Raw genomic sequence first — 57,671 nt, 5'->3', positions numbered from 1 at the left:
GAGGTCGCCGGACTTGACCGCGGCGGCGAAGGTCTTCGCCAGCGGCAGGGTGGCGTCGGCCTGTGCCTGCGCGTACTTGCGGTACGCGGCGACCGCCGAGTCGAGGCGCGGGTCGCGCTTGGCCACGGTCCCGCCGGTGGCCTTGACCTCCTGCCGGATACCGTCGCCCTTCATGCCGGGCTTGCAGGCGATCGTGTAGTCGCCGGCCTTCACCTCGGCGGTGACCTTCTGCTTGGTGCCGGGGCCGATGTTCTCGCGCTCGGTGACGATCCGGTCGTCCGGGAACAGGACGTAGACCTCGGTGACCTTGGAGCCCTTGTTCTCGATGGCGAGCTCCACGTGGCCGGCCGGGAACGCCTTCTTGGAGACCTCGCACTTGCTGTCGGTCGCGGTCACGTCGATCACGCGGTCGCTGTCGCCCGAGCTTCCCTTCTCCGTGCACCCCGTGACGGCGGTCAGAGCCGCCACAGCGGTGAAGGTGAGGACGGACAGTCGGGCGGCACGCATACGAGCTCCTGAGGGTTGGTGAGGCTCGCCTAACTTATCTGAGGCTTATCTATCTATGGCTCAAAATGAACGTCAAGTAAAGGTCAAAGGAGAGTCAAAGGTTCCGCTCCTGAGCCACGTGGAGGTGCCGGGCCTGGGCGGATGCTTCAATTCCTCCGTGAGTGACTACGACGTGCTGCGCGTCTTCTGCGCGCCGAACGGCGGCTACGGCAATGAGCTGGGCGTCGTCCGCGAGGGGTCCGTGATGCCGGACCGGGACGAACGGCAGGCGTTCGCCGCGAAGCTCGGGTTCAGCGAGACCGTGTTCGTCGACGATCCCGAGCGAGGGGTCATCGACATCTACACGCCCTCCGTGCGGCTGGCGTTCGCCGGGTATCCGTGCGTCGGGGCGGCCTGGTTGCTCGACGTGCCCGAACTCGTCACACCCGCCGGGGTCGTCGGTACCCGGCTGGACGGGGAGTTCAGCTGGATCGAGGCGCGGGCCGAGTGGGCGGCGCCGCGGACCTTCCGCCAGTACGGCACCGCCGCCGAGGTGGACGATCTCGCCGTACCGGCTGCCGGCGAGTGGGTTTACGCCTGGGCCTGGGAGGACGAGGCCGCCGGGCGGGTCCGGGCCCGTGGCTTTCCCGGCCGGGGTGACGGTGTCGAGGAGGACGAGGCCACCGGTGCCGCGGCTCTCCAGCTCACCGCCGAACTCGGCCGCGCCCTGAACATCGTCCAGGGCGCCGGCTCCCAGATCCTCACGGCTCCGCAGCCGGGGGGATGGGTGGAGGTGGGAGGCCGGGTCTTCCTGGAGCGCTGAGGCTCAGCCGACGCTACGGCAGCGTCAGGATCTCCGCCCCCGTCTCCGTCACCACCAGCGTGTGCTCGAACTGTGCCGTGCGCTTGCGGTCCTTCGTGACGACCGTCCACCCGTCGTCCCACATGTCGTACTCGTGCGTCCCGAGCGTCAGCATCGGCTCGATCGTGAACGTCATGCCGGGCTGGATGACCGTCGTCGCGTGCGGGCTGTCGTAGTGCGGGATGATCAGGCCGCTGTGGAAGGAGGAGTTGATGCCGTGGCCCGTGAAGTCCCGGACGACTCCGTAGCCGAAGCGCTTGGCGTACGACTCGATGACCCGGCCGATGATGTTGATCTGGCGGCCCGGCCTGACCGCCTTGATCGCGCGGGCCAGGGACTCCCGGGTGCGCTCGACCAGCAGCCGGCTCTCCTCGTCGACGTCACCCACCAGGTACGTCGCGTTGTTGTCGCCGTGCACCCCGCCGATGTACGCCGTCACGTCGAGGTTGATGATGTCGCCGTCCCGGAGCACGGTGGAGTCCGGAATGCCGTGGCAGATCACCTCGTTGAGGCTGGTGCACAGGGACTTCGGGAAGCCCCGGTAGCCGAGCGTCGACGGGTAGGCGCCGTGGTCGCACATGTACTCGTGCGCCACCTTGTCCAGTTCGTCGGTGGTCACCCCGGGGGCGATCAGCTTCGCGGCCTCCGCCATCGCCCGGGCCGCGATACGGCCGGCGATCCGCATCGCCTCGACGGTCTCCGGAGTCTGCACCTCCGGACCCTTGTACGGCGTCGGCGCGGGCTTGCCGACGTACTCGGGGCGACGGATGTTTCCGGGCACGGAACGGATGGGGGAGAGTTCCCCGGGCACGAGCAGCGACTGGCCAGACATGCCGACGAGTCTATCCAGCGGCGATGGGGGAACATGTCGTTGGCGAGAGGAGCAGGTCATGCCCTTGTTCAAGAAGCGTGCGGTCGGCAAGCCGGGCGAGTGGTACTACTGCCTGGAGCACAAGAAGGTCGAGGAAGGGCCCCAGTGCCCGGCCAAGGACCGCTTCGGGCCGTACGCGAGCCGGAAGGAAGCGGAGCAGGCGATGGAGACGGCACGCGAGCGCAACCTCGAGTGGGAGAACGACCCCAGGTGGCACGACTCGTCCACGCCTGCCGAGGACGGCTGATCACGCCTCCATGGGGGCCGGCGCGGCCGCCTCGCGTTGCTTGCGCAGCCGCGTCGCGTGCTCGTTCGTACGGACGTCGTACGACATCAGCCTCGGCAGGCACAGGGCCAGCAGGCCCACGGCGCCCGCGCACAGCAGGCCGCCCGACCAGACCGACGTCCGCACACCCCACCACGAGGCGAAACCGCCGGCCCTGACCTGGCCGACGGTCGGTCCCACCGAGTACGACAGCAGTTCGATCCCGGCGAGCCGCCCCCGCAGCTCGTCCGGGATCGTCTGGTTCCACATGGCCCCGCGGAAGATCCCGCTGACCATGTCGCAGCCGCCGGCCACCGTCAGGAACAGCAGCACCAGCCACACGTCGTCCATGATCCCGGCCGCCGCGATCGCCAGGCCCCAGAGGGCGGCCGACAGCACCACCATCCGGCCGTGCCGGTGGATCCGTGAGGTCCATCCGCTCGTGAGGCTCACCAGCAGGGAGCCGAGCGGGACACTCGCGTACATCAGGCCCAGCGACCAGTCCGCGTCCAGTTCGTCCGCGAGGAACGGCAGCAGGGCCAGCGGCATCGCCAGGAACATCGCGGCGAGGTCGACGGCGTAGGTGCCGAGGAGTTCCTTGCGGCTCCAGGCGTACCGCGCGCCCTCCGCGATGGCCTTCAGCGACGGCTTGGCCGCCTCGTGGGAGGCGGGGGAGGCCGCGATCCGTACGACGAGGACGACGGAGACGGCGAAGGTCAGCACGTCCGCGCCGTAGGCCCAGCCGAGGCCCGCGTAGGCCACCACCACGCCCGCCAGCGCCGGGCCCGCGACCCCGCCGACCGTCCAGCGGAAGGAGTTCAGCGAGGCCGCCGCCGGGAGGTGGTCGTGGGCCACGATCCGGGGCCAGAGGGAGTCGAGCGCGGGGCGCTGCACCGAGACCAGGGCGGAGGACAGGGCGGCGACGACGTACAGCGGCCAGACGGCGGGGTGCGGCAGCAGGGCGTTGAGCAGCAGGGCCACGCTCAGCAGGCCCTGCCCGGCCTCGGTCCACACGATCAGCTTCCGCTTGTCCCACGCGTCCGCGAGCGCGCCGCCGTACAGCCCGAAGACGAGGAGGGGGATCAGCTCCACGGCCCCGATCGCGCCCACCGCCGCGGCCGAACCGGTCAGGTCCTTCAGCTGCACCGGCAGCGCCACAAAGGTCAGGAAGCTGCCGAAGTTCGAGATCAGCCCCGCGTACCACAGCCGCCGGAAGTCCCGGGAGGCCCGCCAGGGGGCGAGGTCGGGGAGCATGGCGCGAAGGCCGGAGGGAGGTTCGGGGGCGTCGTCGGTCACGACCGGTCATGGTCGGGGGCGGCCTCCCCGTCCGGCAACTGCTTTTCGCGGCTACCAGCGGGCGGGAGGCGGCGCGGTCAGATGGTCGGCCAGTCGCGACAGCCGGTCCCGGAACCGCCGCCGGCCCCTGGGGGCGGGGACGGCGTTCTCTCCGGCCGCCGCGCTCACCAGGTGCTGCACGGTGTCCAGGTCGAGGTCCGTGCCCTCCGGTACGGCCAGCGACTCGTGGGCCATCGCGGCGAGTTCGCCCTCGCCGGGGCCGAGGGAGAGGATCGTCGCCCCGGCCCGTCGGGCGTCGTGCACATGCCCCAGAAGCGGGGCGCCCGGCCGGTCCGGGGACACCACCAGCAGGGTCTCGCCACGCCGGGCCGCCGCGAGCCGGCCCGGTCCGACCGACAGGTGCGCGGGGTCGGTGGGGCGCGCGTCGTGGCGTACGAGAGTGGGGGCCAGCTCCGGTGTGCCCGACCAGGCGGCCTCGTCGACCAGATGGGCCGCCAGGTGCCACGGTTCGTACTCCGGCGTGCCGACCAGGAGCAGCCCGCCGCCGTGCGAGACCACCGACCCCCGCAGTACGCCCGCGAAGCGTCGCGTGGCCCCCAACCACTCGGTCCCGGCGAGCACTTCGCGCAGCAGCGCGACCCGTACGGCGTCCATGGGGTCGCATCCTGCCGCAAACGGACGACCCTGACCGGCGGTTCACCCCGAATTCGCCCGAACCGGGCAGAGCGACACCGAGGACGGCGGCCGCGCCCTGCGCACACCTCCGGCATCACCTTCCGGCGGTGCCCGTGACGCGGCTCACCCGCCCGGCCGGGGCGAGCGGGGCGGACGTAAAGTCGGGCCCATGACCTCTACCGACAGTGCTGCACAGAAGGCTCCCGCCAAGGACCCCTGGGACCTTCCCGACGTCTCCGGACTCGTCGTCGGCGTGCTCGGCGGGACCGGGCCGCAGGGCAAGGGCCTCGCCTACCGGCTCGCCCGCGCCGGGCAGAAGGTGATCATCGGCTCCCGGGCCGCCGACCGCGCACAGACCGCCGCCGACGAACTCGGGCACGGTGTCGAGGGCGCCGACAACGCCGAGACCGCGCGTCGCAGCGACATCGTGATCGTCGCCGTGCCGTGGGACGGCCACGGCAAGACGCTGGAGTCGCTGCGTGAGGAACTCGTCGGCAAGCTCGTCGTCGACTGCGTCAACCCGCTCGGTTTCGACAAGAAGGGCGCCTACGCGCTGAAGCCGGAGGAGGGCAGCGCCGCGGAACAGGCGGCGGCTCTTCTCCCGGACTCGCGGGTCACCGCCGCCTTCCACCATCTGTCGGCGGTGCTGCTCCAGGACCCGGAGGTCGAGGAGATCGACACCGACGTCATGGTGCTCGGCGAGGAGCGGGCGGACGTGGAGATCGTGCAGGCGCTGGCCGGCCGTATCCCCGGCATGCGCGGCATCTTCGCGGGCCGGCTGCGCAACGCCCACCAGGTGGAGTCGCTGGTCGCCAACCTGATCTCGGTCAACCGGCGGTACAAGGCGCACGCGGGGCTGCGGGTCACGGACGTGTGAGCCGATGGGGGACACTGGTCGGCGTAGCACAGCAGTGTCCCCCCGACAGGAGCCCATGGAAATGCCCCGCCTCGCCCTCTACGCCCTCGCCGTCTGCCTCCTCGCCGTCGCGGCGGCGGTCGTCTCGTTCACCCAGGGCAGCTGGCTGGGGATCGTGTGGGTGCTGCTGGCGGGGCTCTCGTCCAACATGTGCTGGTACTACGTCAAGCGCGGCAAGGCCGACGCCTACCAGAAGCGGTAGAGGCTCCAGCCGATCGACGCCTCCGCCTCGCTGACCCCGAGTCCGCTCAGGACCGTGTGGACCACGTCGAAGAACACGCCGTTGACCTGCGGCACCCACAGCAGGGCGAACACGAACAGCAGGCCGAACTGGGCGAAGGGCTCGATCTGGCGCTTGACGTCGTGCGAGAGCCAGGGCTCGATGACGCCGTAGCCGTCCAGGCCCGGGACGGGCAGGAAGTTCAGGATCGCGGCGGAGACCTGGAGCAGGGCGAGGAAGGCCAGCGCGAAGCGGAACTCCAGCGGTACGCCGTCGAGGGCGTCCAGCCAGAACGGGGCCGTGCAGGCGATCGCGAACAGGACGTTCGTGAGAGGGCCCGCCGCGGAGATCAGGCTGTGCCGCCAGCGGCCGCGGATCCTGTCGCGTTCGATGAACACCGCGCCGCCGGGCAGGCCGATGCCGCCCATGATGACGAAGATGACGGGGAGCACGATGCTGAGCAGGGCATGGGTGTACTTCAGCGGGTTCAGCGTGAGGTAGCCCTTGGCGCCGATCGAGATGTCGCCGCTGTGCAGGGCGGTACGTGCGTGTGCGTACTCGTGCAGACAGAGGGACACGATCCAGGCGCCGGTCACGAACAGGAAGACGGCGATCTCCGTCCGCTCGGCGAATCCGGTCCAGGTGGCCCAGCCGGTCACCGCCGTGACGGCGACGATCCCGAGGAAGACGGGGCTGACCCTCCGGTCGCTGTGGCGGGTGGTGGCGGTGGTCATGGGGCTCCCTGGACTGGACACGCGCGCGGTGGGACGGCCCGACGGTACCGGGCACAGGTGAAAACGTCTTGGGGTGGGGCGGAGGTTCCGTGGAAGGGTGGGGACATGGGGCTGTGGCACGTGTTCTACGCGGACTGGCAGATGGAGTGTTGCGGTACGCCGTTCTCGGTGGGGGAGGAGGTGCGCTGGCCGCTGCTGTTCCATGCCGCCGACGACGTCCTCGGAGGCGGCTGGCAGGACCAGCTCACCGGGCTCGCCGGCCCGGTGGAACAGGGCGCCGAGCGGGTGCTGCGGGACAGGAACGGCCTGGTCGTCGGGGTCGGGGAGAGCGCTGCGGCACCGGGCGGCTCGGACCGGCTCGTCGGACTGCTCACGGTCGAGACACACGGGGGCCGACTGCCCGAGGTTCGCGGGCGGGTGCGGTGCGTGCAGGTCGTGACACAGGAGTACGGCGAGACGGAGCCGGGTTCGAGGACCTGGGAGCCGGTGCCGGGGCGCCGGTCGCTGCGGTCGGTGGACGCGAGCCCGAAGTGGTTCGCCGGCGGCGGGGGCGCGCGGTCCGAGGCGGGGCTCGTGGTCACCCTGGAGGTCCCGGACACGGACTCGGAGCTGTCGCACACCGTCCGCAGGACCCGTGGCATTCCGCCCGGCTCGCCGCCCGGCACGGAGACCGAGGGCCTGCCGGCCGGCGAGCTGGCCGAGCTGCTGGCGGGGCTGAGCAGGGCGGGAGTCCGCGGTGGTGGGGGCGCGGGCCGCGCTCACCGCAACTCCCTTGGGGTACGGGGCTGTATCGATGTGCCGCTACCGCCGCACGGGCGCGACCAGCCACGATCCACCCGCGGCCGCCCGACAACCCGACCCGGCCCATCCATCCATCCGACGGCGACCGATCCGTCAAGACCGTTCCTGGACAGCGAGCGGGAGTGAGTCCACGCACTGGCACGCCCACGGAACCCCGTGACCGGCCCCGACCACACCGGAGACAATGGACCCGTGCGCTATCGCATCCTCGGCACCACCCAGGCACTCCGGCCCGACGGCACGTCCGTCCCGCTCGGCGGCACGCGTCTGCGCGCGCTGCTGACCGTGCTCGCTCTGCGGCCCGGCCGTACCGTCCCCGTGAGCCTCCTCGTGGACGAGGTGTGGGGTGACGACCCGCCGGCCGACGCCACGGGCGCGCTGCAGGCGCTGGTCGGGCGGCTCAGGCGCGCGCTCGGGGCGGACGCCGTCGCCTCGGTGGCGGGCGGCTACCGGCTGACGGCGGGGCCGGACGACATCGACCTGCACCGTTTCGAGCGGCTCGCCGGTGACGGCATACGGGCGTTGGCCGACGGTGACCCCGCGAAGGCGGCCGTGGTCCTGGACGACGCCCTCGCTCTGTGGCGGGGTCCGGCCCTGGCCGATCTGCCCGACCGTACGGCCGAGGCGGCGCGCGCGGAGGCCCGCCGTCTGGACGCCCTGCGCGCCCGCCACACCGCCGCGCTCGCCCTCGGCCACGCCGACCAGTCCCTCCCCGAACTGACCGCCCTCTGCGACACCCATCCCCTCGACGAACCCCTCCAGTCCCTCCGTCTGCGCGCCCTGCGCGACACGGGCCGCACGGCGGAGGCACTGGCCGCGTACGAGTCCGTACGGCAACTGCTCGCGGACCAGTTGGGAGCGGACCCGGGGCCCGAACTGCGGACGCTGCACGCCGAGTTGCTGCGGCCGGAGCCGTCCACCGCGGGCGGCCAGGGCGGCCAGGGTGGAAAAGACGGCCGGGTCTCCGGCGTCGGCTTCGGGCGGAGCAGGGCGACCGGGTTCGGTCCGGTGGACGATCGCGGATCCGCCGCCGACCCCGCTCCTCCGGCCGCGGCCCCCACCCCGCCCTCCGGCAACCTCCGTGCCCGTCTCACCTCTTTCGTCGGCCGGGAAGCCGACATCGAGGCCATCCGCGAGGACCTCGCGGCCGCGCGGCTCGTCACGCTGCTCGGGCCGGGCGGGGCCGGGAAGACGCGGCTTTCGCAGGAGGCCGCCGAGGCCGTGGGGGACGTGGTGCGGGACGGGGTGTGGCTGGCCGAGCTCGCGCCGGTCGACGACCCGGACGCCGTGCCCGAGGCCGTGCTCACCGCCGTCGGTGCCCGCGAGACCGTGTTGTACGGCGCCGGTGCCGAGGCGATGCGTGCCGCCGGGAGCGAGCGGCTCGACGACCCCGTCGAGCGGCTCGCCGAGCACTGCGGCCGGCGCAGCATGCTGCTGATCCTCGACAACTGCGAGCACCTGGTCGACGCGGCCGCCCGTCTGACGGAGACGCTCCTGGAGCGCTGCCCCGGGCTGACCGTCCTGGCCACCAGCCGTGAACCGCTCGGCGTACCGGGGGAGTTGCTGCGGCCCGTGGAGCCCCTGCCCGAGCCGGTCGCGCTGCGGCTGCTCGCCGACCGGGGGGCCGCGGCCCGGCCCGGATTCCGGGTCGACGCCGACGAGGGGACCGCGGCGGCCTGCGCGGAGATCTGCCGGCGCCTCGACGGGCTGCCCCTCGGTATCGAGCTCGCCGCCGCCCGGCTACGGATGCTGACGCCACGTCAGATAGCCGACCGGCTCGACGACCGCTTCCGGCTGCTCACCTCCGGCAGTCGTACCGTGCTGCCCCGCCAGCAGACCCTGCGGGCCGTCGTCGACTGGTCGTGGGACCTGCTCGGCGGCGAGGAACGGGACGTCCTGCGGCGGCTGTCGGTGTTCGCCGGCGGCTGTGATCTCGCCGCCGCCGAGGCCGTGTGCGGGCCCGCCGCACTGGACGCGCTCGGCTCGCTCGTCGACAAGTCCCTTGTGGTGGCCGCTCCTTCGGGGGACGGCGAGATGCGCTACCGGCTCCTGGAGACCGTCGCCGAATACGCCGGCGAGCGGCTCGACGAGACGGACGGCTCGCGCGCCGAGGCCGAGCGCGCGCATCTGGCGTACTATCGCGAACTCGCGCGCACCACCGACCCGTTGTTGCGCGGTCCCCGCCAACTCGTCGCCATCGAGCGCCTGGAGCGTGAGTACGAGAACCTCCGCACCGCCCTGCGCCGGGCCGTCGCCGACCGCGACGAGCAGGAGGGGCTGTGCCTGGTGCTGTCGCTGGCCTGGTACTGGCAGATGCGTGACCTGCGCATCGAGGCCCGCAACTGGTCCCGCGAGGTCCAGGGCCTCGGCCCCGACCCCTTCACCGAGCCGGTCCGCCCAGCCGCGCCGGTGTGGGAGCGCTGTACGGACACTCCGCCGCCATGGACCGGCGAGGTTCTGGAAGAGGCCCGGCGCGGTGCGCACCTCGTCCATCTCGCCTGCATGGACACCGAGTTGGACGCCTGGCAGACCCAGCACGCGCAGGCGAAGCTGCGGGCCATCGCCGCCACCTACGAGCCCGGCATGGCACAGACCTGCCGTATGCCGGGTTCCCTGTGGTTCTTCGCCATCATGCTCACCGGGGACATGGAGCGGCTGCGGAAGGTCATCCAGGCGACCGTCGACACCTGCCGGGCCACCCCGGGCTACGAGTGGGAGCTCGCCGCGGCCCTCCAGTGGCGGGCCAACCTGCTCGCCAACCGCTCCGACTGGGCCGGCGACGCCATCCAGGACGCCGAGGAGGCACTGGAGATCTACGAGCGGCTCGGCGATCTGTGGGGCACCGCCGAGGCGCTCTCCGCACGTGCCGAAGCCCATGAGCGCAAGGGTGAATGGCGTGCGGCCGCGGCCGACTACGAGCGGGCGATCGAGCGGGCCGAACAACTCGGCGCCCGGGCCCAGAAGTCCGTGCTCAACGCCCGGCTGGGCAGCGTGCTGCTGGAGACCGGGGAGGCCGAGCGCGGCGAACTGCTGCTGCGTGAGGTGATCGCCGACCAGGACGGCGCCCGCAACGAGGCGATGCCGGCCGCCCGGATGTTCCTCGCCGGCCGGCTCGGCCTGACCGGCCGGATTCCCGAGGCGCGCGAACAACTCCGGCTGCTGCGCCAGCAGTTCGGCATCGCTCACTTCGTCATCTTCGACGCCTTCATCCTGGGCTCGGAGGCCTGGCTGGAGGCCGTGGACGGCTGCTACGAGAAGTGTCTGACCCTGGCGCGCCGGGCGCTGGAGAAGTCCGAGGACCCGCTCGCCCAGACCATCGCCCCGCACATGCGCACCATGTACCTGCACACCGCCGGGCTCGCCCTCGCCGGGGCCGACGGTGGCGCCCGCGCCCGCGACGGCGCCCGCTGCCTCGGGGTCGGGGACGCGCTGCTGCCGCCCAGCCACTTCCCGACGTCCGTCGAGCGCGTCGTGCGCGGCAGGGCCGAGCAGGAACTGCGCGCGGTGCTCGGCGACGCGGCCTACGAGTCGGCGTACGCCGAGGGCGACGGCCTCTCCCCGCAGGAGGCCGCCGCCCTGGTGTGACGCGCACCGACGCCGTACGTCAGTTCTTCGTGCGGAACTTGTGGATGGCGTACGGTGCCGCCACCGCCGTGATCGCCGCCGACCAGCCGAGCGTGACCCAGAGGTCGTGCGCGACGGGGCCGCCCACCATCAGTCCACGGGCCGCGTCGGCGAGCGCGGACAGCGGGTTGTAGTCGGTGAAGTGCTGGAGCCAGCCCGGCATCGAGTTCGTCGGCGCGAAGATCGACGAGCCGAACTGGAGCGGGAACAGCACCAGGAAGCCCATCGCCTGCACGGACTGCGCGTTCTTCAGGATCACGCCCAGGGTGAGGAACACCCACATGATCGAGGAGGCGAACACGGCGGACAGACCGACCGCCGCGAACAGCCCGCCCCAGTGGTGGATGTCGAAGCCCACCAGGACGGCGACGATCATCAGCACGGTGGTCGCGAACAGCATCCGCAGCAGTTCCACCGAGATCTTCGCGAACAGGACCGAGCCGCGCCCGATGGGCAGGGACCGAAAACGGTCCATGACACCGGAGTTGAAGTCCTGGCTGAAGCCGGTGCCGACGCCCTGGGACAGGGTCATGCTCATCATCGCGATCATGCCCGGGATGACGTACTGGACGTAGCCGTCCTGTCCGCCGCCCAGGGCCTGCCCGATCGAGCCGCCGAAGACGTAGACGAACAGCAGGGTGAAGACGACCGGCATCAGGATGGCGTCGAACATCGACTCCGGGTCCTGCCGGATCCACAGCAGGTTGCGGCGGACGAGGGCGCCGGTGTGCCGGAGGTGCCCGCGCAGCGGTATCCGGGCGTCGGCGTCGATCGTGGTGGCGGTTGCGGCGCTCATACGGCGACCTCCTCGCGGGTGTCGGTGGGGACGGTGTCCTGCGGGGCACTGGCGCGGTGGCCGGTGAGGGACAGGAACACCTCGTCCAGGCTGGGCAGTTCGGTGGTGATGGAGGAGAGGGTGATGCCACGCGCGGTGACCGCGCCGACCACGGCGGTCAGCTGCTCGTCGCTGAGGATCGGGACGATGACGGTGCCGCTGTCGGTGTCCAGGGTGCTGGTGGCGAGCCCGGTGATGCCGAGCTCGTCGATCCAGCCGGCGAGCGGCTGCAGCTGCAGCGGATCGACGGGCCGTACCCGCAGCGAGCGTCCGCCGACCTTGGCCTTGAGCTCCTCGATGGCGCCGTCGGCGATGACCTTGCCGTGGTCCACCACGGTCAGCTCGGAGGCGAGCTGCTCGGCCTCCTCCATGTACTGGGTGGTCAGCAGGACGGTGACGCCGTCCCCGACCATCCGCTTGACCTCGTCCCACACCTCGTTGCGGGTGCGCGGGTCGAGACCGGTGGTCGGCTCGTCCAGGAAGAGCACCTGGGGCCGGCCGATCATCGAGGCGGCGAGGTCGAGCCGGCGCCGCATACCGCCGGAGTAGGTGCTCGCCGGCCGCTTCGCCGCGTCCGTGAGCGAGAAGCGCTCCAGCAGTTCGTCGGCCCGGGTGCGGGCCTCCTTGCGGGGCAGGTCGAGCAGCCGCCCGATCATGTAGAGGTTCTCCCAGCCCGGCAGTTTCTCGTCCACCGAGGCGTACTGCCCGGTGAGCCCGATGACCCGCCGCAGCTGACGGGGCTGCCGTACGGCGTCGTACCCGGCGACGGTGGCCTGCCCGGCGTCCGGGGAGAGGAGGGTGGACAGAATGCGTACGAGGGTGGTCTTGCCGGCGCCGTTCGGCCCGAGCACACCCATCACGGTGCCCTCGCGCACGTCCAGGTCGACGCCGTCCAGCGCCTTGGTCTCGCCGTAGTGCTTGACCAGCCCCCGCACGGAAACGGCGGAGTCCCCGCTCTTGGGGTTCTTGTCGATTCGCGTCATACCGAGGACGGTGCCAGCCCCCACCGACAAACCACCGACAGGCCGCCTACACGGACCTACAGGTTGCCGACAGAGCAAAAAAGAGGGGCACCCGGCGTTCACCCGGGCGCCCCTTCTCGTCGTACGACCGCTCAGTACCGTACGGCTTCCGCCTGCTCCGGCAGATGGGTCGCGACCACACGCTCCCGCCCGGGCGACACGTCCACGCGCCGCCGGTCCACGACCGCGGCTACCGCGGCGACCCCGAGGCCGAGCACGGCCAGGGCCGCCCCCGTCAGTGCCGGGGACGTCGCACCGAGACCCGCGGCCAGGGCGAGGCCGCCGATCCAGGCGCCGCCCGCGTTGGCCAGGTTGAAGGCGGCCTGGTTGGCGGAGGAGGCCAGGGAGGGGGCCGCAGAGGCCTTCTCCATGACCATCAGCTGGAGCGGGGAGCCGGTCACGAAGGCCGCCGTGCCCAGCAGCACGACCGCCGCCGCCGCGCTCCACGGCGTCGACATCAGCACCGGGAACAGGGCCAGGACCACGACCAGCGAGGTCAGACCGCCGAACAGGGTGCCGCGCAGCGAGTGGTCGGCGAGCCGTCCGCCGAGCAGATTGCCCGCCGTCGCGCCCACGCCGAACAGCGCGAGCAGCAGCGTCACGCTGGAGTCGGCATAACCGGCGGAGTCCGTGAGCATCGGCGTGATGTAGCTGTACGCGGCGAACAGCGCGCCGAAGCCCGCGACCGTCGTGCCGAGCGCGAGCCAGACCGGCACCGACTTCAGTGCGACCAGTTCGCGGCGCAGGCCCACCGCGGGGGCGTGCGCGTGGTCGTGCGGGATGAGGAGCGCCAGGGAGGCTATCGCCGCCAGGCCGATCGCGCTGACGCCGAGGAAGGTCGCCCGCCAGCCCAGGTGCTGGCCCATGAGCGTGGCGACGGGTACGCCCGCGATGTTGGCGAGGGTCAGGCCGAGGAACATCAGGGACACCGAGCGGGCCTTGCGCTCCGGCGCCACCATGCCGGTGGCGACGACCGCGCCCACCCCGAAGAAGGCACCGTGCGGCAGACCGCTCAGGAAGCGGGCCGCGAGCAGCCAGTGTTCGCCGGGGGCGAGGGCGGAGAGCGCGTTGCCGGCCACGAACAGGCCCATCAGGCCGATGAGGACCGTGCGGCGGGACATCCGGGCGGTGACGGCGGCGAGCAGCGGGGCGCCGATCACCACGCCCAGCGCGTACGCCGAGACCAGATGACCGGCGGTCGGGATCGAGATTCCAAGGTCGCTTGCGACGTCGGGCAGCAGGCCCATCATCACGAATTCGGTGGTGCCGAGACCAAAAGCGCCGACGGCCAGTGCGAGCAGGGCCAAGGGCATGAAGAGCCGAGCCTTTCAGGGGAGAGCGGAGTTCCGTACCAGTTTATGTTCAAGTACGGAACAAATGCTCCCGGGCCCGGTATTCCAGGGGCTTCCGGCCGGGTTACGACGAGGTGGCGAGGTTCACACGAGCCGCCACCGGCAGATGGTCGCTGCCGGTGGCGGGCAGCGCCCACGAGCTCACCGGCTCCACGCCCTGCACCATGATCTGGTCGATCCGTGCCATCGGGAACGACGCCGGCCAGCTGAACCCGAAGCCGCTGCCCGCCGCGCCCTGCGTGGAGCGCATCTGGGAGGTGACGGCGTTGAGCGCGCGGTCGTTCATCGTGCCGTTGAGGTCGCCGAGCAGGATCTTGCGGGGGAGCTTCTCGTCGGCGATGGCCTCGCCCAGCGCGTCGGCGCTCTTGTCGCGCTGCCGGGCGGTGAACCCGGCCTCCATCTTCACCCGCACGGACGGCAGATGGGCGACGTAGACCGCCACCTGCCCGTCCGGGGCGGCCACCGTGGCCCGCATGGCCCGGGTCCAGCCCAGCTTGATGTCGACGGCCTTCACGCCGGTCAGCGGGTACTTGCTCCACAGTCCCACGGTGCCCTCGACCGCGTGGTACTTGTACGTCGACTTCAGCGCCTTCTCGTACACCGGCACCGCCGAGACCGTCAGCTCCTCCAGGGCGACCACGTCCGCACCGGAGGCGGCCACGTCCCGGGCGGTGCCGGACGGATCGGGGTTGTCGGCGTTGACGTTGTGGGTGGCCACCGTGAGGTCGCCGCCGGTGGCGGACTTGTCGGAGAGCAGCCCGCCGAAGAGGTTCAGCCATACGGCCGCCGGGAGCAGTACCGCGATCAGCGCGGTCGCGGACCTGCGGAGGAAGCCGGACAGGAGCAGCACCGGGACGAACAGGCCCAGCCACGGCAGGAAGGTCTCGATGAGACTGCCGAGGTTGCCGATGGCATTCGGGATCTGCGCGTGCAGCAGCATCACCAGGGCGATGAGCACCGCGAGGGCGGTCAGGACGGCACCGCGGCGCCAGATCCCCCGGTCACCGCGCCAGCCGGAGCCCAGCCGTCCGAGCAGGCGCCGGAACCGGACTCTCCGGCGCTCGGGTCCCGAGCCGCCTTCCGCCGTTTCCGTCACGTACGCCTGCTGCGCCATACCGTCGCCTCACTACCTGCCGTGCACGCCGTTCGCCCTGTTGCCGTGGGGTCTCAGACACCCCATAAGACCCTAGGGGATGATCGGCTTTCATCTCGTCGTCCCATGACGACCGTACGGGGGCGATGACGTACAAGTCGCCTTCCCGAGTTCCCTGTCCCGGCGGGGAAAGCGCCGTCTGTGACGAAACGCGCACATGGGCGCCGCGGGGTCCGGACGGACTCTAGGAACTGACGGGGCGTAGGCCTTCGAGGACGGTGTCGACGATCTGTTCCGAGAGGCCCTCCGGCAGCGCGGCGTTGGGCTGCATGATGGTGCGGAAGAGCATGGGACCGATGAACAGGTCGTTGACCAGCTCGACGTCGATGTCCGTGCGGAGTTCGCCGTTGGCCTGCCCCCGGCGCAGGATGGCGACCTGCTTGAGGCGCCGGGGCGCGATGACGATCGCGTGGTAGGCGTCCCACACCTTCGGGCTGCTCTTCATCTGGGCGAAGACACTGTGCAGCAGCGCCGAGGAACGGGTCATCAGCCCGCGCTGTCGCAACTGCTCGAGCAGCGCCACGAGATCGTCGCGCATCGAGGTGCCGGGCAGTTCCGCGTCCGGGGGCTCGGCGGTGCGCACGACGTCGACGAAGAGCTCCTCCTTGCCGTTCCAGCGGCGGTAGATGGTGGCCTTGCCGACGCCTGCGGTACGGGCGATGCGCTCGATGGACAGTTCGGCGAGCGGCACGCCGTCCTCGAGCAGCTTGATGACGGCCTCAATGATGGACCGCTCCACGGCCTCACTGCGGGGCCGGCCCCGTACGGGCCCCGTCTGCCTGCGCTGACTCTCGGCGAGGCCGCTCACGTCGCTTGGTCCTCTCTGTGGGATGAGGATGATTCTCCCTGCCCTGCGGCGGCGCGGAGGGGCCGGGTTCGGCCACCGGCCCGCGCCGCTGTCCGGCCCGTCACCTTCCTCGGGCCGCGGGCCCTGGGGCGTTGCGCCGGTCGCCGCGACCGGTGTCCGGCTTCCTGACTCCCGGCTTCCGCCCGGTCGGCGTCGTCTCGTCCAGTGCCTGCCGTCCGGTCTCCGCCCGGTTGGGGCCGGCTTCGCCGCCGGGCCCGGGTGGCTGCTGTCCGGTCTCCGTCCGACCGGGTTGCCGTGTTCGGTGGTTGCGGTTCGGCTTTCGGTCGGGTCGGGGCCGGTTCGCCTGGGTGGCTGCTGTCTTCGGCGCCGGGCCCCGGTGGCCGCCGTCCTGCCTCGGCCCGGCCCGGTCACCTCGCTCGGCTCACTCGCTCGCGGGTACCAACTCCTCTTCCTCTCGTCCGTGCTGAGGTTCTGTCGGCCGACCCGGCAGGAACAGGGCCACCACGAGGGCGCCGACCAGGGCCACGCCCGCTCCGCACAGCGCGGTGACGTGCATGGCGTGCAGGAAGGCGTCGTTGGCCGGGCCGACCAGGGCGTCGCCTCGGGGGCCGAGCTTCGCGGCGACGCCGAGGGTGGCCTCGATGGACTCGCCCGCGGTGTGCCGTACGCCTGCCGGAACCAGTCCGAGATGGGACTCGATGCTGTTGCGGTAGGCCGTGGAGAGCACCGAGCCGAGGACGGCGATGCCGAGTGCGCCGCCGACCTGCCGGAAGGTGTTGCTGAGCGCGGACGCGGAGCCGGCCTTCTCGCGCGGCAGGGCCTGCATGATGACGACGCTGGTCGGCGTCATGATGTGCGCCATGCCGGTGCCCATGAGGAAGAAGATCACCTCAAGGAGCCAGATCGGCGTGTCCGCCTCCAGCCCGGCGAACGCGACCAGCATCGCGGCGATCAGCAACATGCCCCCCGTGGTCGTCGCCCGGTTGCCGAAGCGGTCGACGACGAGCCGGGCGCGCGCGGCGCGAAGATCAGCTGCGCGGCGGCCAGCGGCAGCATCAGCAGACCGGTCTGCAGCGGCGAGTAGCCCCGCACGCTCTGGGTGTAGAAGACCGAGAAGAAGGTCACGCCCATCAGCGCGAAGAACACCAGCCCTATGGCGCCGATCGCGGCCGAGAAGACCTTGTTCTTGAAGTAGGTGACATCGATCGACGGATGGTCGCTGCGCTTCTCGAACACCACGAAGACGACGAGCACGGCGAGACCGGCGCCGATGGTGGCCAGCACGGTCGCGTCCGTGAAGTCGGCGAGCTGACCGCCCTTGATGATGCCGTAGACGAGCAGGACCAGGCCGATGACCGACAGCACGACACCGACGGGGTCGAGCCGGCCGGGGTTCGGGTCACGGGAGTCGGGCACCAGCCACAGCATCAGCCCGAGGGCGAGCACCACGATCGGCACGTTGATGAGGAAGACGGAGCCCCACCAGAAGTGGTCGAGGAGCACACCGCCGGTGATCGGCCCGATGGCGATGGCGAGTCCGACGCCACCCGCCCAGATGCCGATGGCCTTGGGCTGCTCCTCGCGCTCGAAGACGTTCATCAGGACGGCGAGCGTGGCCGGCATGACGAAGGCCGCGCCGAGGCCCATCAGCGCGCGGAAGGTGATCAGCTGGACCGGCGATCCGGAGAAGGCGGCGAGGGCGGAGCCGGCGCCGAACACGACCAGGCCGCCCAGCAGCACCTTCTTGCGGCCGAGCCGGTCGCCGAGCAGGCCCGCGGTGAACAGGAGACCCGCGAAGACCAGGGTGTAGGCGTTGATCGCCCACTCCAGCTCGCTCTGGGTGGCGCCCAGGCCGGTCGGCGCGGGAGTCGAGATCGTCTTGATCGCGACGTTCAGGATCGAGTTGTCGAGCACCACGATCAGCAGGCTCAGCATCAGCACGCCGAGAATCGCCCAGCGGCGCCGGTGCACCGCTTCCGGTACCCGTGAGTGAGGGACTGCGGTAGTCATGCGATCGAGCGTAGCGCCATTACGATACGGGACCGTCTCGTATCGTAAGTCTTTGCCGAGATCTTACGTGCCTGAACGGTCACATCCACCACCCCTGGCCCTGCCCGGCACGAGGTGCCACCATGGAGGTGATCCGGGGACGCCGTGAGGGCGCCTCGAGATGACGTAAGGAGCCGTTGCAATGACGCAGCTTTCGGCTGCCCACAACAAGCCCTCCGACGGCAGCAAGGCGCTGTACGGGGGGAAGGGCACCCGCCGCATCACTGTTCGGGACATCGCCCTCGCCAAGGAGCGCGGCGAGAAGTGGCCCATGCTCACCGCCTACGACGCGATGACCGCGTCCGTCTTCGACGAGGCCGGCATCCCGGTCATGCTCGTCGGTGACTCGGCGGGCAACTGCCATCTCGGGTACGAGACCACCGTGCCCGTCACGATGGACGAGATGACCATGCTGTCGGCGGCCGTCGTACGGGGCACCTCGCGCGCGCTGATCGTCGGTGACCTGCCCTTCGGTTCATACCAGGAGGGACCGGTGCAGGCGCTGCGCTCGGCGACCCGGCTGGTCAAGGAGGCCGGCGTCGGCGCCGTGAAGCTCGAGGGCGGCGAGCGCTCCCACGAGCAGATCCGGCTGCTCGTGGAGTCCGGCATCCCGGTCATGGCCCACATCGGTCTGACCCCCCAGTCCGTCAACGCCATGGGCTACCGCGTCCAGGGCCGCGGCGAGGAGGCCGCCCAGCAGCTGCTGCGCGACGCGAAGGCCGTCCAGGACGCGGGCGCGTTCGCCGTCGTCCTGGAGCTGGTCCCGGCGGAGCTCGCGGCCGAGGTCACCCGGGTCCTGCACATCCCGACGGTCGGTATCGGCGCGGGCCCCGAGACCGACGCGCAGGTCCTCGTCTGGACCGACATGCTGGGCCTCACCGGCGGCCGTGTGCCGAAGTTCGTGAAGCAGTACGCCAACCTGCGCGAGGTCATGGGCAACGCCGTGAAGGCCTTCGCGGAGGACGTCGTCGGCGGCACGTTCCCGCTGGAGGAGCACTCCGTCCACTAGAGCCACAGCGGCACCACAGCGCCCCGCCGATCTTCCCCCGTCGGCGGGGCGCTCCGCGTCCAGGACAGGAACTGACCTGTTGCGCTCCTGACGTCGTGGTCGTCGACAGCCGACAGCCGACAGCCGCGAAGGAGCCGACATGCCCGAGCGGACCAGCGCCGCGCCCGAGGGCTACACCACCGTCGCGCCCGGGGTCGTCACCGACGACACGGCTCGATCGGCCACGGCGAGATCCGGATCGGCGACATCCTGGCCTTCGACCGGCGCGCGGACTGGCCTGTCATGCCTGGCCTGTTGCGGGCGTTCGTCCAGGACGCGGACGCGACGTTCTCCCGGGCGGTCGCGGCCGGCGCCGGGGTCGTCACGTCCCTGGCGGACAGCGCCTTCGGGCAGCGCACGGTCAGGACGGACTGAACTCCGGAGCCGCCCAATTCCACCGGCCTGGATGACCGGGCGGGAGAGTGGGTGCAGCGGCGCACGGGTCAGGACGGACGGCTGTACTCCGGAGCTGCCCAACTTCACCGGCCTGGATGACCGGGCGGGGGAGTGGGTGCAGCGGCGCACGGGTCAGGACAGACGGCTGAACTCCGGAGCTGCCCGACTCCACCGGCCTGGATGACCGGGCGGGGGAGTGGGCGCAGCGGCGCACCGGTCAGGACGGACGGCTGAACTTCAGGCTCGCCCGCCCCCACCGGCCTGGTCGAACCGCTCCAGATCCCGCAGCCAGGCCCCCGCCGAACTGTCCGACGGCGCCCGCCAGTCACCGCGGGGCGACAGCGAACCGCCGGCCGAGACCTTCGGCCCGTTGGGCATCGCCGACCGCTTGAACTGCGCGAACGCGAAGAAGCGCTTGCAGAACACCTCCAGCCACCGCCGGATCTCGGGCAGGTCGTACGTCCCGCGCTTGGCCTCGGGGAAGCCCGGAGGCCAGGCACCGGCATCGACGTCGTGCCAGGCGTGCCAGGCGAGGAAGGCGATCTTCGACGGCCGGAAGCCGTAGCGCAGCACATGGAAGAGCGTGAAGTCGTGCAGCGCGTACGGGCCGATCTTGGACTCGGTCGACTGCATCTCCTCACCCGGTACGAGCTCCGGGCTGATCTCGGTGTCGAGGATCGCGGCGAGGATGTCGCCGGTCTCCGCGTCGAACTGTTCACTGCTGATGACCCAGCGGATCAGATGCTGGATCAGCGTCTTCGGCACACCGGAGTTGACGTTGTAGTGGCTCATCTGGTCGCCCACGCCGTACGTGGACCAGCCGAGCGCCAGCTCGGAGAGGTCGCCGGTGCCGAGCACGATGCCACCGCGCTGGTTGGCCAGCCGGAACAGGTAGTCGGTGCGCAGGCCCGCCTGGACGTTCTCGAAGGTGACGTCGTAGACCGGCTCGCCGGAGGCGAAGGGGTGGCCCATCTCCTGGAGCATCAGCCGTGCGGTCGGCGTGATGTCCAGCTCGGCCGCGGTGACGCCGAGGGCCCGCATCAGCTTGTGGGCGTTGCCCTTGGTGTGGTCGCTGGTGGCGAAACCGGGCAGCGTCCAGGCCAGGATGTCGCTGCGCGGGCGGCCCGCGCGGTCCATCGCGCGGGCGGCGACGATCAGCGCGTGCGTGGAGTCGAGGCCGCCGGACACCCCGATGACGACCTTCGGGCCGCCGATCGCCGCGAGCCGCTGCTGGAGGCCCGCGACCTGGATGTTGTAGGCCTCGTAGCAGTCCTGGGCGAGCCGTTCGGCGTCGGCCGGCACGAACGGGAAGCGCTCCAGGCGGCGCTTGAGGCCCAGGTCGCCCGACGGCGGGTCGAGCTCGAACGACACCGTCCGGAAGTCACCGGTCCGCCCCCGATGAGTACGCCGGTTCTCGTCGAACGTGCCCATCCGCATCCGCTCCTGCCGCAGCAGGTCCAGGTCCACGTCGGCCACCGCGTACTCGTCGCCGAGCGGGAACCGTGTCGTCTCGGCCAGCAGCACGCCGTTCTCGTAGACCATGGCCTGGCCGTCCCAGGACAGGTCGGTGGTCGACTCGCCGAGACCGGCCGCCGCGTACACGTAGGCGGCGAGGCAGCGGGAGGACGCGGAGCGGCACAGCAGCTTGCGGTCCTCGGCCCGCCCGACCGTGATCGGGCTGCCGGAGAGGTTGACCAGGACGGTCGCACCGGCGAGGGCCGCCTCCGCGCTGGGCGGCACCGGCACCCACATGTCCTCGCAGATCTCCGCGTGCAGCACGAGTCCGGGGACGTCCTCGGCGGCGAACAGCAGGTCCACGCCGAACGGCACGCTCCCGCCGCCGAGCCGGATCGACCCGCCGCGCTCGTCGGCGCCGTCGCCGATCTGCCGACGCTCGTAGAACTCCCGGTAGTTCGGCGGGTACGACTTCGGTACGACACCGAGGACCCGGCCGCGGTGCACGATCACCGCGCAGTTGTAGACCCGGTTGCGGTGGCGCAGCGGAGCGCCGACGACCAGCACCGGGAGCAGGTCGGCCGACCCGGCCACCACCTCCGCGAGCGCCGCCTCGACCTCGTCGAGCAGCGCGTCCTGGAGCAGCAGGTCCTCGATGGAGTAGCCGCACAGCCCCATCTCCGGGAAGACGGCGACGGCGACCCCCTCGTCGCCGCACTGGCGCGCGTGCCGCAGAACCGCTTCGGCGTTGGCGGGCGGATCCGCGATGACGGTGTGACCCGTACACGCCGCGACGCGTGCGAACCCGTGCTGATAGATCGACCAGAAGTTCAAGGCAGACACGCGATCAGTGTAATCGTCAGAGCGACGCGATAGGGGAGGGGGCCTCCGCGGTGCAGGACGGTCTGCTCGAAGCCATGTCTGGGTGATGGCCGGGCAATGATCCTTGGATGCCCCTTGCCGGATTGTCATGACCTTGCCTTCAATGAGCGGCATGACCGGCATGAGCGGCACGCGAGACGACGGCCCGGGCCGTGCGGCGGGATGGGGCTGGTTCCTGGCCTGGCTCCTGGTGGGAGCGTGCGGAGGCGTCGGCCTCGCGGCGATCCTGACGGTGGGCGCGGCCTTCGTCGTACTCGCCGCGGTGGCCGCGGTGTTCCTGCTCCGCAGGGGACCTGGACGTGCTGTCGTGGGCGGCGTCTCGGGAGTGGCTCTGCCGCTGTTCTACCTCGCGTACCTGAACCGGGGCGGTCCGGGGCAGGTGTGCCACGCGGTGCCGGGCGGGCAGGCCTGCACCGACGAGTACACGCCTGTTCCGTTCCTCGTCGCCGGGGCGCTCGTGCTGGTGGCGGGTTGCGTGATCCACGTGATGAGCGGCCGCCGCGGGCGGGCGGGCCGCGTGTCGGGAAACTAGCCGGGCGGGACATGCGCGAGGGCCCGGCCCCGAAGGTTCTCACCTTCGGGACCGGGCCCCTGTGGACGCGCGTCCGGATCAGTTCCGGCCGAACGACTGCACGTAACCGTTCGCGGGCGTGCCCACGCCGGTGACGTCGTCGTATCCCTTCACCGCGGACAGCGAGCTGTCCTTGCCGAGGCTGCGGACCGAGACGGTCAGACCACCGCTGGCGTCATAGCCGTTGACGAAGTCGGTGCGGGCCACCGCGAGTCCGGACCCCGTGGGGTTGTCCGTGACGTCGTGGAAGGCCTTCGAGCCGTACTTCGCGTAGATCGACGGGTTGGCGAACCCGATCGCCTTGCCGCCCCGCGCCTGCTGGGCGAGCGCCTGCACGGCCGCGATCACCGGCGAGGCCAGCGACGTGCCGCCGATGCGGTACTCGCTGTACTGCTGCGAGCCGTCGGGGAAGGTCTGCGTCTGCCCCACCAGGAAACCGGTGTTCGGGTCGGCGATCGCGGAGATGTCCGGAACGACACGGTTGCCCGCGGCGTTGTTGGCCGTGGCGAGCGCGTCCGGGACGACACCCTTCTGGTAGAAGGGCTCGGCGACCGTCTTGCTGGTGCCGCCGCCCGCACCGGAGGTGAACGCGCCGGGGAAGTTGGTCCAGCTCTTGCCGTCCGCGGACAGCAGGGCCTTCTCGGTGCCCCAGCCGGTTTCCCACAGGTACTTGTCGCCCTTGCCGACGGCGAGGGAGGTACCGCCGACCGCCGTCACCCACGCCGAGTTGGCCGGGGTGTCGACCTGCTTCGTCCCGGTGTTGGCGACCTCGTCGCCGTTGTCACCGGAGGAGAAGTAGAAGCCGATGCCCTCGACCGCGCCGAACTGGAAGACCTGGTCGTAGGCGGCCGCGAGATCCGGCGTCTGGTTGGCCTCGATGTCGCCCCACGAGTTGGAGACGATGTCGGCCAGGTGGTTGTCGACGACCTTGCTGAGCGAGTCGAGCAGATCGTCGTCGTAGCAGGACGCGGCACCCACGTACGTGATGTTCGCGTCCGGCGCGACCGCGTGCACGGCCTCGACGTCGAGGGTCTCCTCGCCGTACCAGCCGGCCGCCCCGCACTCCTCGGTCTTGGTGTAGTTCTTGGGCAGGACCTGCTTCAGCTGGCCGCTGGTGTAGGCGGCGTCGCCGTTCTTCTTCGCGTAAGTGGCCGCGTCGAAGGCGATGGTCGGGGAGGCGTAGGCGTCGGTGATGGCGACGCGCACTCCCTTGCCGGTGTACGTGCCCGCGCCGTAGGCGGCGCGCAGCTGCTTGCCCGTGTAGCCCTTGATCGCGTACGGGACCTTCGAGCCGTAGGCCGCGGGCAGCGTGCTCGCGGTGTTCGAGCCGTAGTACGAGGAGAACGGCCCGGCGTTCTTGAACACGGCGTCCGGCGGCGGCAGTTGGTCCTTGCTGCTCGCCTTGTGCGGCGCGTTGTCCAGGCCCGTGACGGTCAGGACGGCACCGTCGAGGGCGGCCGGCGCGGAGGCGGCCTTGGCCGGGGCGTGGTAGGTCTTCGAGCCCTTGGTGTAGTTGTGCAGCTGGGTCCCGAAGGCCTTCTCGACGGCGGCCACGTCACCGCTGACGGCGACGTAGTGCTCGGTCACGTCCGTGACCTTCAGTCCGGCGGACGTCAGCCAGGACTTGACGGCTGCGACCTGGGCGGCGGTGGCGCCGAAACGCTGCTTCGCCTGCTGTGCGCTCAGGTACTTGCCGTACGACGCCGAGCTCGGGTCGGCCACGGCCTTCGCGTAGGCGGCGAGCCCGGTGGCGTTCTTGCCGGCCAGGTAGACCCGGGCGGAGACCTTGGAACTGTCCGAGGTGGCGCCCTTGTCGGCCTTGGCCGTGGCCCACGCGGGCTTGGTCCCGGCCAGCGTGTCCCGGTTCGGGGTGTCCGCGGCGTGCGCCGCGGGTATACCGAGCGCCAGCGCGCCCGCGAGCATCGGCAGTGTCGCCGCCATGCTCACTCCGGCGCGCACCTTGGCGCGATTGGATCTCATGGAACCCCCTGTGCGGTTCGTCGCGAGTGATCACTCGACCGTCGTCACTCTTTCGATGAACCGTTCATGCCAGGGGAATGCGAGTACCAAGAAGAGCCCAATTAACCTAATGACAAAGCCATTTGGGGACCAAGACGCTGCGAAGACCGAGGGATAACCCTCTGCGACCCTCTAGGAACGCGCTTTCGCGCCCCGCTCCTTCAACATGCCCGCCATCAGGTCGATCTCCGACTGCTGCGCGTCGACCATCCCCTGCGCGAGCCGCTTCTCCACACCGACCGTGCACCGCTCGACACAGCCCTTCGCCATGTGGATGCCGCCCTTGTGATGGTCCGTCATCAACTGCAGATAGAAGATCTCGGCCTGCTTGCCGTTCAGCGTGCCCAGCTTCTTCATCTCGCTGTCGGTCGCCATGCCCGGCATCAGCGAACCCTCGCCCGCCGACGGCATGTCACCCATGTCCATCCACGTCATCGGCGGATCCGCCGACACCTTCGGCAGCTCCCACAGGTCCAGCCAGCCCAGCAGCATCCCGCGCTGGTTGGCCTGCGTCTGCGCGATGTCGTAGGCGAGCCGCCGCACCTCGACGTCCTTGGTGTGGTCGCGCACGATGTACGACATCTCGACGGCCTGCTGGTGGTGTACGGCCATGTCACGCGCGAAACCGGCGTCCGCGGACCCGGCGGACGGGGTCTCGGCCGAGCCGCCGTCCTCGGCCACGGCGTAGGTGATCGCGCCGGCCGCGACGAGCACGCCCGCCACGGCCACGGCCACCCCCGCGAACCTCACTGCGACAGACCGCTCGTGCACGCCGCGCCCGGCTCGGGCGTCTGCGCGCCCTGCACGAACTTCTCGAAGAACTTGCCGACGTTCGGGTCGTTCGCCCCCGTCACCGTCCGCTGGTGGCCCCACGCCGACAGCATGATCGGGTCCTTCTGCTTGTCGTCGGGGCTCATCAGCGTGTACGGCGTCTTCTTCACCTTCGCCGCGAGCGCCTCGACATCGGACTTCTTGGCCTTGTCGGTGTACGTCACCCAGACCGCGCCGTGCTCCAGCGAGTGCACGGCGTTCATGTTGTTGAGCGCCTTGGTGTAGACGTCGCCGTTGCAGTTCATCCAGACCTGGTTGTGGTCACCGCCGACCGGGGGCTCCATCGGGTAGTCCACCGTCTTGGCGACATGGTTGCGGCCCAGCGTGCCCTTCCAGGTCTTCACACCGTCCGAGCCCGTGACGAAGTGACCCTTCCCCTTGCCGTCGGCCGCCGTGCTGTCGTCGGACTGCGACTGCACCAGCACGATGCCGCCGACGACCAGACCGGCGACGACGACCACGCTCGCGGCGATCGTGAGGATCCTGTTGCGGCGCTCTCTGGCCTGTTCGGCGCGCCGCATCTCCTCTATGCGCGCCTTGCGTGCCGAGGCGGTGCTCTTCTTGGCGGAACCCATGAGGTGTGTCCTTCTGGGGGAAAGGGGCGGGTCGGATGGTGACGATCGGTCTGCTGATCGTAGTGGGGCGGGGGTGACTTCTCGCAGGGAGCCCACAGGAAACCCCGGGCGCGCGGTGAGACGGGAAGGGCCGGGCATTACGTATGACGGTCCGAGCAGGCAAGATGGGCGGCAGAGCAGTACATCCGCCGCATGCGAGGCGTTCACTCCCGGGTCGCCGGGACGATCAAGGTCGGCAACGCGCACGAAATGCTGTTGTGGTGTGATGCTCAGGTGCCCGACCGCCTCCTGCGGGACACGGAGACAGGCGGCCTGACCAGCAAGGATGGGGAAGCGGAAGATGGACAAGCAGCAGGAGTTCGTGCTCCGGACATTGGAGGAACGCGACATCCGGTTCGTACGTCTGTGGTTCACGGACGTGCTGGGCTTCCTCAAGTCCGTGGCCGTGGCCCCGGCGGAGCTGGAGCAGGCCTTCGACGAGGGAATCGGTTTCGACGGCTCCGCGATCGAGGGCTTCGCCCGTGTATACGAGTCCGACATGATCGCCAAGCCGGACCCGTCGACCTTCCAGGTCCTTCCGTGGCGGGCCGAGGCCCCCGGTACGGCCCGGATGTTCTGCGACATCCTCATGCCGGACGGCTCCCCGTCCTTCGCGGACCCCAGGTATGTGCTGAAGCGCGCCCTGGCCCGTACCTCCGACCTGGGCTTCACGTTCTACACCCACCCGGAGATCGAGTTCTTCCTGCTGAAGGACCGCCCGCTGGACGGCTCGCGCCCGACCCCGGCCGACAACTCCGGCTACTTCGACCACACCCCCCAGAACATCGGCATGGACTTCCGCCGCCAGGCGATCACCATGCTGGAGTCGATGGGCATCTCGGTCGAGTTCTCGCACCACGAGGGCGCCCCGGGCCAGCAGGAGATCGACCTCCGGTACGCCGACGCGCTCTCCACGGCGGACAACATCATGACGTTCCGCCTGGTCATGAAGCAGGTGGCGCTGGAGCAGGGCGTCCAGGCGACCTTCATGCCGAAGCCGTTCTCCGAGCACCCCGGCAGCGGCATGCACACGCACCTCTCCCTCTTCGAGGGCGACCGCAACGCGTTCTACGAGTCGGGCGCGGAGTACCAGCTCTCCAAGGTCGGCCGCTCCTTCATCGCGGGCCTGCTCAAGCACGCGGCGGAGATCGCGGCGGTCACCAACCAGTGGGTGAACTCGTACAAGCGCATCTGGGGCGGCTCGGAGCGCACCGCCGGCGCCGGCGGCGAGGCCCCCTCCTACATCTGCTGGGGCCACAACAACCGCTCCGCCCTGGTCCGCGTCCCGATGTACAAGCCCGGCAAGACCGGCTCGGCCCGTATCGAGGTCCGTTCCATCGACTCCGGCGCCAACCCGTATCTGGCGTACGCCCTGCTCCTGGCCGCCGGCCTCAAGGGCGTCGAGGAGGGCTACGAGCTCCCGCCGGGCGCCGAGGACGACGTCTGGGCCCTCTCCAACTCCGAGCGCCGCGCCATGGGCATCGAGCCCCTGCCCCAGAACCTGGGCGAGGCCCTCACCCTGATGGAGCGCAGCGACCTGGTGGCCGAGACCCTGGGCGAGCACGTCTTCGACTTCTTCCTGCGCAACAAGCGGCAGGAGTGGGAGGAGTACCGCTCCGAGGTGACGGCGTTCGAGCTGCGGAAGAACCTGCCGGTGCTGTAAACGCAGGTCAGGGCGGGTTTTCCGCTGATCGACCGAGTGAGGCCGACGGTCACGGACCGTCGGCCTCACTGCGTCACTGGTCCTGGGCAGTCCCTGGGCCGTCCGGTGTCGGACGCCGCGACTCTGGCCGGGACTTCCGCCTGACGCTCACACTCTCCGTCACGGGCACTCTCCGGATCGCCGTGACCGACACCCGGGGCGAACACCGCCCGTACGCCCCCCGACGCGATGCCCTGGACGCAGAGTCGGGGTCCTCGTAGCGGCGTACGCCGACTGTGGGGCGTAGACGACGGACCCGCCCCCTGCAAAACGATCTGGGCGGAACTCGATCTCGCCCCCGGTGACGCTGTCGCGCGCCTACAGGTCGTCGGGCAGGAGCCGGAACGCCGGGTGTGCGGTGAGCGGATGGATGGCTCGAAAGTCCTTCCGGTCCAGAGTGAGGACAGCGTCAGTGGCGTACTCCCGTGCCAAGACGGTGATGACCGAGTCGGTCAGATCCAGCGCGAGGTCCCGGTACCGGCCTTGGACGAGCCGGGCGTCCGCGAGGACATCCGCACTGGCGTCGCCGAGGAGGTAGCGCCCGGTCCGCGCTTGCGCAATGAGCTGGTCCATGACCTGCCCGGCGGCGTCCTTGTTGAACCGGCCGCTGAGCAGGTGGTCGAGTTCGGCGAGTACGAGCTGCGGGATGACGAGCAGGCCCGCTGTGTCCATGACCTGGCGAGCTGCTTTGTGTTCGGGGCAACTGCGATCGACGGAGGCGATGATGCCCGAGGTGCCGGCGATGGCGATCACCTATGAGGCCCGACTCCAGTCGCCGAAACCGGTGTCCCGCAGTATGTCGTCGGACCGCTCCGCGAAGGAGGGGTCCCCGCTGTCGAGGACAGGGAGACCTGCGGGTTCGTCCCACGCGCGGTTGCGTGCGATCGCGAGACGGACGCCCTCGCGGATCAGCTCGGCCTCACTGATTCCTTTGCGGGAGGCGGTGGCTTTGAGGTTGCGGAGATCTTCGTCCTCAAGGTAGACCGTCGTGCGTTTCAGACTCATGGGCTATATGGTACGCCTGCCATACATTGCCGCTCGGCGTACGAGTTCCACACCGTGGCGGTTCACGTCTCATCCCTTGGAAGCGTGTTCTGAAGCGCCTCAGTGTCCGTGTCGACGGTGACCTCGGGCTGGTCAGGGACGCCCGGCCCGGCTGGGCGTGTCGGAGTCCAGATTGATCCGCGAGGGCATCCGCCGTAGCGCCCTGGCCCGTCGTGTCCGGGACGAGGCGTTCGGGGCCGTCGACCAGGGGCGATCGAGGAGGGCTACGAGCTCCCGCCGGGCGCCGAGGACGACGTCTGGGCCCTCTCCAACTCCGAGCGCCGCGCCATGGGCATCGAGCCCCTGCCCCAGAACCTGGGCGAGCACGTCTTCGACTTCTTCCTGCGCAACAAGCGGCAGGAGTGGAAGGAGTACCGCTCCGAGGTGACCGCCTTCGAGCTGCGGAAGAACCTGCCGGTGCTGTAGGGGTTTCCTGCCGAAGGGGGCGCGGGGGACCGTGCCCCCTTCGGCGTTGCTACCGCGCCGCCTGCTGGGCCAGTACCTGGTGCAGGGGCTCCGTCTCGCGGCGCTTGTACTCCTGGATCGCCCATCCGTTGCCGTCCGGGTCCTTGAAGTACATGAAGGTGGCGCCGTCCTGCGGGGCGAACTGGACCGGTTCGCTGACGTCCAGGCCGCGAGAGGTGAGTTCCTCGTACGCCGCCTTCGCGTCCGTCACACACAGTTGCATGCCGTGGTACGTTCCGGGCTTCGGGGCTCCCGTCGGCACCTGGAGGCCGTCCACCAGGGCGATGGAACAGCCGGAGCCGGGCGGGGTCAGCTGGCAGATGCGGACGCCCTCCATCACCTCGCCGTCCAGGTCCACGTGGAAGCCGACCGTGTCGCGGTAGAACTCCTTGGCGCGGTCCACGTCCGTGACCGGCAGCAGGATGACTTCGAGGCTCATGTCCATGGCGTGACTCCCTTGTCGACGTCAGTACAGAGGGCCGTTCTCAGAAGCGCCACCGCGTCTGGCTGAACGGCTGTCCCTTACCGAAGCCGAAAACCGTGCGCGGCGCCACCGCATAGACAACGGCGTGTCCCGGTCCGTGATGGAAATAGCCCTCCCTCACCTCGAAGCGCCAGAAGTCGCCGTACTTCGCCTCCCACGCGGCGGCCAGCTCCCGCAGACGCGTGTCGTCGGACACCCGCACCGCCTCGCCCTCCACCACCAGGTCGTAGCCCCTGTCCCAGATGTTGGTGCCGGTCGTCAGCGCCACGTGCGCGTTGTGCGCCAGGTTCTTCGCCTTGCGCTCCTCGGGGCCGGTGCAGAAGTGCAGGGCCCCGTGCGCCCACACGCCCGGCAACGGCGTGACGTGCGGGCGCCCGTCCGGTCGTACCGTCGAGATCCAGAACAGTTCGGCGGCGGCCAGCAGCGACTCGGCGTCGGCCCAGGAGTGCGCCGTCGCGTCGGGGTCGCTGTAGCGGGGGTCGAGGTGGGTCTCGGGTTCCTGCTCGGTCATCACAGAGCCTCCGGCTCGGGGAACACCCGGGCCACCGCGGCGGTCCGGCTCGACACCCCCAGTCTGCCGAAGGCATTCTCCACTTGCTTGCGTACCGTGCTGGGGGAGACGACGCGCTGTGCGGCGATCTGCGCCGTGCGGTTCGCGGTGGGTGAGGCGGGCGGGCTGCCTGCGGCGGCGGGCGGCGTCCCGCCGGGCCCTCACCCGGGAATCGTCCGTCCGCGCCCCGCCGCGACCCCCACCCACAAATCCCCCCACCCGCTCCCCGGCGCTCATCCCCGACTCTCCGGTTAGGCTCAATCGATACGACCTTGATCGGACGGGAGGCCGGGGATGACGGCGGCGCCGGGGCGCAGGAGCAGTACCTTCACGCGGCTTCTGCGGCACGGTTTCACCGATCCGTCGGCCGCCGAGCGGCTGCTCGACAGCGCGGAGCTGAGCGGCGTACGCAATGACCCGGTACTGCTGGAGGCGCTCGGTGCGACCGCCGACCCCGACCTCGCGCTGCACGGTCTCGTACGGCTCCTGGAGGCGCAGCCCGGCCGGGAGCTGCTCGACACCGTGATAGCGGCGAAGCCGTTGCGCGATCGGCTGCTCGGGGTGCTCGGCGCGTCCGCCGCGCTCGCCGAGCATCTCGCCCGGCACCCCGGCGACTGGCATGCCCTCGTCACCTACGAGCCGCGCGATCTGCACCCCGGCGTCGAGGAGTTCGAACGCGGGCTCGCCGAGGCCACCGACCCTGTCGCCCTGCGCGTCGCCTACCGCCGCTGTCTGCTGTCGATCGCCGCCCGTGACGTGTGCGGCACCACCGACCTCGCCGAGACCGCCGCCGAACTCGCCGACCTCGCCACCGCGACCCTGCGCGCCGCGCTCGCCATAGCGCGGGCGGCCGCACCCGACGACGCCGCGCTGTGCCGGCTCGCGGTGATCGCGATGGGCAAGTGCGGGGGCCACGAGCTGAACTACGTCTCCGACGTGGACGTGATCTTTGTCGGTGAAGCCGTCGACGGGGCCGACGAGGGCAAGGCCCTGCGCGCCGCCACCAAGCTCGCCTCCCACATGATGCGCGTCTGCTCCGAGACCACCGTCGAGGGGTCCATCTGGCCCGTCGACGCCAACCTGCGGCCCGAGGGCAGAAACGGCCCGCTCGTCCGCACCCTCGCCAGCCACCTCGCCTACTACCAGCGCTGGGCCAAGACCTGGGAGTTCCAGGCCCTCCTCAAGGCCCGCCCGGTCGCCGGCGACCTCGAGCTGGGCGAGGAGTACGTCGCGGCCCTCGAACCCCTGGTCTGGAAGGCCGCCGAGCGCGAGAACTTCGTCGCCGACGTGCAGAAGATGCGGCGCCGGGTCGTGGAGAACATCCCCGTCGCCGAGCTCGACCGGCAACTGAAGCTCGGCCCCGGTGGGCTCAGGGACGTCGAATTCGCCGTACAGCTCCTGCAGTTGGTGCACGGCCGCGAGGACCGTTCGCTGCGCAGCGGCACCACCCTCGACGCCCTGCAGGCCCTCGCCGCCGGCGGCTACGTCGGACGTGCAGACGCGGCACAGCTCGACGACGCCTACCGCTTCCTGCGCTCCATGGAGCACCGCATACAGCTCTACCGGCTGCGCCGCACCCACCTGGTCCCCGAGGACGAGGCCGACCTGCGCCGCCTCGGCCGCTCCCTCGGTCTGCGGGCCGACCCGGTGACCGAGCTGAACCGCGAGTGGAAGCGGCACACCTCCGTCGTACGACGCCTGCACGAGAAGCTCTTCTATCGGCCGCTGCTGGACGCCGTGGCCCAACTCGGCCCCGGGGAGATCAGGTTGAGCGCCGGGGCGGCGCGCGAGCGGCTGGTCGCGCTCGGGTACGCCGACCCGGCCTCCGCCCTTCGGCACCTGGAGGCCCTGGCCTCCGGCGTCAGCCGCAAGGCGGCCATCCAGCGCACTCTTCTCCCGGTCATGCTGGGCTGGTTCGCCGAGTCCGCCGACCCGGACGCCGGACTTCTCAACTTCCGCAAGGTGTCCGACGCGTTGGGCAAGACCCCTTGGTACCTACGGTTGTTGAGGGACGAGGGCGCCGCCGCAGAGAACCTCGCACGCGTCCTGTCCGCCGGACGCCTCGCCCCCGACCTGCTGATGCGCGCACCCGAAGCCGTGGCGCTCCTCGGGGACGGCGAGGGCGGCGGACTGGCTCCGCGCGGGCGGGCCGGTCTCGAGCAGGAGATACTCGCCGCGGTCGGCCGCGCGGGCGGCGCCGTCCAGGGCGTCACGGCGGCCCGCGGTGTCCGCCGCCGCGAACTCTTCCGTACGGCCGCCGCGGACATCGTCGGCTCCTACGGCACCGAGACCCAGCCGGCCGAGCCGGACCAGGGCGCCCTGGTGGAGCGCGTCGGTGCCGCCGTGTCCGACCTGACCGCCGCGACCCTCGCCGGCACCCTGCGCGCGGTCGTCCGGGAGGGCTGGGGCGACACCCTGCCCACCCGGTTCGCCGTGATCGGCATGGGCCGCTTCGGCGGTCACGAACTCGGCTACGGCTCCGACGCGGACGTCCTGTTCGTCCACGAGCCGCGCGAGGGCGTCGAGGAGCGGGAGGCTTCCGAGGCCGCCAACAAGGTCGTCTCCGAGATGCGCCGCCTGCTCCAGATCCCGAGCGCCGACCCACCGCTGCTCATCGACGCCGGCCTGCGCCCGGAGGGCAAGTCCGGGCCGCTGGTACGCACGTTGACGTCGTACGCGGCCTACTACCGCCGCTGGTCGCTGGTCTGGGAGTCACAGGCCCTGCTGCGGGCCGAACCGGTCGCCGGGGACGAGGAGTTGGGCCGCCGGTTCGTCGAACTGATCGATCCCCTGCGCTATCCGACGGCGGGCCTCGGCGACGACGCCGTACGCGAGATACGGCGGCTGAAGGCGCGCATGGAGTCCGAGCGGATGCCTCGCGGCGCCGACCCCAAGCTGCACACCAAGCTCGGCCCTGGTGGCCTGTCCGACGTCGAGTGGACGGTCCAGCTCCTCCAGATGCGGCACGGTGCCGGCGAGCCGGGGCTGCGGACCACCCGCACCCGGGCGGCGCTCGCTGCCGCGCGGGCGGTCGGGCTGATCTCCGAGGAGGACACCCAGGTCCTCGACGGGGCGTGGGTGCTGGCCACGCGGGTGCGGAACGCGGTGATGCTGGTGCGGGGGCGGGCCGGGGACACGTTTCCGACGGAGACGCGTGAACTCGCCGCTGTGGGCCGGTACTTGGGGTATGAGGCGGGGCATGTCGGGGACATGCTCGATGACTACCGACGGACTGCTCGGCGGGCTCGGGGTGTGGTGGACGAGTTGTTCTACGGGGCGTAGTTCTTCGCCGGGCGGGCCACCGTCTTCGGCTGCCGGCCGGTGGGGGCTTGTCGCGCCCTGCGGCGGAGCCGCATATCGGCACAGCCCCGCGCCCCTTTGGGGCGTGTCAGCGCCACCCCTGTCAGCACGATCGCCATGCCCGCCAGCACCCTCGGCCCCACCCGCTCGTCCAGCAGCACCGCGCCCAGGGTCACCGAGACGACCGGCAGCAGATAGCCGACCGTGGCCGCCGTTGTGGGGCCCTCGTCGGCTATCAAGCGGTAGTTGAGGTAGAACGTCACGCCGGTGCCCAGGACGCCCAGGGCCGTGACCGCCGCCAACCCGGTGAGGTCGGTGTCCACGGGGCCCGCGAACGGCAGGGACAGGGTGGTCCAGCCGGTCGCCATGAGGAGTTGGGCGGTGGACAGGGCCAACGGGGCCTGCCCGGAGGTGAGTTTGCGGGCCATGTACGCGAAGGCCACGGCGTAGCTCGTGGCGGCGGCCAGGAGGGCCAGGGCGCCCCAGGTCAGCAGGCCCGAGCGGTGCCAGGGGGCGAAGATCAGCACGGTGCCTGCGAAGCCGAGGAGCAGGCCGGTCAGCCGTAGGGGGCGCAGGTCGCGGTCGGTGCCGAGCAGGACGCCGATCAGCAGGGACCACAGCGGGGTCGTCGCGTTCAGGACGCCCGCGACACCGGAGTCGACGCTCTGCTCACCGACCGCGAACAGAGCGAAGGGGATGGCGTTGCAGAACAGTGCGGCGACGATCAGATGGCCCCAGGTGGAGCGGGAGCGGGGCAGCCGCTGACCGGCCGCGCGGGCCAGGAGGAACAGCACAGCCGTGCCCAACACGCACCGCGCGATCGTGATCTGGGCGGGGGAGAGGCCGTGGTCGAGGGCGAGCTTGATCCAGAGGAAGCCGGATCCCCAGAGGAGGGCGAGGACGGCCATACGCAGAGTGGAGGCGGGGGACATGTCCTCCACCGTCCCCCGGCCAGACCCAACAGGACAAGTGAAAGATTCTGGACCGATCATTAAGCTGGAGTACATGTTTGATGTGCGACGTATGCAGATGCTGGCGGCCGTGGTGAGCAACGGCTCGGTGACGGCGGCCGCGGCCCGGCTCGGTTACACGCCCTCCGCGATCAGCCAGCAGGTGGCGGCTCTGGAGAAGGAGGCCGGGACCGAGCTCCTCGAACGGGTCGGGCGGGGTGTGCGGCCCACGGCCGCCGGGCTGTTGCTCACGGAGTACGCGGAGGCGATCGGCCGGCAGGTCGCCGAGGCGGAGACGGCCCTCGGGGATCTCCTCGCGGGCCGCACGGGCCGGCTCTCGGTGCGTTACTTCGCCACGGCCGGAGCCCGTCTGGTCGCCCCCGCGGTGGCACGGCTGCGGGCCGAACACCCCGGCGTGCAGATCGATCTGAAGCTGACGGGACCCGACCCGCTGCCGGACGTACGGGAGGGGCGGGCGGACCTGGCGCTGGTGGTGGGACCGTCGGACGAGGACGGCGTACGACTGCTGCATCTGCTCGACGACCCGTACCTGGCCGTGCTCCCCGCGGCCCATCCCCTCGCGGCCCGCCGATCGATCCACCTGACCGACCTGGCCGACGAACCCTGGGTCGGCAGTGAGTGGCCCGGCCCCTGTCTCGAGGCCCAGCTCACCGCCTGCGCCACGGCAGGGTTCCAGCCGCGCTTCGTCGTGGACAGCGAGGACTACGCCACGGCACAGGGCTTCGTGGCGGCGGGACTCGGGGTGACCCTGATCCCGCGGCTGGGGCTCGGGGGCCGGCATCCGGACGTGGCGGTACGGCAGATCCGGGGCCCGGAGCCGTCACGGGCGATCCACGCGGCCGTACGGCGGACCGCGCTGCCGCAACCGGCACTCGATGCGTTCGTCGAGGCACTGCGGGAGGCGGCCGCGGGCTAGCCAGTGGCCTTGACAGGCCGCGGAGTGGCCTTCGGCTTCGCCGGTACCGCTTTCGGCAACGTGTACGGCAGCGCCCCGTACCAGTTTCGCGCCACCATGAAGCCGAACATCAGGCACAGGATGCCGCCGACCGCGTCGAGCCAGAAGTGGTTGGCGGTGGCGACGATGACCAGGAGCGTCGCCGTCGGGTAGAGGAGGCCCAGAACGCGTACCCACGGCACCGACGCCAGCGCGAAGATCGTCAGGCCGCACCACAGGGACCAGCCGATGTGCATGGACGGCATCGCGGCGTACTGGTTGGACATGTGCTTCAGGTCGCCGGAGGCCATCGAGCCCCAGGTCTGGTGGACCATGACCGTGTCGACGAAGTGGCCGCCGTTCATCAGCCGCGGGGGTGCCAGCGGATACAGGTAGTAACCGACCAGCGCCACGCCCGTGGTCGCGAAGAGCACCATACGCGTCGCCGCGTAGCGGCCGGGGTGGCTGCGGTAGAGCCAGACCAGGACGCTCAGCGTCACGATGAAGTGCAGCGTCGCGTAGTAGTAGTTCATGCCGACGACCAGCCAAGTCACGGAGTTCACCGCGTGGTTCACGGACTCCTCGACCGCGATGCCCAGATGGTGCTCCATCCGCCAGATCCAGTCGGCGTTGCGCAGCGCCTCACTCTTCTGCTCCGGAACCGCGTTGCGGACCAGTGAGTACGTCCAGTAACTCACCGCGATCAGCAGGATCTCGAACCAGAGGCGCGGGCGGCGCGGGGTGCGCAGGCGGCGGAGGAGACCCGGACCGTCCGCGGCCATGAGGGAGTCCGGAGCGGCCGCGGTCTCGCGGTCTTCCAGGCTGGTCACGGTCGAGTCACCCATAGACATGAAGTCTGCCAGAAATGCCTTACGCCACCGATCATCCCGCGGTCGGGTTCGGGACGCATGTCCTACGACGGGAAGACTGTCCCGTTCTCCTACCAGCGCACTGGTGAAAGCCCGGATTCTCCACCCTACGGACGAGTGCGGTCCCCAGGTGCCGAAGCCGTCGAACCCCGCACCACCAGCTCCGGCATGAACACGAACTCGCTGTGCGGCGCGGGCGTTCCACCGATCTCCTCCAGCAACGTCCGTACCGCCGCCTGCCCCATGGCCGGCACCGGCTTGCGGATCGTCGTCAGCGGTGGGTCGGTGAAGGCGATCAGCGGGGAGTCGTCGAAACCCACGACCGAGACGTCCCACGGCACTTCCAGACCCCGCTGCCGGGCCGCCCGTATCGCGCCCAGCGCCATCATGTCGCTCGCGCACACCACCGCAGTGCAGTCACGCTCGATGAGCGCCGTCGCGGCCGCCTGGCCGCCCTCCAGGGTATAGAGCGAGTGCTGGACCAGGTCCGCCTCGACGGTCGCCGCGGCCAGCCCGAGCTGGTCCTGCATGGTGCGCACGAAGCCCTCGATCTTGCGCTGGACCGGCACGAAGCGCTTCGGACCGAGGGCGAGGCCGATCCTCCTGTGCCCCAGCGACACCAGGTGCGTCACCGCCAGCGCCATCGCCGCGCGGTCGTCGGGGGAGATGAACGGCGCCTGCACCTTCGGCGAGAACCCGTCCACGAGCACGAACGGCACCCCCTGCGCCCGCAGCTGCTCATAACGCTGCATGTCCGCGGAGGTGTCCGCGTGCAGCCCGGAGACGAAGATGATGCCCGCCACGCCCCGGTCGACGAGCATCTCCGTGAGTTCGTCCTCCGTGGAGCCGCCCGGGGTCTGGGTGGCGAGGACCGGGGTGTAACCCTGCCGGGTCAGCGCCTGGCCGATCACCTGGGCCAGGGCCGGGAATATCGGATTCTCCAGCTCCGGGGTGATCAGGCCCACCAGTCCCTCGCTGCGCTGCCGCAGCCGGACCGGGCGTTCGTAGCCCAGCACGTCGAGTGCGGCCAGCACGGACTGGCGGGTGGTGGCGGCGACCCCCGGCTTCCCGTTGAGGACGCGGCTGACGGTCGCTTCGCTCACGCCCGCCTGAGCAGCGATGTCGGCTAGCCGTGTGGTCACGGCACCGGACTGTACCGGCCGTATCGTCATCGCGGTCCCTCTGTTCTGGTCGGTGCCCTCTGTCCCGTAAGGGGATGATTCCCGTCCGGGAGGGGGATGGCAAGAGCTTGCAGAGTCTTGCACAACCCGTAGTCGTCCCGCTCAGCCCCGTAAAACAAGGGTCTCGTGACGGTCGACAAGGGATCACAACGGGGTAACTTCCGCAGTCTCTTGCACTTTTTTGCTGCAAGCTCTTTCGCAAGCCTTGCATCGCTGTTACGTTCCCACTCGCCCGGCGGCCGCAAAGGCGCAGTCGGCAGACGGGGAGGGCAGACGGGACCTCTCCCCGCAGCACACGGGCTTTCACCCTCAAGGAGAACTCATGCGGCGTGGCATAGCGGCCACAGCGCTGGTGGCGTCTTTCGCCCTCGCGGCGACGGCCTGCGGCGGAAGTGACAGCGGCGACAAGGCCGACGGTCCGGTGACCATCACCTGGTGGGACACCTCCAACGCCACCAATGAGGCGCCGACGTACCAGGCCCTGATCAAGGACTTCGAGGCCGCCAACAAGGGCATCAAGGTCAAGTACGTCAACGTGCCCTTCGACCAGGCGCAGAACAAGTTCGACACCGCCGCCGGCGCGAGCGGCGCCCCCGACGTGCTGCGCTCCGACGTCGGCTGGACCCCCGCCTTCGCCAAGAAGGGCTTCTTCCTGCCCCTCGACGGCACCGAGGCCCTCGCCGACCAGGCCAAGTTCAAGCCGAACCTGATCAAGCAGGCCCAGTACGACGGCAAGACCTACGGCGTGCCGTTCGTCACCGACACACTCGCCCTGGTCTACAACAAGCAGCTCTTCGAGAAGGCCGGCGTCGAGGCCCCCAAGACCTGGGACGATCTGAAGGCCGCCGCCGCCACGATCAAGTCGAAGACCGGCGTCGACGGCTACTGGGGCTCCACCGCGGCCTACTACGCCCAGACCTTCCTCTACGGCGAGGGCACCGACACCGTCGACGCCACCGCCAAGAAGATCACGGTGAACTCCGACGCCGCCAAGAAGGGCTACGGCACCTGGCTGAGCCTCTTCTCCGGCAAGGGCCTGCACAAGGCCGACACCACCGCCGACGCCTACGCCCACATCCAGGACGCGTTCGTCAACGGCAAGGTCGCCGCGATCATCCAGGGCCCGTGGGAGATCACCAACTTCTACAAGGGCTCGGCCTTCAAGGACAAGAACAACCTCGGCATCGCCACCGTCCCGGCCGGCTCCAGCGGCAAGGCGGGCGCCCCGACCGGCGGCCACAACCTCTCGGTCTACGCCGGCTCGGACTCCGCCCACCAGAAGGCGGCCGAGAAGTTCGTGGGCTTCATGACCTCCGCGAAGTCGCAGACGCAGATCGCGCTGAAGAACTCCACGCTGCCCACCCGCGACGACGCCTACACCGCAGAGGTCAAGGCCGACCCGGGCATCGCCGGATACCAGTCGGTCCTCTCCTCCGCCCAGCCGCGCGTGGCCCTGCCGGAGTACAGCTCCCTGCTGACCCCGCTGGACACCGAGCTGGTCAAGATCGCCGGCGGCAAGGAGTCCCTGGACAAGGGCCTGAGCAACGCGGAGACCGCCCTCGCCAAGCTGGTGCCCGACTTCAGCAAGTGAGCCCGTGTGGCCGCCGGATCTCCCGGTCATGGGGGGAGGGATCCGGCGGCCACCGGCCTGTGCCCGGCCGCCCCGGCCGGCCGCTCGGCCCAGCCACTTCTCAGAGCCGCAGAACTTTCAGAAGGTGTCGAACATGACAGTCGCCATCGACCGCGCCACCGGCAAACGGCACGGTGAGCGCGCGCCACGGCCCGGGCGGGGCCAACGCCTGAAGCAGAACTACCAGAAGCACTGGTACGCCTACGCGATGATCACTCCGGTGGCGATCGTTCTCGGCGTCCTCGTGCTGTACCCCCTGGTCTACGGCGTCTACCTCACGCTCACCGACGCCAACAGCCTCAACACGGCCCGCACGATCGGCGTCAACCACATCGACGCCACCTACAAGTTCATCGGCCTCGACAATTACGCCGACATCCTGTGGGGCGACACCGCCTACGACCGCTTCTGGTCGCACTTCATCTGGACGATCGTCTGGACGGCCCTGTGTGTCGCCCTCCACTACTGCATCGGCCTCGGCCTCGCGCTGCTGCTCAACCAGAAGCTGCGGGGACGGACGCTGTACCGGCTGATCCTGGTGCTGCCCTGGGCCGTGCCGACCTTCGTCACCGTCTTCGGCTGGCGCTTCATGCTCGCCGACGGCGGCATCATCAACACCGCACTGGACGCGCTGCATCTGCCCTCGCCGGCATGGCTCGAGGACACCTTCTGGCAGCGGTTCGCTGCGATCATGGTCAACACCTGGTGCGGTGTGCCGTTCATGATGGTCTCGCTGCTCGGCGGACTCCAGTCCATCGACGCCTCCCTCTACGAGGCCGCCGAGATGGACGGCGCGAGCGCCTGGCAGCGGTTCCGGTACGTCACCCTGCCGGGACTCAGGAGCGTCAGCTCCACCGTCGTCCTGCTCGGCATCATCTGGACGTTCAACCAGTTCGCCGTGCTCTTCCTGATGTTCGGCAACACCGCGCCCGACGCGCAGATCCTCGTCACCTGGGCGTACCACCTGGGCTTCGGACAGCAGCCGCGTGACTTCGCCCAGTCGGCCGCGTACGGCATCCTGCTGCTGGCCATACTGATCGTCTTCACCTCCTTCTACCGCCGCTGGCTGAACCGCAATGACCAGCAGCTCGCGATCTGAGGCAGGAGTCCCCATGAGTACGACCACAGCTGAGAGCTCCGCCACGGTGTCCCCGACCGCGCCCGCACAGACACCCGGACGGATCCGCCGCCGCGGTGACAAGAGCCTCGCCGGCTCCCTCGTCTCGCACGGCATCCTGATCGTCGCGAGCCTGATCGCGCTGTTCCCGATCCTCTGGCTGGTCTTCCTGTCCCTCGGTCCGGACAAGGACGACTACCTCCACCCGGGCGGCATCTGGAAGAAGATGACGTTCGACAACTACTCGTTCGTCCTCCAGCACACGGCCTTCTTCGACTGGCTGAAGAGCTCGCTGATCGTCTCGCTCGGCACCACGGTGATCGGTGTGCTGATCGCCGCGACCACCGGGTACGCCGTGTCCCGTATGCGCTTTCCGGGCTACCGGAAGTTCATGTGGGTGCTCCTGGTCACGCAGATGTTCCCGGTGGCCGTACTCATGGTGCCGATGTACCAGATGCTCTCGGACCTCCAGCTCATCGACAGCTACCTTGGACTCGTCCTCGTGTACTGCTCGACGGCGGTCCCGTACTGTGCCTGGCTGCTGAAGGGCTACTTCGACACCATCCCGTTCGAGATCGACGAGGCCGGACGCGTCGACGGGCTGACCCCCTTCGGCACGTTCGCGCGGCTGATCCTGCCGCTCGCCAAGCCGGGACTGGCGGTCGCCGCGTTCTACAGCTTCCTCACCGCGTTCGGTGAGGTCGCGTTCGCCTCGACCTTCATGCTCTCCGACACGAAGTACACGTTCGCCGTGGGGCTGCAGAGCTTCGTGAGCGAACACGACGCCCAGCGGAACCTGATGGCCGCGACGGCGGTGCTGATCGCGATACCGGTGTCCGTGTTCTTCTACCTGGTGCAGAAGAACCTGGTGACCGGCCTCACCGCGGGCGGCACCAAGGGCTGAGGCCCACTCCAAGACCCGAGGCGGCCGCAGTGTCCTCCCCCAGAGGGGGGACCCCCAGACCCCGCTGTCACTGCGGCCGCCTCGCCACTTGACGACCCCCATGACCCCCTTACGTTTCAAGGACGCCATGAGCCAGCAGCACTACGCCACCGCCCCGGCATCGACCCCCGCCAAAGCCCAGCGCAGCGACTGGTGGCGGGACGCGGTGATCTACCAGGTCTATCCGCGCAGCTTCGCCGACAGCAACGGTGACGGCATGGGCGACCTCGAGGGCATCCGCACCCGACTGCCGTACCTGCGTGACCTGGGCGTGGACGCCGTGTGGCTCAGCCCTTTCTACGCCTCCCCGCAGGCCGACGCCGGCTACGACGTGGCCGACTACCGGGCCGTGGACCCCATGTTCGGCAGCCTCCTGGACGCCGACGCGCTGATCCGCGACGCCCGCGGACTGGGACTCAGGATCATCGTCGACCTGGTGCCCAACCATTCCTCCGACCAGCACGAGTGGTTCAAGCGGGCGGTCGCCGAGGGCCCGGGATCGCCGCTCCGGGACCGCTACCACTTCCGGCCCGGCAAGGGCGCGAACGGCGAACTCCCGCCCAACGACTGGGAGTCGATCTTCGGCGGTCCGGCCTGGACGCGCGTCGCGGACGGGGAGTGGTACCTGCACCTCTTCGCCCCCGAGCAGCCCGACTTCAACTGGGACCACCCGGCCGTCGGCGACGAGTTCCGCTCGATCCTGCGCTTCTGGCTCGACATGGGCGTGGACGGCTTCCGCATCGACGTGGCACACGGCCTGGTGAAGGCGGAGGGGCTGCCCGACCTGGGATCCCACGACCAGGTGAAGCTGCTGGGCAACGATGTCATGCCGTTCTTCGACCAGGACGGCGTCCACGAGATCTACCGCCAGTGGCGGTTGATCCTCGACGAGTACTCCGGCGAGCGCATCTTCGTCGCCGAGGCCTGGACCCCGACCATCGAGCGCACCGCCAACTACGTGCGGCCCGACGAGCTCCACCAGGCATTCAACTTCCAGTACCTGAGCACCGCATGGGACGCCGAGGAACTGCGCGAGGTCATCGACCGCACACTGGAGGCGATGCGCCCGGTCGGTGCCCCGGCCACCTGGGTGCTCTCCAACCACGACGTCACCCGGCACACCACCCGCTTCGCCAACCCGCCCGGCCTAGGCACCCAGATCCGCACGGCGGGCGACCGGGACCTGGGCCTGCGCCGGGCTCGCGCCGCCACGCTGCTGATGCTGGCCCTGCCGGGATCGGCGTACATCTACCAGGGCGAGGAGCTCGGCCTCCCGGACGTCGTCGACCTCGCCGACGAGGTGCGCCAGGACCCGGCGTACTTCCGCGGCGCCGGCCAGGACGGCTTCCGCGACGGCTGCCGGGTGCCGATCCCCTGGACGCGCGAGGGATCGTCGTACGGCTTCGGCGCGGGCGGCAGCTGGCTGCCCCAGCCGTCGGAGTGGGCGGACCTGAGCGTGGAGGCGCAGACCGGCGACCCCGACTCCACCCTGGAGCTGTACCGCTCGGCCCTCGCCGTCCGCCGTGCCCAGCCCGACCTGGGTGCCGGCGACGCGGTGGAGTGGCTCCGGGCACCCGAGGGCGTTCTCGCCTTCCGGCGCGGCGAGTTCGTCTGCGTCGCGAACACCGGCGCTGAAGCGGTGACGACTCCGGCGTACGGGCGTCTGCTCCTCGCGAGCGGCGAGGTGGCCGAGACCGACGGCGAGGCGAAGGTGCCGGCCGACACGACGGTGTGGTGGACGACGGCCTGAGCACAGGCAGGGATCACCGGGCCCGCACGGGGCCCGGTGATTTATTGTCGGGCGTGTCGATCGGCGGGACCCGCGATCGACGCTTGGGTGAAAGGGCGAACAGCGCCCCGCACCCGAGGAGAGACCATGCAGATCCGAGCCCGCCTGAGCATGAGTGCCGACGGCTACGTGACCACGCCGAACGGCTGGCCCGCACTGACCGCCGACCCCTCGTTCGTCTCCGGCCAGAGCCACGGCATCCGGGAGTTCCTGGCGGACTGCGAGGCCGCGCTCATGGGCCGTACGACCTTCGAGCCCGCGCTGACCAACACCCGCTGGCCGTGGCCCGACCTCGACGTGTTCGTCCTCGGCTCGCACCGCCCGGAGGGCACCCCGGACCACGTCACCACCGACAGCGACCCGGTACGGCTGCTGGAGAAGCTCCGTGCGGCCAACCGGGGCGGCGACGTCCACCTCATCGGCGGCCCGCGCACGATCGGCACCTTCCACGCCCTCGGCGCGCTCGACCGCCTCGAACTGGTCGTCCTGCCCCTGCTCTTCGGCGGCGGCATGCGGCTGACCCCCGCGCTCAGCCCCGAGACCGGACTGACCTTCCAGAGCCAACGGGCCCTGCCCGGAGGGTCGGTGGAGATCGTCTACTCCTGCCGGGGCAGCCGAGGCGACCTGCCGGGCAAGCCCGCCAGCCAGCGCTGAGCAGAGTGCGTGAAAGTTCTTTCTCCTGCTTTCAAGAGTCTTGCTGTAAACATTTCGGCAGCGGTACGTTCTCGCCGGCGCCAGGCAAAGACGCCTGGCCGTCAGGCAAGGAGAACCCCCACGTGATATCGAGATGGACCGCATCCGCTGTTGCCACGGCCACCGCGTTCGCCGCCGCGGCGGCCGTGTCGGCCCCCCAGGCCGCCTACGCCTCCCCGCCCGGCACCAAGGACGTCACCGCCGTCCTCTTCGAGTGGAACTTCGCCTCCGTCGCCAAGGAGTGCACCAACACCCTCGGCCCCGCCGGATACGGCTCTGTGCAGGTCTCCCCGCCCGCCGAGCACATCCAGGGCTCGCAGTGGTGGACCTCGTACCAGCCGGTCAGCTACCGGATCGCGGGGCGCCTCGGTGACGCCACCGCCTTCAAGAACATGGTCGGCACCTGCCACGCGGCCGGTGTGAAGGTCGTCGTCGACACCGTCATCAACCACATGTCCGCGGGCAGCGGCACCGGTACCGGCGGATCGTCGTACACGAAGTACAACTACCCGGGCCTGTACTCCTCGTACGACATGGACGACTGCACGTCGACCATCACCGACTACACCAACCGCGCCAACGTCCAGAACTGCGAACTCGTCGGCCTCGCCGACCTGGACACCGGCGAAGAGTACGTCCGCGCCACCATCGCCGGCTACATGAACTCCCTGCTCGGCTACGGCGTCGACGGCTTCCGCATCGACGCGGCCAAGCACATCCCGGCGACCGACCTCGCCAACATCAAGTCGCGTCTGACGAACCCCTCCGTCTACTGGAAGCAGGAGGTCATCTATGGCAGCGGGGAGGCCGTCCAGCCCACCGAGTACACGGGCAACGGGGACGTCCAGGAGTTCCGCTACGCCTACGACCTCAAGCGCGTCTTCAACAACGAGAACCTCGCCTATCTGAAGAACTACGGCGAGGGCTGGGGTTACATGAGCAGCTCGGTGGCCGGCGTCTTCGTCGACAACCACGACACCGAGCGCAACGGCTCCACGCTCAACTACAAGGACGGCGCGAACTACACCCTCGCCAACGTCTTCATGCTCGCCTACCCGTACGGCGCCCCGGACATCAACTCCGGCTACGAATGGTCCGACACGGACGCGGGCCCGCCCAACAACGGTTCGGTGAGCGCCTGTTGGCAGGACGGCTGGAAGTGCCAGCACGCCTGGCCGGAGATCCTGCGCATGGTCGCCTTCCGCAACGCCACCCGCGGTGAGGCGGTCACGAACTGGTGGGACAACGGCGGCGACGCGATCGCCTTCGGGCGGGGCGCCAAGGGCTACGTCGCCATCAACCACGAGTCCGGCAGCCTGAGCCGTACCTACCAGACCTCGCTGCCCGCCGGGACGTACTGCAACGTGCAGAACAACACGAGCGTGACGGTCGGCTCCAACGGCCAGTTCTCGGCCACGCTCGGGTCCAACACGGCACTGGCGATCTACGCGGGCAAGTCAAGCTGCTGAGCGACTCACGGAAACACTGAAAGTTCTTTCCGGCTGTTTCAAGACTATTGCTGTAAGGCTTGCGGCGGCGATACGGTCGCGCGGGGTCGGACCCACAGAGCCGTCATCGCAAGGAGTCCACGTCAGTGATACCGAGATGGCCGGTGCCGTCGAGGCGCCGCACCGCACACGCAGGACGGGTCGCCGCGGTCACCGTGACCGCGTTGGCCGCAGCGCTCGTCCAGCCGCTGTCCGCCCAGGCGGACACCCCGCCGCCACCGCCCTCCGACGCGAAGCTCGCCGCGGAACCGGCCCGGCACGACGACACCCGTGAGCAGTTCTACTTCGTCCTGCCGGACCGTTTCGCCAACGGCGACACCTCGAACGACCGGGGCGGGCTCACCGGTTCACGGCTGAGCACCGGCTACGACCCCACCGACAAGGGCTTCTACCAGGGCGGCGACCTCAAGGGCCTGACCCGGAAGCTCGACTACATCAAGGGCCTCGGCACCACGTCCATCTGGATGGCCCCGATCTTCAAGAACCGGCCCGTACAGGGCACGGGTGCCGACGCCTCCGCCGGATACCACGGTTACTGGATCACGGACTTCACCCAGGTCGACCCGCACTTCGGCACCAACAAGGACCTGGAGACCCTCATCTCCAAGGCCCACGCCAAGGGCATGAAGGTCTTCTTCGACGTCATCACCAACCACACCGCCGATGTCGTCGACTACGAGGAGAAGTCCTACGACTACCTCTCCAAGGGCGCGTTCCCCTATCTGACTAAGGACGGCGAGCCTTTCGACGACGCGGACTACGCGGCCGGCGACCGGAAGTTCCCGGCGGTCGACACCGACTCCTTCCCGCGCACGCCCACGGTCACCGGCGCGGGCGCCAAGGTCCCGTCCTGGCTCAACGACCCGACGATGTACCACAACCGCGGCGACTCGACCTATGCCGGTGAGTCGACGACCTACGGCGACTTCTCCGGCCTCGACGACCTGTGGACCGAGCGTCCCGAGGTCGTCTCCGGCATGGAGAAGATCTACCAGCGCTGGGTCAGGGACTTCGACATCGACGGCTTCCGGATCGACACCGTGAAGCACGTGAACATGGAGTTCTGGACCCAGTGGGCCACGGCTCTGGACGCCTACGCGGCCAGGCACGGCCGCAAGGACTTCTTCATGTTCGGCGAGGTGTACTCCGCCGACACGTCGATCACCTCGCCGTACGTCACCCAGGGCCGTCTCGACGCCACGCTGGACTTCCCCTTCCAGGAGGCCGCACGGCAGTACGCCTCCCAGGGCGGCAGCGCGCGGAAGCTCGGATCCGTCTTCGGCGACGACTACAAGTACACGACCGACAAGGCCAACGCCTACGAGCAGGTCACCTTCCTCGGCAACCACGACATGGGCCGCATCGGGTACTTCCTGAACCAGGACAACCCGAAGGCCACCGACGCCGAACTCCTCGCCAAGGACAGGCTCGCCAACGAGCTGATGTTCCTCAGCCGTGGCAACCCCGTCGTCTACTACGGCGACGAACAGGGCTTCACCGGCGCCGGCGGCGACAAGGACGCCCGCCAGACGATGTTCGCGTCCAGGACGGCCGACTACCTGGACGACGACGAGATCGGCACCGACCGCACGCACGCGAGCGACGCCTACGACACGAGCGCGCCGCTGTACGAGCGGATCAGCGCTCTGTCCAAGCTCCGCAAGGCCAACCCGGCGCTCATGGACGGAGTCCAGGAGGAGCGGTACGCGGCGGACGGGGCCGGGGTCTACGCCTTCTCCCGTACGCAGGGGAGCACCGAGTACGTCGTCGCCTTCAACAACGCGAGCGAGACGAGGTCGGCGACCTTCGCGACCGGTTCGGCGAACACGGGGTTCCAGGGGATCTACGGCGGTGCCTCCGGCGTCACCTCCGACGCCGACAAGAACATCACCGTCACCGTCCCCGCCGGCTCCGCGATCGTCCTGAAGGCGGCCGGCAAGCTCGCGCCGCCCGCCACCAAGCCGGCGATCACTCTCAAGGCCCCGGCCGCCGGAGCCACCGGCACCGTCGAGCTCACCGCCGACGTGGACGGCGGACAGCTCAACCGGGTCGTCTTCGCCGCCCAGATCGGCGGCGGCACGTGGCGGACACTCGGCTCCGCCGACCACGCGCCGTACAAGGTCACCCAGACCGTCGGCAAGGCCGTACCGGCCGGAACAGCCCTGCGCTACAAGGCCGTTGTCGTCGACTCGACGGGACGCACCACCTCAGCGACGGCGCAGTCCGTCACCGGTACCCCGCCCGCCGAGGAGCCCCCCACCGCCCCCTCCCGCGACTACGCGGTCGTCCACTACCAGCGCGCCGACGGCGACTACGACGACTGGGGTCTGTACGCGTGGGGCGACCTCGCCGACGGTGAGTCCACCACCTGGCCCGACAGCCACCCCTTCACCGGCCGGGACGCGTACGGCGCCTTCGCCTACGTCAAGCTGAAGCCCGGCGCCTCGAACGTCGGCTTCCTCGTCATCGACAAGGACGGCGACAAGGACGTCTCCGCCGACCGCACGATCGACGTCACCAAAACCGGCGAGGTGTGGATCGAGCAGGGCAAGGACGCCGTACAGACACAGCGGCCCGACTACCCGGCGCAGGACAGAACCAAGGCCGTCCTCCACTACCACCGCGCCGACGGGAACTACGACGGCTGGGGTCTGCACGCCTGGACGGGTGCCGCGAACCCCACGGACTGGTCGAAGCCGCTGGAGCCGGTGCGGACCGACGCCTATGGCGCGGTCTTCGAGGTACCGCTGACCGACGGGGCCACGAGCCTGAGTTACATCATCCACAAGGGCGACGAGAAGGACCTGCCCACCGACCAGTCCCTGGACCTCACGGCGAACGGCCATGAGGTGTGGCTGCTGAACGGCCAGGAGAAGTATCTGCTCCCGCAGCCCGCCGGGTCCGCCGCCGCGCTCGACCTGACCACCTCCAAAGCCGTCTGGATCGACCGGAACACCGTCGCCTGGAACGGTTCGGAGGCGGCCGCCTCCACCCAGCTGCTGTACTCCCACGACGGCTCCATCGCCGTCGACGCAGGAGCCCTGACCAGCGACGACGAGAGGTGGCTGCGGCTCAGCAGGACAACCCTCACGGACGCCCAGAAGGCCAGGTTCCCGCACCTGAAGGACTACGCGGCCTGGTCCGTCGACCCACGTGATCGCGACCGGGTGATCGAGGCCATGACCGGTCAGCTCGTCGCCTCCCAACGAGCCGCCAACGGCGCCGTGCTGGCCGCGACCGGCGTCCAGGTCGCCGGCGTGCTCGACGACCTGTATCCCGCCGCGACGAAGGCGGAACTGGGCCCGGCCTTCCACGACGGCCGCCCCACACTGTCCGTCTGGGCGCCTACCGCGCAGTCGGTGAAGCTGGAGCTCGATGGGTCCTCGAAGGACATGCGACGCGACCCCACCACCGGCGTGTGGTCCGTCACCGGTCCCCGGTCCTGGAAGGGCAAGCCCTATCGGTACGTCGTGAAGGTCTGGGCGCCCAGCGTCCGGAAGGTCGTCACCAACAAGGTGACCGACCCCTACTCGGTCGCCCTCACCGCGGACTCCGAGCGCAGCCTCGTCGTCGACCTGGACGACAGGTCCCTGGCGCCGCGCGGCTGGTCGACGTACACCAAGCCGAAGGCCGTGCCCCTCAAGGACGCCGAGATCCAGGAGCTGCACGTCCGGGACTTCTCGGTGGCGGACAGGACCGTGCCGTCCAAGGACCGGGGCACCTACCTCGCCTTCGCCGACAAGGACGGCGAAGGCTCCGGGCACCTGCGCGAGCTCGCGAAGTCGGGGACGAGCTACGTCCACCTGCTGCCGGTCTTCGACATCGCGACCGTCCCCGAGAAGAAGTCCGATCAGGCGACCCCCGCCTGCGACCTCGCCTCCTACCCGGCCGCCTCCGACAAGCAGCAGGAGTGCGTCTCCGCGGTCGCCACGAAGGACGCCTACAACTGGGGCTACGACCCGTACCACTACACGGTCCCCGAGGGCTCGTACGCCACCGACCCGGACGGCACCGGCCGTACGGTCGAGTTCCGCAGGATGGTCAAGGCCCTCAACGACGACGGCCTGAGGGTCGTCATGGACGTCGTCTACAACCACACCGCGGCGAGCGGACAGGCCTCCACCAGCGTCCTCGACCGGATCGTCCCCGGCTACTACCAGCGGCTCCTCGCGGACGGTTCGGTCGCCAACAGCACCTGCTGCGCCAACACGGCCACCGAGAACGCGATGATGGGCAAGCTGGTCGTCGACTCGATCGTCACCTGGGCCAAGGAGTACAAGGTCGACGGCTTCCGCTTCGACCTCATGGGCCACCACCCCAAGGCCAACATCCTGGCCGTGCGCAAGGCCCTCGACGCGCTGACCCTCAAGAAGGACGGCGTCGACGGCAAGGAGATCATCCTCTACGGCGAGGGCTGGAACTTCGGCGAGGTCGCCGACGACGCCCGGTTCGTGCAGGCCACGCAGAAGAACATGGCCGGCACGGGCATCGCGACCTTCTCCGACCGCGCCCGTGACGCCGTACGCGGCGGCGGGCCCTTCGACGAGGACCCCGGCGTCCAGGGCTTCGCGTCCGGGCTGTACACCGACCCCAACGCGTCCACGGCGAACGGGACGCCACAGGAGCAGAAGGCCCGCCTGCTCCACTACCAGGACCTCATCAAGGTGGGCCTGTCCGGCAACCTCAAGCAGTTCACCTTCACCGACACCGACGGCAAGGAGGTCACCGGCTCCCAGGTCGACTACAACGGCCAACCCGCCGGATACGCGGACGCCCCCGGCGACGCCCTCGCCTACGCCGACGCGCACGACAACGAGTCGCTGTTCGACGCGCTGACGTACAAGCTGCCCTCCGGCACCAGCGCCGCCGACCGGGCCCGGATGCAGGTCCTCGCCATGGCCACGGCAGCCCTGTCCCAGGGACCGTCGCTCTCCCAGGCGGGCACCGACCTGCTGCGCTCCAAGTCCCTCGACCGCAACTCCTTCGACAGCGGCGACTGGTTCAACGCGATCCACTGGAACTGCCAGGACGGCAACGGGTTCGGCCGCGGACTGCCCATGGCGGCCGACAACGCGTCCAAGTGGCCGTACGCCAAGCCGCTGTTGGGATCGGTGACGGTCGGCTGCGCGCAGATCCAGGGGGCGTCGGCCGCCTATCAGGACCTGCTGCGGATCCGTACGACGGAGAAGGCGTTCTCGCTCGGCACGGCGGAGCAGGTGCAGTCGAAGCTGTCCTTCCCGCTGTCCGGGAAGGGCGAGACGCCCGGTGTGATCACGATGGAACTGGGTGATCTCGTCGTCGTCTTCAACGCGACGCCGCAGGTGCGGAGCCAGCGGGTCGGGACCCTTGCCGGGAGCACATACCAGCTGCATCCCGCGCAGGTGGCCGGCGCGGACTCTACCGTCAAGGGGGCGTCCTACGAGCGGAAGTCAGGCACCTTCGCCGTTCCGGCACGGACCGTGGCCGTTTTCATCCGCCATCCGTAGCTGAAGGCATTACCTTGGTGGAGCAGAGCCCGAACCCCGTTCTGCTCCACCGGTGTTGCCCGAGGGCGGACAGATGGATGCAAAAGGCAAGCTGACAGGCACGACCGTGATGGTCGTGGACGACGTGGAGGCCAGCCGGTACGCCATGAGCACCGTGCTGAGCCGGGCAGGGCATCGCGTCGTACCGGTCGCCACCGGCGGCGAGGCCCTCGCCGAACTCGACACACGGCTGCGCAAGGGCACCCTGCCGGACGTGGCCCTCGTCGACGTGGGGCTGCCCGACATGAGCGGCTTCGACCTGTGCCGGCTGTTCAAGGAACGCCCGCACACGGCCGGGATGCCCGTGGTGCACTTCTCGGCCTCCGCGGTGCCCCCGGCCGTGCACTGCGCGGGCATGGACATGGGTGTCGAGGCCTATCTGAAGGTGCCCGCCGAGCCCCTGGAGATCGAGGCGGTCGTCCGGGCCGCCGTTCGCAACGCGCAACTGCAGGCCGGTGACCGGGCGTTGGTGCGACGGCTCACCCTGCTGTCCGAGACCATCGTCACCATCCAGGCGGCGCGCACCCTGCAGGAGCTCTCCGACGCGGCCGCCGAGGGTCTCTCGCAGCTCACCGGCACCCCCGGTGCCGTCTTCCTCCTCGACCAGGACGACGTGCTCTACCGCGGTCTCTCCCGCGACCGCATTCCCGTCGCCCTGCCCGACGAGGACGCGGACCGGGCCGTGGCGGCCCTGCTGCGCCGGCTCGCCCGGGGGCAGGCCGGAGTGCAGCTCACCACCGTGCCCGCGCCGCTGTGGCCCGCCGGGTTCTTCCGGCCCGGCGTCGAGCACGACGCCCGGCTCGCGCTCGTCGTCACCCAGGACGGCCGGGCGCCGGTGTGCCTTGCCGCGCCCGCGCGCGGGATGCGCAGGGTGGGCCTGGAGGGTGAGACGCTGCTGGCCCAGCTCGCGCAGGCCACCGCGCTCGCCGCCCAGCCACTGCTCATGTACAAGGTCGAGCGGCATGTCGCCCTCACCCTCCAGCACAGCTTCCTGCCCCAGCCGCACCGGCTGCCCGAACTGCCGGGCCTCGACGTCGTGGTCCGTTATGTCCCCGCCTCCCGGCAGACCGAGATCGGCGGCGACTTCTACGCCGCCCTGCGGGTGGACGAGGGGGTGCTCACCGCGGTCGGCGACGTCGTCGGACACTCCCTGGACGCGGCGACCGTCATGGTCGAGCTCCGGCACGCGCTGCGCGCCTACGCCGTGGACGAGAGCGATCCGGCCGTGCTCGCCGAGCGCCTCGACCGGACGCTCCAGCGCTACCACCCCGACACCACGGCCACCGTCTGCCTGGCCCTGATCGACCCGGACACCGGGCGCACCCGGATCGCCAACGCCGGCCACATCCCGCCGCTGATCGTCCGCGACACCGGCACCGCCGACTACGCCAAGGCGGCAGGACCGCTGCTCGGCGTCGGCCTGCCCCATCCGCCGGCCACCGAGCTGTTCCTCGAACCCACCGACCGGCTCCTCATGGTCACCGACGGCCTCATCGAGACCCGGGGAACCGACCTCACGGCCTCCCTGGAACACCTCCGCGCGGCCGCCTCCGGCGCCCTGCCCGGCCTGGACGCCCTGTGCGACACCCTCCTGGACACCTTCGGTCACGACCGGGAGGACGACATCGCCATGCTGGCACTGCGGCTAGGGTGACCTGTGCCGTCGTAGAACAGGAGTGCCCATGCCGCAGATCACCGTCGACCACTCGCGTTTCGTCTCCTTCGACAGGGAGGCCTTCGCCCGGGGCCTGCACACCGCCGTCGTCGAGATCGCGGCCGCCAAGCCGGAGGCCTGCAAGACGCAGTTCCGGGCGAGCGAGGTCACCGCGTTCGGGTACGAGGATCCCTCGGACGCCGGCCACGCCGTCGTGCACGTCACGATCGGCCTGCTCGCCGGCCGTACCGAGGACACGAAGGCCAAGCTGACCGAGGCGGTCCTGGAGCTGCTGCGCGAGCACATCGGGGACGACGGGGGTGCCGTTCTGCACGCCTCGGCGGAGGTCCGCGAACTCGACGCGTCCTACCGGAAGTTCGAGCGCTAGTCCTCTTCAGGACGCCAGGGAGATCAGCCGGGCGGCGAGGTCGGTGAACGGGCCGTCGTTCGGCTCGTCCCTGAGCATGCGGCGCAGCAGCGCCGTCATCTCCTCGTCGTAGGCCGCGGCCACCGCGGCCAGCGCGGCGAAGCCGTGGACGAGCTGCGTCTCGAGTTCGGCGCGCGGGATGCGCCGGCCGTCCAGCCAGATCAGAGCGGTCGACTCGACGAGCGAGATCCAGGAGCGGATGAGCAGTTCCAGCCGGGCGGGCGGGTCCGTCACCCGCAGATGCGACAGGATCTGCTCATAGGCGACCTGCCGTACGGAGTCGATGAGCGCGTTCGTCGCCGAAGAGCCGACCGCGGGCCCCCCGCGCATCAGCGCCGAGAAACCCGGGCCGTGTTCGTCCACGAAGTCGAAGAACCGGCGCATCACCCGCAGCAGCCGACCGCCCAGCGACCCCTCGTGCGGTTCCTCGAACCGGCTCGCCAGGTCCTGCGCCGCGCGCTTCAACGCGGCCTCGTACAGGCTGAGTTTGCCGGGGAAGTAGTGATAGACCAGCGGCCGCGAGATGCCGGCCGCCGCCGCTATCTCGTCGATGGAGACCTCGTCGGGCGAGCGGCGTGCGAACAGTTCGAGGGCGACGCCGATCAACTGCTGACGCCGTTCCTCGACGCCCATTCTTCGACGGACCCCGGTAGTCATACGAACACCTTACCGATCGGATCCGGCCTGGAACGGGCTGGATCGACCAGGGGTGTTCACAGCTCTACCGGAGCCCGCTGACCGCCCGCCCGTCCGCCAGGGTCCCCTTCAGCTCGGCCTGGGCCCCCTGCTTCGCCTTCGCGGCCAGCAGATGGCCGTTCACCGTCGCCCGGACCCCGCCCGACGCGCTGATCGAGGACGTCCCTGGGCTCCCCGCCGCCAGCAGGTACCAGGTCCCGGCCCCCGACTTCCACAGCACCCCGGCCAGCACCTGCGGATCCTTCGCCCCGCACTCCGGCACGTTCTCGGCCTTCGCCGCGACCGTCCCGTACCGTCCGCCCGGCGTGTGGAACTGGGCCAGCACCCGCTCCCCGCCGCCCTGCCAGGTCTCGGCCCGGGTGCACACCCAGTCGGCCGTCCCGCTCGCGTCGGGCAGCGGTTGCGCCGCGTACGTCCAGGCGTTCACACTGCGCACGCCCGTGGAGCGCATCGCGCCCAGCGAGCAGGCGTACGGTGCCCAGGCGCGCAGCGCGTCCGCCCCGGACGCGTCCTTCACGGAACCGGGGCGGCCGGTGGTGAGGCGGGCCGGGACCAGTTCGCCGAGGTCGGTCAGCAGCCGGGTGCCGGAGGTGTCGGTCAGCTGGAGGACGTTCCAGGAGGTGCAGGGGCCGCTCTGCGCGGGGCCGGCCATCGGCGCGGTGGTGCCGCCGGTCAGCACGAGGTCCGTGGCGTCGGAGCCCGGCTTCAGCAGGTCCCGATCGGCGGCCTTGGTCACCCAAGGGGCCGTCAGATAGCGGACGTTGCCGTCGGCCCGGCCCAGGACGACCGCGCTCGCCTCCGCCCGGTCGGCTCCGTCGACCCGCGCGAAGTCGAGGGCGGCGCCCTTGGTGTTGTCCCGCGGCTCGGCGTAGCGGACGATGCGCAGACCGTCGTAGAGGATCACCACGCGCGCGTTGTCGACGGTCCCGGCGTACAGCAGTTGCGGCGGCCCGGAGGGGCCGCCCGAGGGGGTGCCGGTGGTCGCGGAGACCTGGACGGTCTCGCCGGGGCGGGCCCAGACGGCGAGGGCGCGGCGCAGGAGTGCCGAGTCGCCGGTGAGGTCGCCGCGCGCGGGCCACACGGAGAAGTCGGTGCGGGCGGAGGACTCCCACGCCGCGGCCGGGACCTTCAGCAGCAGGGCCGGGTCCAGGGCTGCCCGGGCGGCGGGGTTCTGCGCGTAAGGAGGCGCGGCGGCGCCGTCGGGGCCCCAGCCGTCGCCCGGCATGCCGAGCAGCGCCCCGCACACGGCGACGGCCGCCGCGGCGGCGAGCGCGGCCTTCATGTGCTGCCTGCGCCGCATCAAGTCGGTGGGCCGGGCCTGGAGCGAGCAGGGGTCGAACTCGGAGGAGTCGAGGAGGGCGTACTCGGCCTGCGCGGAGTCGGCCTCGGCGAGGGCCGCGTCCACGTCCGCCACGCCCGCCGCCGTCAGCAGACCGCGTACGTCGCTGTCGGGGAGCTTCTCCAGGCCGCGCAGGACGTAGGCGGCACGGGCCGGGCCGGTCAGGGCCGACAGGCGCTGGTCCAGGGCCAGTTCGTCGGCGCCGCCGGAGCGCGGGAAGAGCCTCAGGCCCCACACCTGGGGGAGCAGCGGCGGGAGCTGGGAGCGCTTGGGCCACGCCTTGCGCCGGAGCGGCAGGCCCGCCTCCAGTGCCGTACGCACCACCTGGAGGCGGACGAAGGCGTAGCCGGGGTCGCCCTCGCGGCCGTCCGACTGGGCCGGGATCACGGGCGCCGCCTTGCGGCCCCGGGGCAGGGCACGCTGGGTGAGGGCGTGCGCGGTCAGGACCCGCCGGTTGCGGCCGAGGCCCGGCGGCAGCACCAGAAAGGCGAGCCGGACCAGCCGGGGGTAGTGCTCGACGAGCGCGGCCTCGGCCTGTTCGACGTCCACGACGCGGTCGGAGGCGGAGCCGGAAGCGGGTGCGGGGCGCGGGGCGACATCCTGTGACTGCACGTTCAGCAGAACGAGCGAATCGTTTGTTGGTCACCGCCCCGGGTGAATCAGTCCTCCGGGGCGACCAGCGCGCGGGCGTAGCGGGCCATCGAGCGCTGGTAGCGCGGCAGATGGGCGGCGAGCGCACCCAGGACCAGCGACAGCCCCTCGCGGTCCCGGCCGAGGCTGGACAGGCACAGCGCCAGGGTGGCCCGTACGGCATCGTCCAACTCGTCGGACGGGGCGTCCAGTTCGGGAGTGAGCAGCTTGACGCCCTCCTCCGCCTGCCCCGTGTTCCGGAGTGAACTGGACAGCTGGATCTTGGCGCGCCGCCCCTTGTAGCCGCTTTCCCGGCTGAGCCCCCTCGCGAGCGCCTCCCGGTACAGCGGAACGGCCTTGTCCGAGTGCCCCGTCGAGTCCCAGGCGGAGGCCTGCTCGAACAGACCGAGCGGACTGCCGTCCGGCAGCTCGGCCACGAGCGCGTCGATCACGGCCCGGAACTCGGCCGCCCGTTCCTCCGGATAGTCGTCCAACGTCGCCCAGGCGGCGACCACGCGCTTTTCCCAGTCCTCGTTCACCGGCACACTTTCGCACAGCCGTACCCGGGGTGACACCAGGATTTGAGCGTCCCGCGCCTCGCAGCCGTATGGGAGGAGACGGACCCCCGCCGGGGCCCGTCCGAGGTGACCCGTGACCGGAGGAACAGATGAGGTTGACCCGACCGATGCTCGCGCTGACCGGCGCGGCCGCGGTGCTGGCGCTGGCGGGCTGCGGATCCGGCGGTGACGCGAAGGCCGCCGCGGTGCCCTCCGCGGCCACCGGCAGTCTGGAGCACCTGGCCGCCGAGGTGAAGTGCACGCCCAACATCCAGATCGACGCCGACGAGCTGCGCCAGGCCGTGTGCAAGAAGGCCAAGGACGCCGATGGCAAGTTCATCCTCGCCACCTTCGCCACCGACCGCGGCCAGCGCGAGTGGATCAATGGTGCCAAGGACTACGGCGGTCACTTCCTGGTCGGCCGTAAGTGGGTCGCCGTCGGTGACACCACCAAGACGGTGACGGTGCTGCGCAAGACGCTCGGCGGGGACATCGAGGAGGGCACGGACCACTCGAAGATGGGTGCCAGCCACTCGGCCCACTGAGGACCCGAACACGCGAAAGCCGGCGGTGAGAGATTCTCACCGCCGGCTTTCTCAGTGCGTCACTGGCACTTCTTGCCGGTGTTGATGCAGTTGACCATCTGGTTCATCGTGTTCGTGGAGAAGAAGTTGATGAAGTCGTTGTGGTCGGTGATCGGCTTGTGCAGCTGCTCCGGGAAGGTGTCGACCGCGTAGGGGTTGACCACCGTGCCGTTCTGGAGCTTCGGGGCCGGGACGTTGTAGACGAGCCGGACCTGGAGCTGCGGGATCGCCTTGAAGCCGTTGGCGCAGGCGCCGTTCGCCTGGGCGAACGCCACGTGGGTGCGGTGGTTGGCGCTGTCGATGTTCTGACCGTCCCAGCAGCTCTGGAAGTTGGTCGTGCGCACCACCTGGCTGCCCTGCGGGCAGATCGGGTACTTGTCGTGCAGCTGCACCTTGTTCTCGAAGCCGGTGCAGCTCCAGTTCACGTTGGCGTTGGCGTTGCCGTTGACCTGGGCCTTGGCGTCACCGGTGATGATGCGCAGGGCGGTCGGCATCCCGACGACGTTGCCGGTCTTGTTGCCGACGAACTTCAGCTGGGCCTGGGCCGGCTGGAGGATCTTGCCGACGTTGCCCTCCTTGCCGCCGCCGTCGTTGTTCTGGTCGAAGTCCTGCGATCCGTCCTGGACGCGCAGCACCGGCCAGAAGTACGAGGACTTGTCGCCCTGGTTCTGGCAGGTGGTCTGGGCCGCCGCCAGTTCCTGGTCGCTCGCGAAGGCGTCGTTGCTCTGGTTGCCGACGTAGTCGTGCAGGTGGTGGGCGCCGTTGGCGACACCCGGGGCGACGATCACGTTGTCCGTGTTGTGGTTGTCGTTCCCGTTGGTGCCGCACTTCGTGGTGAAGCTGCCCTTGGAGCCCGAGTTGCCGTTGGCCGGGAGGCCGTTCTGGCCGACACCGAGCTGGGCGTTGCCCTGGACCTTGGTGATGTCCACGAAGTCGGCCGCGACCGGGCCGTTGCCGCCCTGACCGCCGTTGCCCTGCTGCTGGCCGCCGTTCTGCTGACCGCCGTTGCCCTGCTGCTGACCGCCGTTGCCCTGCTGCTGGCCGCCGTTCTGCTGCTGACCGCCGTTGTTCTGCTGGCCGCCGTTCTGCTGGCCGCCGGCCTCGCCGGCGTTGGTCTGAGCGTTCTGCGTCGTGCAGGCGGCCAACTGGCTGAGCGACGTGTTGAACTGGCCACCGACCCGCTGGATGTCGAGGCGGATCCGGTCGATCGTGGCCGCCCGCTTCTCCTTCAGGGGGCCGACGATGGCGTTCTGGACGAAGCCCGAGTCACCCGCCTGAGCCTGCCGTGTCGAGG

The 57,671-nt window shown here is 70.2% G+C and carries 46 protein-coding genes and 3 pseudogenes (2 of these 49 running past the window's edge); 23 read left to right on the top strand and 26 right to left on the bottom strand.

All coding sequences use genetic code 11. The features are described 5' to 3' along the window. On the bottom strand, positions 1–507 hold the 5' end (the start) of the coding sequence (efeO, locus tag QF027_RS14285; RefSeq protein ID WP_307074852.1) for an iron uptake system protein EfeO. The gene continues 639 nt to the left of window position 1, outside the view; 507 of the gene's 1,146 nt are visible here — the first part of the coding sequence; its start codon is at positions 505–507; its stop codon lies beyond the left edge, outside the window. 157 nt (positions 508–664) lie between these two features. On the opposite strand from efeO, the gene QF027_RS14280 reads away from it, so the two are divergent. After that, entirely contained in the window at positions 665–1,309 is a 645-nt protein-coding gene (locus QF027_RS14280) for a PhzF family phenazine biosynthesis protein (RefSeq protein ID WP_307074850.1), read from the top strand. 13 nt (positions 1,310–1,322) lie between these two features. Here QF027_RS14280 and map read toward each other — a convergent pair whose 3' ends face one another. Beyond that, on the bottom strand, positions 1,323–2,180 hold the full coding sequence (gene map / locus QF027_RS14275) for a type I methionyl aminopeptidase (protein WP_069764377.1): 858 nt from the start codon (positions 2,178–2,180) through the stop codon (positions 1,323–1,325). Positions 2,181–2,238: 58 nt separating this feature from the next. Between map and QF027_RS14270 the strand changes: the two genes are divergently transcribed. After that, a complete protein-coding gene (locus QF027_RS14270) occupies positions 2,239–2,466 on the top strand; it encodes a hypothetical protein (RefSeq protein ID WP_306982378.1) in 228 nt (75 codons plus the stop codon). Here the strand turns inward: QF027_RS14270 and QF027_RS14265 are convergent, their stop codons facing one another. Continuing rightward, entirely contained in the window at positions 2,467–3,780 is a 1,314-nt protein-coding gene (locus QF027_RS14265) for an MFS transporter (protein ID WP_373431009.1), read from the bottom strand. Between the two features lie 51 nt (positions 3,781–3,831). Continuing rightward, a complete protein-coding gene (locus QF027_RS14260; protein WP_306982380.1) occupies positions 3,832–4,434 on the bottom strand; it encodes a hypothetical protein in 603 nt (200 codons plus the stop codon). Between the two features lie 190 nt (positions 4,435–4,624). On the opposite strand from QF027_RS14260, the gene npdG reads away from it, so the two are divergent. After that, positions 4,625–5,332: an NADPH-dependent F420 reductase gene (npdG, locus tag QF027_RS14255; RefSeq protein ID WP_307074847.1), complete on the top strand. Its 708-nt coding sequence runs from the start codon at positions 4,625–4,627 to the stop codon at positions 5,330–5,332. A 4-nt stretch (positions 5,333–5,336) separates the two neighbouring features. After that, complete coding sequence (locus QF027_RS14250) at positions 5,337–5,573, top strand: hypothetical protein (RefSeq protein WP_307074843.1); 237 nt, start codon at positions 5,337–5,339, stop codon at positions 5,571–5,573. Here the strand turns inward: QF027_RS14250 and QF027_RS14245 are convergent. Beyond that, complete coding sequence (locus QF027_RS14245; protein WP_307074841.1) at positions 5,558–6,325, bottom strand: site-2 protease family protein; 768 nt, start codon at positions 6,323–6,325, stop codon at positions 5,558–5,560. The genes QF027_RS14250 and QF027_RS14245 overlap by 16 nt on opposite strands. Positions 6,326–6,430: 105 nt before the next feature. On the opposite strand from QF027_RS14245, the gene QF027_RS14240 reads away from it, so the two are divergent. Both QF027_RS14240 and QF027_RS14235 read left to right on the top strand, forming a co-directional pair. Beyond that, on the top strand, positions 6,431–7,252 hold the full coding sequence (locus QF027_RS14240) for a DUF6578 domain-containing protein (RefSeq protein ID WP_307074839.1): 822 nt from the start codon (positions 6,431–6,433) through the stop codon (positions 7,250–7,252). A 66-nt stretch (positions 7,253–7,318) separates the two neighbouring features. Then, complete coding sequence (locus tag QF027_RS14235; RefSeq protein WP_307074837.1) at positions 7,319–10,711, top strand: AfsR/SARP family transcriptional regulator; 3,393 nt, start codon at positions 7,319–7,321, stop codon at positions 10,709–10,711. A gap of 19 nt (positions 10,712–10,730) precedes the next feature. Here the strand turns inward: QF027_RS14235 and QF027_RS14230 are convergent, their stop codons facing one another. From QF027_RS14230 to QF027_RS14205, 6 genes and pseudogenes are all read right to left on the bottom strand, one after another. Beyond that, positions 10,731–11,546 carry an ABC transporter permease gene (locus QF027_RS14230; protein WP_306982390.1) on the bottom strand — a complete coding sequence of 272 codons (816 nt, stop codon included), beginning with the start codon at positions 11,544–11,546 and terminating at the stop codon, positions 10,731–10,733. Next, a complete protein-coding gene (locus QF027_RS14225; protein ID WP_306982392.1) occupies positions 11,543–12,568 on the bottom strand; it encodes an ATP-binding cassette domain-containing protein in 1,026 nt (341 codons plus the stop codon). The genes QF027_RS14230 and QF027_RS14225 overlap by 4 nt, the downstream gene beginning before the upstream one ends. 131 nt (positions 12,569–12,699) lie before the next feature. Further along, a complete protein-coding gene (locus QF027_RS14220) occupies positions 12,700–13,920 on the bottom strand; it encodes an MFS transporter (RefSeq protein ID WP_307074835.1) in 1,221 nt (406 codons plus the stop codon). Between the two features lie 103 nt (positions 13,921–14,023). Then, complete coding sequence (locus QF027_RS14215; RefSeq protein ID WP_307074833.1) at positions 14,024–15,073, bottom strand: endonuclease/exonuclease/phosphatase family protein; 1,050 nt, start codon at positions 15,071–15,073, stop codon at positions 14,024–14,026. A gap of 223 nt (positions 15,074–15,296) precedes the next feature. Then, complete coding sequence (locus QF027_RS14210; protein ID WP_306982398.1) at positions 15,297–15,920, bottom strand: TetR/AcrR family transcriptional regulator; 624 nt, start codon at positions 15,918–15,920, stop codon at positions 15,297–15,299. A 421-nt stretch (positions 15,921–16,341) separates the two neighbouring features. Next, a pseudogene (locus QF027_RS14205) lies at positions 16,342–17,930 on the bottom strand (MFS transporter). Positions 17,931–18,111: 181 nt separating this feature from the next. On the opposite strand from QF027_RS14205, the gene panB reads away from it, so the two are divergent. Beyond that, on the top strand, positions 18,112–18,978 hold the full coding sequence (gene panB, locus QF027_RS14200) for a 3-methyl-2-oxobutanoate hydroxymethyltransferase (protein ID WP_306982402.1): 867 nt from the start codon (positions 18,112–18,114) through the stop codon (positions 18,976–18,978). A gap of 139 nt (positions 18,979–19,117) precedes the next feature. Beyond that, positions 19,118–19,374, top strand: a pseudogene (locus QF027_RS14195) (VOC family protein); the annotation flags it as partial. A gap of 276 nt (positions 19,375–19,650) precedes the next feature. Here the strand turns inward: QF027_RS14195 and QF027_RS14190 are convergent. Then, positions 19,651–21,711, bottom strand: coding sequence for an NAD(+) synthase (locus QF027_RS14190; protein ID WP_307074830.1), 2,061 nt, complete (start codon positions 21,709–21,711; stop codon positions 19,651–19,653). A gap of 142 nt (positions 21,712–21,853) precedes the next feature. On the opposite strand from QF027_RS14190, the gene QF027_RS14185 reads away from it, so the two are divergent. Further along, positions 21,854–22,282, top strand: coding sequence for a hypothetical protein (locus QF027_RS14185; RefSeq protein WP_307074828.1), 429 nt, complete (start codon positions 21,854–21,856; stop codon positions 22,280–22,282). A gap of 78 nt (positions 22,283–22,360) precedes the next feature. Here the strand turns inward: QF027_RS14185 and QF027_RS14180 are convergent, their stop codons facing one another. From QF027_RS14180 to QF027_RS14170, 3 genes are all read right to left on the bottom strand, one after another. Then, complete coding sequence (locus tag QF027_RS14180) at positions 22,361–24,301, bottom strand: S53 family peptidase (protein WP_307074826.1); 1,941 nt, start codon at positions 24,299–24,301, stop codon at positions 22,361–22,363. Positions 24,302–24,472: 171 nt separating this feature from the next. Then, entirely contained in the window at positions 24,473–25,075 is a 603-nt protein-coding gene (locus QF027_RS14175) for a DUF305 domain-containing protein (RefSeq protein WP_306982414.1), read from the bottom strand. A gap of 11 nt (positions 25,076–25,086) precedes the next feature. Further along, on the bottom strand, positions 25,087–25,746 hold the full coding sequence (locus tag QF027_RS14170) for a DUF3105 domain-containing protein (protein WP_306982417.1): 660 nt from the start codon (positions 25,744–25,746) through the stop codon (positions 25,087–25,089). 340 nt (positions 25,747–26,086) lie between these two features. On the opposite strand from QF027_RS14170, the gene glnA reads away from it, so the two are divergent. Beyond that, on the top strand, positions 26,087–27,448 hold the full coding sequence (glnA, locus tag QF027_RS14165) for a type I glutamate--ammonia ligase (RefSeq protein WP_057611816.1): 1,362 nt from the start codon (positions 26,087–26,089) through the stop codon (positions 27,446–27,448). A gap of 357 nt (positions 27,449–27,805) precedes the next feature. Here the strand turns inward: glnA and QF027_RS14160 are convergent, their stop codons facing one another. Together QF027_RS14160 and QF027_RS14155 are read right to left on the bottom strand one after the other, a co-directional pair. Further along, positions 27,806–28,240: a type II toxin-antitoxin system VapC family toxin gene (locus QF027_RS14160; RefSeq protein ID WP_307074824.1), complete on the bottom strand. Its 435-nt coding sequence runs from the start codon at positions 28,238–28,240 to the stop codon at positions 27,806–27,808. Then, positions 28,241–28,492 carry a ribbon-helix-helix domain-containing protein gene (locus QF027_RS14155; RefSeq protein ID WP_306982423.1) on the bottom strand — a complete coding sequence of 84 codons (252 nt, stop codon included), beginning with the start codon at positions 28,490–28,492 and terminating at the stop codon, positions 28,241–28,243. A gap of 252 nt (positions 28,493–28,744) precedes the next feature. Between QF027_RS14155 and QF027_RS14150 the strand changes: the two are divergent. Beyond that, a pseudogene (locus QF027_RS14150) lies at positions 28,745–28,957 on the top strand (glutamine synthetase); the annotation flags it as partial. Positions 28,958–29,006: 49 nt separating this feature from the next. Here QF027_RS14150 and QF027_RS14145 read toward each other — a convergent pair. Together QF027_RS14145 and QF027_RS14140 are read right to left on the bottom strand one after the other, a co-directional pair. Next, entirely contained in the window at positions 29,007–29,441 is a 435-nt protein-coding gene (locus QF027_RS14145) for a VOC family protein (RefSeq protein WP_307074822.1), read from the bottom strand. 40 nt (positions 29,442–29,481) lie between these two features. Further along, entirely contained in the window at positions 29,482–29,991 is a 510-nt protein-coding gene (locus tag QF027_RS14140; protein WP_306982426.1) for a pyridoxamine 5'-phosphate oxidase family protein, read from the bottom strand. A gap of 333 nt (positions 29,992–30,324) precedes the next feature. Between QF027_RS14140 and QF027_RS14130 the strand changes: the two genes are divergently transcribed. Next, a complete protein-coding gene (locus QF027_RS14130) occupies positions 30,325–33,312 on the top strand; it encodes a bifunctional [glutamine synthetase] adenylyltransferase/[glutamine synthetase]-adenylyl-L-tyrosine phosphorylase (protein WP_307074820.1) in 2,988 nt (995 codons plus the stop codon). Here QF027_RS14130 and QF027_RS14125 read toward each other — a convergent pair. Beyond that, entirely contained in the window at positions 33,300–34,262 is a 963-nt protein-coding gene (locus QF027_RS14125; protein ID WP_307074818.1) for a DMT family transporter, read from the bottom strand. The two genes, QF027_RS14130 and QF027_RS14125, sit on opposite strands and share 13 nt — an antisense overlap. Positions 34,263–34,335: 73 nt before the next feature. Between QF027_RS14125 and QF027_RS14120 the strand changes: the two genes are divergently transcribed. After that, positions 34,336–35,217, top strand: a complete 882-nt coding sequence (locus QF027_RS14120) for a LysR family transcriptional regulator (RefSeq protein WP_306982433.1) — start codon at positions 34,336–34,338, stop codon at positions 35,215–35,217. On the opposite strand, the gene QF027_RS14115 is transcribed toward QF027_RS14120, so the two are convergent. Continuing rightward, positions 35,214–36,080 carry a phosphatase PAP2 family protein gene (locus tag QF027_RS14115; protein ID WP_306982434.1) on the bottom strand — a complete coding sequence of 289 codons (867 nt, stop codon included), beginning with the start codon at positions 36,078–36,080 and terminating at the stop codon, positions 35,214–35,216. The two genes, QF027_RS14120 and QF027_RS14115, sit on opposite strands and share 4 nt — an antisense overlap. Before the next feature lie 131 nt (positions 36,081–36,211). Further along, the gene (locus QF027_RS14110) at positions 36,212–37,246 is read right to left on the bottom strand and encodes a LacI family DNA-binding transcriptional regulator (RefSeq protein ID WP_306982437.1); all 1,035 of its coding nucleotides are present in this window, start codon (positions 37,244–37,246) and stop codon (positions 36,212–36,214) included. A gap of 361 nt (positions 37,247–37,607) precedes the next feature. Here QF027_RS14110 and QF027_RS14105 point away from each other — a divergent pair, with 361 nt between their 5' ends. The 9 genes from QF027_RS14105 to QF027_RS14065 all read left to right on the top strand — a co-directional run bounded on the left by QF027_RS14105 (position 37,608) and on the right by QF027_RS14065 (position 52,532). Continuing rightward, the gene (locus QF027_RS14105) at positions 37,608–38,876 is read left to right on the top strand and encodes an extracellular solute-binding protein (RefSeq protein WP_306982439.1); all 1,269 of its coding nucleotides are present in this window, start codon (positions 37,608–37,610) and stop codon (positions 38,874–38,876) included. A 133-nt stretch (positions 38,877–39,009) separates the two neighbouring features. Beyond that, positions 39,010–40,014 carry a carbohydrate ABC transporter permease gene (locus QF027_RS14100; protein ID WP_306982441.1) on the top strand — a complete coding sequence of 335 codons (1,005 nt, stop codon included), beginning with the start codon at positions 39,010–39,012 and terminating at the stop codon, positions 40,012–40,014. Between the two features lie 13 nt (positions 40,015–40,027). Continuing rightward, positions 40,028–40,936, top strand: a complete 909-nt coding sequence (locus QF027_RS14095) for a sugar ABC transporter permease (RefSeq protein WP_307074816.1) — start codon at positions 40,028–40,030, stop codon at positions 40,934–40,936. A gap of 127 nt (positions 40,937–41,063) precedes the next feature. After that, complete coding sequence (locus tag QF027_RS14090; protein ID WP_307074814.1) at positions 41,064–42,725, top strand: glycoside hydrolase family 13 protein; 1,662 nt, start codon at positions 41,064–41,066, stop codon at positions 42,723–42,725. Positions 42,726–42,851: 126 nt separating this feature from the next. Continuing rightward, complete coding sequence (locus tag QF027_RS14085; protein WP_307074812.1) at positions 42,852–43,418, top strand: dihydrofolate reductase family protein; 567 nt, start codon at positions 42,852–42,854, stop codon at positions 43,416–43,418. Between the two features lie 122 nt (positions 43,419–43,540). After that, positions 43,541–44,926 carry an alpha-amylase gene (locus QF027_RS14080; protein ID WP_307074810.1) on the top strand — a complete coding sequence of 462 codons (1,386 nt, stop codon included), beginning with the start codon at positions 43,541–43,543 and terminating at the stop codon, positions 44,924–44,926. A gap of 125 nt (positions 44,927–45,051) precedes the next feature. After that, complete coding sequence (gene pulA, locus QF027_RS14075) at positions 45,052–50,451, top strand: pullulanase-type alpha-1,6-glucosidase (RefSeq protein ID WP_307074808.1); 5,400 nt, start codon at positions 45,052–45,054, stop codon at positions 50,449–50,451. Between the two features lie 73 nt (positions 50,452–50,524). Beyond that, positions 50,525–52,144 (top strand): fused response regulator/phosphatase, encoded by a 1,620-nt coding sequence (locus QF027_RS14070; protein WP_307074806.1) that lies wholly within the window; start codon positions 50,525–50,527, stop codon positions 52,142–52,144. Positions 52,145–52,172: 28 nt separating this feature from the next. Then, the gene (locus QF027_RS14065) at positions 52,173–52,532 is read left to right on the top strand and encodes a 5-carboxymethyl-2-hydroxymuconate Delta-isomerase (RefSeq protein WP_306982456.1); all 360 of its coding nucleotides are present in this window, start codon (positions 52,173–52,175) and stop codon (positions 52,530–52,532) included. A 6-nt stretch (positions 52,533–52,538) separates the two neighbouring features. On the opposite strand, the gene QF027_RS14060 is transcribed toward QF027_RS14065, so the two are convergent. The 3 genes from QF027_RS14060 to QF027_RS14050 all read right to left on the bottom strand — a co-directional run bounded on the left by QF027_RS14060 (position 52,539) and on the right by QF027_RS14050 (position 55,775). Further along, the gene (locus tag QF027_RS14060) at positions 52,539–53,228 is read right to left on the bottom strand and encodes a TetR/AcrR family transcriptional regulator (RefSeq protein WP_306982458.1); all 690 of its coding nucleotides are present in this window, start codon (positions 53,226–53,228) and stop codon (positions 52,539–52,541) included. Between the two features lie 64 nt (positions 53,229–53,292). After that, positions 53,293–55,218, bottom strand: coding sequence for a hypothetical protein (locus QF027_RS14055; RefSeq protein ID WP_307074804.1), 1,926 nt, complete (start codon positions 55,216–55,218; stop codon positions 53,293–53,295). Between the two features lie 47 nt (positions 55,219–55,265). After that, positions 55,266–55,775 (bottom strand): tetratricopeptide repeat protein, encoded by a 510-nt coding sequence (locus QF027_RS14050; protein ID WP_306982463.1) that lies wholly within the window; start codon positions 55,773–55,775, stop codon positions 55,266–55,268. A 128-nt stretch (positions 55,776–55,903) separates the two neighbouring features. Between QF027_RS14050 and QF027_RS14045 the strand changes: the two genes are divergently transcribed. Then, a complete protein-coding gene (locus QF027_RS14045) occupies positions 55,904–56,338 on the top strand; it encodes a hypothetical protein (RefSeq protein ID WP_306982466.1) in 435 nt (144 codons plus the stop codon). 59 nt (positions 56,339–56,397) lie between these two features. Here the strand turns inward: QF027_RS14045 and QF027_RS14040 are convergent, their stop codons facing one another. Further along, positions 56,398–57,671, bottom strand: the 3' portion of a protein-coding gene (locus QF027_RS14040) for a DUF1996 domain-containing protein (protein WP_307074801.1). The gene runs 301 nt beyond the window's last position; only the last 1,274 of its 1,575 coding nucleotides appear in the window; its start codon lies beyond the right edge, outside the window; its stop codon occupies positions 56,398–56,400.

This window comes from Streptomyces canus (assembly GCF_030816965.1).
Taxonomy (GTDB): domain Bacteria; phylum Actinomycetota; class Actinomycetes; order Streptomycetales; family Streptomycetaceae; genus Streptomyces; species Streptomyces canus_E.
Note: the sequence above shows the minus strand (reverse complement) of the source record. Positions and strands in the feature narration are given on the sequence as shown.

Excerpts from the sequence above, each read along its gene's own strand:
- map (WP_069764377.1), bottom strand. The coding sequence starts at position 2,180 with ATGTCTGGCCAGTCGCTGCTCGTGCCCGGGGAACTCTCCCCCATCCGT.
- QF027_RS14270 (WP_306982378.1), top strand. The coding sequence starts at position 2,239 with ATGCCCTTGTTCAAGAAGCGTGCGGTCGGCAAGCCGGGCGAGTGGTAC.
- QF027_RS14260 (WP_306982380.1), bottom strand. The coding sequence starts at position 4,434 with ATGGACGCCGTACGGGTCGCGCTGCTGCGCGAAGTGCTCGCCGGGACC.
- npdG (WP_307074847.1), top strand. The coding sequence starts at position 4,625 with ATGACCTCTACCGACAGTGCTGCACAGAAGGCTCCCGCCAAGGACCCC.
- QF027_RS14250 (WP_307074843.1), top strand. The coding sequence starts at position 5,337 with ATGGGGGACACTGGTCGGCGTAGCACAGCAGTGTCCCCCCGACAGGAG.
- QF027_RS14245 (WP_307074841.1), bottom strand. The coding sequence starts at position 6,325 with ATGACCACCGCCACCACCCGCCACAGCGACCGGAGGGTCAGCCCCGTC.
- QF027_RS14240 (WP_307074839.1), top strand. The coding sequence starts at position 6,431 with ATGGGGCTGTGGCACGTGTTCTACGCGGACTGGCAGATGGAGTGTTGC.
- QF027_RS14230 (WP_306982390.1), bottom strand. The coding sequence starts at position 11,546 with ATGAGCGCCGCAACCGCCACCACGATCGACGCCGACGCCCGGATACCG.
- QF027_RS14225 (WP_306982392.1), bottom strand. The coding sequence starts at position 12,568 with ATGACGCGAATCGACAAGAACCCCAAGAGCGGGGACTCCGCCGTTTCC.
- QF027_RS14220 (WP_307074835.1), bottom strand. The coding sequence starts at position 13,920 with ATGCCCTTGGCCCTGCTCGCACTGGCCGTCGGCGCTTTTGGTCTCGGC.
- QF027_RS14215 (WP_307074833.1), bottom strand. The coding sequence starts at position 15,073 with ATGGCGCAGCAGGCGTACGTGACGGAAACGGCGGAAGGCGGCTCGGGA.
- panB (WP_306982402.1), top strand. The coding sequence starts at position 18,112 with ATGACGCAGCTTTCGGCTGCCCACAACAAGCCCTCCGACGGCAGCAAG.
- QF027_RS14185 (WP_307074828.1), top strand. The coding sequence starts at position 21,854 with ATGAGCGGCATGACCGGCATGAGCGGCACGCGAGACGACGGCCCGGGC.
- QF027_RS14180 (WP_307074826.1), bottom strand. The coding sequence starts at position 24,301 with ATGAGATCCAATCGCGCCAAGGTGCGCGCCGGAGTGAGCATGGCGGCG.
- QF027_RS14170 (WP_306982417.1), bottom strand. The coding sequence starts at position 25,746 with ATGGGTTCCGCCAAGAAGAGCACCGCCTCGGCACGCAAGGCGCGCATA.
- glnA (WP_057611816.1), top strand. The coding sequence starts at position 26,087 with ATGGACAAGCAGCAGGAGTTCGTGCTCCGGACATTGGAGGAACGCGAC.
- QF027_RS14155 (WP_306982423.1), bottom strand. The coding sequence starts at position 28,492 with ATGAGTCTGAAACGCACGACGGTCTACCTTGAGGACGAAGATCTCCGC.
- QF027_RS14145 (WP_307074822.1), bottom strand. The coding sequence starts at position 29,441 with ATGGACATGAGCCTCGAAGTCATCCTGCTGCCGGTCACGGACGTGGAC.
- QF027_RS14140 (WP_306982426.1), bottom strand. The coding sequence starts at position 29,991 with ATGACCGAGCAGGAACCCGAGACCCACCTCGACCCCCGCTACAGCGAC.
- QF027_RS14130 (WP_307074820.1), top strand. The coding sequence starts at position 30,325 with ATGACGGCGGCGCCGGGGCGCAGGAGCAGTACCTTCACGCGGCTTCTG.
- QF027_RS14125 (WP_307074818.1), bottom strand. The coding sequence starts at position 34,262 with ATGTCCCCCGCCTCCACTCTGCGTATGGCCGTCCTCGCCCTCCTCTGG.
- QF027_RS14120 (WP_306982433.1), top strand. The coding sequence starts at position 34,336 with ATGTTTGATGTGCGACGTATGCAGATGCTGGCGGCCGTGGTGAGCAAC.
- QF027_RS14115 (WP_306982434.1), bottom strand. The coding sequence starts at position 36,080 with ATGGGTGACTCGACCGTGACCAGCCTGGAAGACCGCGAGACCGCGGCC.
- QF027_RS14105 (WP_306982439.1), top strand. The coding sequence starts at position 37,608 with ATGCGGCGTGGCATAGCGGCCACAGCGCTGGTGGCGTCTTTCGCCCTC.
- QF027_RS14100 (WP_306982441.1), top strand. The coding sequence starts at position 39,010 with ATGACAGTCGCCATCGACCGCGCCACCGGCAAACGGCACGGTGAGCGC.
- QF027_RS14095 (WP_307074816.1), top strand. The coding sequence starts at position 40,028 with ATGAGTACGACCACAGCTGAGAGCTCCGCCACGGTGTCCCCGACCGCG.
- QF027_RS14090 (WP_307074814.1), top strand. The coding sequence starts at position 41,064 with ATGAGCCAGCAGCACTACGCCACCGCCCCGGCATCGACCCCCGCCAAA.
- QF027_RS14085 (WP_307074812.1), top strand. The coding sequence starts at position 42,852 with ATGCAGATCCGAGCCCGCCTGAGCATGAGTGCCGACGGCTACGTGACC.
- QF027_RS14070 (WP_307074806.1), top strand. The coding sequence starts at position 50,525 with ATGGATGCAAAAGGCAAGCTGACAGGCACGACCGTGATGGTCGTGGAC.
- QF027_RS14065 (WP_306982456.1), top strand. The coding sequence starts at position 52,173 with ATGCCGCAGATCACCGTCGACCACTCGCGTTTCGTCTCCTTCGACAGG.
- QF027_RS14060 (WP_306982458.1), bottom strand. The coding sequence starts at position 53,228 with ATGACTACCGGGGTCCGTCGAAGAATGGGCGTCGAGGAACGGCGTCAG.
- QF027_RS14045 (WP_306982466.1), top strand. The coding sequence starts at position 55,904 with ATGAGGTTGACCCGACCGATGCTCGCGCTGACCGGCGCGGCCGCGGTG.